This window comes from Frankia sp. CcI49 (genome assembly GCF_001983215.1).
Lineage (GTDB): Bacteria > Actinomycetota > Actinomycetes > Frankiales > Frankiaceae > Parafrankia > Parafrankia irregularis.
Map to the genome: position 1 here is coordinate 57672 of NZ_MOWP01000037.1, position 57671 is coordinate 115342.

The 57671-nt window shown below is 72.3% G+C and carries 48 protein-coding genes (2 of these 48 cut by a window edge); 26 read left to right on the forward strand and 22 right to left on the reverse strand.

Going from position 1 to position 57671, the window contains the following annotated elements; all coding sequences use genetic code 11:
- Positions 1-852, reverse strand: the beginning of a protein-coding gene (locus CcI49_RS32180; protein WP_076832972.1) for a UvrD-helicase domain-containing protein. 2625 nt of this gene lie to the left of the window's left edge; the window shows 852 of its 3477 coding nt (coding positions 1-852); its start codon is at positions 850-852; the stop codon falls past the left edge of the window.
- Between the two features lie 379 nt (positions 853-1231).
- Here CcI49_RS32180 and CcI49_RS32185 point away from each other — a divergent pair, with 379 nt between their 5' ends.
- Positions 1232-8173 carry an AAA domain-containing protein gene (locus tag CcI49_RS32185; protein ID WP_076832977.1) on the forward strand — a complete coding sequence of 2314 codons (6942 nt, stop codon included), beginning with the start codon at positions 1232-1234 and terminating at the stop codon, positions 8171-8173.
- A 302-nt stretch (positions 8174-8475) separates the two neighbouring features.
- Here the strand turns inward: CcI49_RS32185 and CcI49_RS32190 are convergent, their stop codons facing one another.
- Positions 8476-9810 (reverse strand): acetamidase/formamidase family protein, encoded by a 1335-nt coding sequence (locus CcI49_RS32190; protein WP_076832980.1) that lies wholly within the window; start codon positions 9808-9810, stop codon positions 8476-8478.
- A 342-nt stretch (positions 9811-10152) separates the two neighbouring features.
- Between CcI49_RS32190 and CcI49_RS32195 the strand changes: the two genes are divergently transcribed.
- A complete protein-coding gene (locus CcI49_RS32195; protein WP_076832983.1) occupies positions 10153-11355 on the forward strand; it encodes a thiamine-phosphate kinase in 1203 nt (400 codons plus the stop codon).
- 28 nt (positions 11356-11383) lie between these two features.
- On the opposite strand, the gene CcI49_RS32200 is transcribed toward CcI49_RS32195, so the two are convergent.
- Entirely contained in the window at positions 11384-11998 is a 615-nt protein-coding gene (locus CcI49_RS32200; RefSeq protein WP_076832986.1) for a thymidylate kinase, read from the reverse strand.
- A gap of 600 nt (positions 11999-12598) precedes the next feature.
- A complete protein-coding gene (locus tag CcI49_RS32205; RefSeq protein ID WP_083749851.1) occupies positions 12599-14716 on the reverse strand; it encodes a hydantoinase/oxoprolinase family protein in 2118 nt (705 codons plus the stop codon).
- 448 nt (positions 14717-15164) lie between these two features.
- Here CcI49_RS32205 and CcI49_RS32210 point away from each other — a divergent pair, with 448 nt between their 5' ends.
- Together CcI49_RS32210 and CcI49_RS32215 are read left to right on the forward strand one after the other, a co-directional pair.
- Complete coding sequence (locus CcI49_RS32210) at positions 15165-18917, forward strand: multifunctional oxoglutarate decarboxylase/oxoglutarate dehydrogenase thiamine pyrophosphate-binding subunit/dihydrolipoyllysine-residue succinyltransferase subunit (RefSeq protein ID WP_076832989.1); 3753 nt, start codon at positions 15165-15167, stop codon at positions 18915-18917.
- A 295-nt stretch (positions 18918-19212) separates the two neighbouring features.
- Entirely contained in the window at positions 19213-19392 is a 180-nt protein-coding gene (locus tag CcI49_RS32215) for a DUF6104 family protein (protein WP_054565114.1), read from the forward strand.
- Between the two features lie 49 nt (positions 19393-19441).
- On the opposite strand, the gene CcI49_RS32220 is transcribed toward CcI49_RS32215, so the two are convergent.
- Positions 19442-20416, reverse strand: a complete 975-nt coding sequence (locus CcI49_RS32220) for a zinc-binding dehydrogenase (protein ID WP_076832992.1) — start codon at positions 20414-20416, stop codon at positions 19442-19444.
- A gap of 297 nt (positions 20417-20713) precedes the next feature.
- On the opposite strand from CcI49_RS32220, the gene CcI49_RS42825 reads away from it, so the two are divergent.
- Positions 20714-20857, forward strand: a complete 144-nt coding sequence (locus CcI49_RS42825) for a hypothetical protein (RefSeq protein WP_193209816.1) — start codon at positions 20714-20716, stop codon at positions 20855-20857.
- Positions 20858-21056: 199 nt separating this feature from the next.
- Here CcI49_RS42825 and CcI49_RS32230 read toward each other — a convergent pair whose 3' ends face one another.
- On the reverse strand, positions 21057-22331 hold the full coding sequence (locus CcI49_RS32230) for an NADP-dependent malic enzyme (protein ID WP_054565117.1): 1275 nt from the start codon (positions 22329-22331) through the stop codon (positions 21057-21059).
- A 1257-nt stretch (positions 22332-23588) separates the two neighbouring features.
- On the opposite strand from CcI49_RS32230, the gene rfbC reads away from it, so the two are divergent.
- Complete coding sequence (gene rfbC, locus CcI49_RS32235) at positions 23589-24212, forward strand: dTDP-4-dehydrorhamnose 3,5-epimerase (protein ID WP_076832998.1); 624 nt, start codon at positions 23589-23591, stop codon at positions 24210-24212.
- A 204-nt stretch (positions 24213-24416) separates the two neighbouring features.
- Here rfbC and CcI49_RS32240 read toward each other — a convergent pair whose 3' ends face one another.
- On the reverse strand, positions 24417-24707 hold the full coding sequence (locus CcI49_RS32240; RefSeq protein WP_193209815.1) for a S24/S26 family peptidase: 291 nt from the start codon (positions 24705-24707) through the stop codon (positions 24417-24419).
- A 208-nt stretch (positions 24708-24915) separates the two neighbouring features.
- On the opposite strand from CcI49_RS32240, the gene sodN reads away from it, so the two are divergent.
- The 4 genes from sodN to CcI49_RS32260 all read left to right on the forward strand — a co-directional run bounded on the left by sodN (position 24916) and on the right by CcI49_RS32260 (position 28149).
- Positions 24916-25314 carry a superoxide dismutase, Ni gene (gene sodN, locus CcI49_RS32245; protein ID WP_054565120.1) on the forward strand — a complete coding sequence of 133 codons (399 nt, stop codon included), beginning with the start codon at positions 24916-24918 and terminating at the stop codon, positions 25312-25314.
- A gap of 179 nt (positions 25315-25493) precedes the next feature.
- Complete coding sequence (locus CcI49_RS32250) at positions 25494-25985, forward strand: GNAT family N-acetyltransferase (protein WP_076833004.1); 492 nt, start codon at positions 25494-25496, stop codon at positions 25983-25985.
- 455 nt (positions 25986-26440) lie between these two features.
- The gene (locus CcI49_RS32255) at positions 26441-26977 is read left to right on the forward strand and encodes an anti-sigma factor (RefSeq protein WP_054565123.1); all 537 of its coding nucleotides are present in this window, start codon (positions 26441-26443) and stop codon (positions 26975-26977) included.
- The gene (locus tag CcI49_RS32260; RefSeq protein ID WP_076833007.1) at positions 26974-28149 is read left to right on the forward strand and encodes an RNA polymerase sigma factor SigF; all 1176 of its coding nucleotides are present in this window, start codon (positions 26974-26976) and stop codon (positions 28147-28149) included. Before CcI49_RS32255 ends, CcI49_RS32260 begins: the two co-directional genes overlap by 4 nt.
- 37 nt (positions 28150-28186) lie before the next feature.
- On the opposite strand, the gene CcI49_RS32265 is transcribed toward CcI49_RS32260, so the two are convergent.
- A complete protein-coding gene (locus CcI49_RS32265; RefSeq protein WP_054565124.1) occupies positions 28187-28687 on the reverse strand; it encodes a hypothetical protein in 501 nt (166 codons plus the stop codon).
- A gap of 121 nt (positions 28688-28808) precedes the next feature.
- On the opposite strand from CcI49_RS32265, the gene CcI49_RS32270 reads away from it, so the two are divergent.
- On the forward strand, positions 28809-29804 hold the full coding sequence (locus tag CcI49_RS32270) for a diacylglycerol kinase family protein (protein ID WP_054565125.1): 996 nt from the start codon (positions 28809-28811) through the stop codon (positions 29802-29804).
- A gap of 7 nt (positions 29805-29811) precedes the next feature.
- Here the strand turns inward: CcI49_RS32270 and CcI49_RS32275 are convergent, their stop codons facing one another.
- Positions 29812-30660, reverse strand: coding sequence for a glycerophosphodiester phosphodiesterase (locus CcI49_RS32275; RefSeq protein ID WP_083749852.1), 849 nt, complete (start codon positions 30658-30660; stop codon positions 29812-29814).
- 645 nt (positions 30661-31305) lie between these two features.
- Here CcI49_RS32275 and CcI49_RS32280 point away from each other — a divergent pair.
- Entirely contained in the window at positions 31306-31554 is a 249-nt protein-coding gene (locus tag CcI49_RS32280) for a WhiB family transcriptional regulator (protein ID WP_006539780.1), read from the forward strand.
- Positions 31555-31965: 411 nt separating this feature from the next.
- Here CcI49_RS32280 and CcI49_RS32285 read toward each other — a convergent pair whose 3' ends face one another.
- Positions 31966-33435 (reverse strand): sensor histidine kinase, encoded by a 1470-nt coding sequence (locus CcI49_RS32285; protein WP_006539779.1) that lies wholly within the window; start codon positions 33433-33435, stop codon positions 31966-31968.
- Between the two features lie 52 nt (positions 33436-33487).
- On the opposite strand from CcI49_RS32285, the gene CcI49_RS32290 reads away from it, so the two are divergent.
- The 3 genes from CcI49_RS32290 to bioB all read left to right on the forward strand — a co-directional run bounded on the left by CcI49_RS32290 (position 33488) and on the right by bioB (position 36796).
- Positions 33488-34783 (forward strand): 8-amino-7-oxononanoate synthase, encoded by a 1296-nt coding sequence (locus tag CcI49_RS32290; RefSeq protein WP_083473078.1) that lies wholly within the window; start codon positions 33488-33490, stop codon positions 34781-34783.
- Complete coding sequence (gene bioD / locus CcI49_RS32295) at positions 34780-35496, forward strand: dethiobiotin synthase (RefSeq protein WP_054565126.1); 717 nt, start codon at positions 34780-34782, stop codon at positions 35494-35496. The genes CcI49_RS32290 and bioD overlap by 4 nt, the downstream gene beginning before the upstream one ends.
- Before the next feature lie 241 nt (positions 35497-35737).
- Positions 35738-36796, forward strand: a complete 1059-nt coding sequence (gene bioB / locus CcI49_RS32300; RefSeq protein WP_054565127.1) for a biotin synthase BioB — start codon at positions 35738-35740, stop codon at positions 36794-36796.
- An 88-nt stretch (positions 36797-36884) separates the two neighbouring features.
- Here bioB and CcI49_RS32305 read toward each other — a convergent pair whose 3' ends face one another.
- Together CcI49_RS32305 and CcI49_RS32310 are read right to left on the reverse strand one after the other, a co-directional pair.
- Positions 36885-37073 (reverse strand): hypothetical protein, encoded by a 189-nt coding sequence (locus CcI49_RS32305; RefSeq protein WP_054565128.1) that lies wholly within the window; start codon positions 37071-37073, stop codon positions 36885-36887.
- An 84-nt stretch (positions 37074-37157) separates the two neighbouring features.
- Positions 37158-37376 (reverse strand): biotin/lipoyl-binding carrier protein, encoded by a 219-nt coding sequence (locus CcI49_RS32310; protein WP_006539775.1) that lies wholly within the window; start codon positions 37374-37376, stop codon positions 37158-37160.
- Between the two features lie 290 nt (positions 37377-37666).
- Here CcI49_RS32310 and CcI49_RS32315 point away from each other — a divergent pair, with 290 nt between their 5' ends.
- Entirely contained in the window at positions 37667-38626 is a 960-nt protein-coding gene (locus tag CcI49_RS32315) for a DUF5317 domain-containing protein (RefSeq protein ID WP_235497697.1), read from the forward strand.
- A gap of 418 nt (positions 38627-39044) precedes the next feature.
- Here the strand turns inward: CcI49_RS32315 and CcI49_RS32320 are convergent, their stop codons facing one another.
- From CcI49_RS32320 to CcI49_RS42305, 5 genes are all read right to left on the reverse strand, one after another.
- Positions 39045-40013 carry an NAD-dependent epimerase/dehydratase family protein gene (locus tag CcI49_RS32320; RefSeq protein WP_054565130.1) on the reverse strand — a complete coding sequence of 323 codons (969 nt, stop codon included), beginning with the start codon at positions 40011-40013 and terminating at the stop codon, positions 39045-39047.
- A gap of 235 nt (positions 40014-40248) precedes the next feature.
- A complete protein-coding gene (gene rsrA, locus CcI49_RS32325) occupies positions 40249-40536 on the reverse strand; it encodes a mycothiol system anti-sigma-R factor (protein WP_006539772.1) in 288 nt (95 codons plus the stop codon).
- Positions 40533-41345, reverse strand: a complete 813-nt coding sequence (locus CcI49_RS32330; RefSeq protein WP_235497699.1) for a sigma-70 family RNA polymerase sigma factor — start codon at positions 41343-41345, stop codon at positions 40533-40535. Before CcI49_RS32330 ends, rsrA begins: the two co-directional genes overlap by 4 nt.
- 222 nt (positions 41346-41567) lie before the next feature.
- Positions 41568-42329: an alpha/beta family hydrolase gene (locus CcI49_RS32335; protein WP_235497701.1), complete on the reverse strand. Its 762-nt coding sequence runs from the start codon at positions 42327-42329 to the stop codon at positions 41568-41570.
- Positions 42326-42481: a hypothetical protein gene (locus CcI49_RS42305; RefSeq protein WP_158230848.1), complete on the reverse strand. Its 156-nt coding sequence runs from the start codon at positions 42479-42481 to the stop codon at positions 42326-42328. Before CcI49_RS42305 ends, CcI49_RS32335 begins: the two co-directional genes overlap by 4 nt.
- A 128-nt stretch (positions 42482-42609) precedes the next feature.
- Here CcI49_RS42305 and CcI49_RS32345 point away from each other — a divergent pair, with 128 nt between their 5' ends.
- From CcI49_RS32345 to CcI49_RS32370, 6 genes are all read left to right on the forward strand, one after another.
- Positions 42610-43422: a methyltransferase domain-containing protein gene (locus tag CcI49_RS32345; protein ID WP_054565132.1), complete on the forward strand. Its 813-nt coding sequence runs from the start codon at positions 42610-42612 to the stop codon at positions 43420-43422.
- A gap of 26 nt (positions 43423-43448) precedes the next feature.
- Positions 43449-44816, forward strand: coding sequence for a 3-phosphoshikimate 1-carboxyvinyltransferase (gene aroA, locus CcI49_RS32350; RefSeq protein ID WP_076833013.1), 1368 nt, complete (start codon positions 43449-43451; stop codon positions 44814-44816).
- Positions 44817-44820: 4 nt separating this feature from the next.
- Complete coding sequence (gene rsgA / locus CcI49_RS32355) at positions 44821-45888, forward strand: ribosome small subunit-dependent GTPase A (protein WP_054565134.1); 1068 nt, start codon at positions 44821-44823, stop codon at positions 45886-45888.
- A gap of 327 nt (positions 45889-46215) precedes the next feature.
- The gene (locus tag CcI49_RS32360; RefSeq protein WP_076833018.1) at positions 46216-46995 is read left to right on the forward strand and encodes a TetR family transcriptional regulator; all 780 of its coding nucleotides are present in this window, start codon (positions 46216-46218) and stop codon (positions 46993-46995) included.
- A gap of 9 nt (positions 46996-47004) precedes the next feature.
- Positions 47005-47847: a histidinol-phosphatase gene (hisN, locus tag CcI49_RS32365; protein WP_054565136.1), complete on the forward strand. Its 843-nt coding sequence runs from the start codon at positions 47005-47007 to the stop codon at positions 47845-47847.
- Positions 47848-47943: 96 nt separating this feature from the next.
- A complete protein-coding gene (locus tag CcI49_RS32370; RefSeq protein WP_076833022.1) occupies positions 47944-48702 on the forward strand; it encodes a glycerophosphodiester phosphodiesterase in 759 nt (252 codons plus the stop codon).
- A 439-nt stretch (positions 48703-49141) separates the two neighbouring features.
- On the opposite strand, the gene CcI49_RS41775 is transcribed toward CcI49_RS32370, so the two are convergent.
- From CcI49_RS41775 to CcI49_RS32385, 3 genes are all read right to left on the reverse strand, one after another.
- Complete coding sequence (locus CcI49_RS41775) at positions 49142-49339, reverse strand: hypothetical protein (RefSeq protein ID WP_006544926.1); 198 nt, start codon at positions 49337-49339, stop codon at positions 49142-49144.
- Positions 49340-49786: 447 nt separating this feature from the next.
- Complete coding sequence (locus CcI49_RS32380) at positions 49787-50965, reverse strand: alpha/beta fold hydrolase (protein ID WP_076833025.1); 1179 nt, start codon at positions 50963-50965, stop codon at positions 49787-49789.
- A 33-nt stretch (positions 50966-50998) separates the two neighbouring features.
- Positions 50999-52498 (reverse strand): gamma-aminobutyraldehyde dehydrogenase, encoded by a 1500-nt coding sequence (locus CcI49_RS32385; RefSeq protein WP_076833028.1) that lies wholly within the window; start codon positions 52496-52498, stop codon positions 50999-51001.
- 318 nt (positions 52499-52816) lie between these two features.
- Between CcI49_RS32385 and CcI49_RS32390 the strand changes: the two genes are divergently transcribed.
- The gene (locus CcI49_RS32390) at positions 52817-54289 is read left to right on the forward strand and encodes an FAD-dependent oxidoreductase (RefSeq protein ID WP_076833032.1); all 1473 of its coding nucleotides are present in this window, start codon (positions 52817-52819) and stop codon (positions 54287-54289) included.
- 129 nt (positions 54290-54418) lie between these two features.
- Here CcI49_RS32390 and CcI49_RS32395 read toward each other — a convergent pair whose 3' ends face one another.
- Complete coding sequence (locus CcI49_RS32395; protein ID WP_054565141.1) at positions 54419-55822, reverse strand: aspartate aminotransferase family protein; 1404 nt, start codon at positions 55820-55822, stop codon at positions 54419-54421.
- A gap of 190 nt (positions 55823-56012) precedes the next feature.
- Between CcI49_RS32395 and CcI49_RS32400 the strand changes: the two genes are divergently transcribed.
- Both CcI49_RS32400 and CcI49_RS32405 read left to right on the forward strand, forming a co-directional pair.
- Complete coding sequence (locus tag CcI49_RS32400) at positions 56013-56501, forward strand: Lrp/AsnC family transcriptional regulator (RefSeq protein ID WP_006544921.1); 489 nt, start codon at positions 56013-56015, stop codon at positions 56499-56501.
- Positions 56502-56614: 113 nt separating this feature from the next.
- The gene (locus CcI49_RS32405; protein ID WP_054565142.1) at positions 56615-56875 is read left to right on the forward strand and encodes a hypothetical protein; all 261 of its coding nucleotides are present in this window, start codon (positions 56615-56617) and stop codon (positions 56873-56875) included.
- A 92-nt stretch (positions 56876-56967) separates the two neighbouring features.
- Here the strand turns inward: CcI49_RS32405 and CcI49_RS44285 are convergent, their stop codons facing one another.
- Positions 56968-57102: a hypothetical protein gene (locus CcI49_RS44285; protein ID WP_277872772.1), complete on the reverse strand. Its 135-nt coding sequence runs from the start codon at positions 57100-57102 to the stop codon at positions 56968-56970.
- Between the two features lie 328 nt (positions 57103-57430).
- Between CcI49_RS44285 and CcI49_RS32410 the strand changes: the two genes are divergently transcribed.
- Positions 57431-57671, forward strand: the beginning of a protein-coding gene (locus tag CcI49_RS32410) for an ABC transporter ATP-binding protein (RefSeq protein ID WP_347280160.1). 1622 nt of this gene lie beyond the right edge of the window; the window shows 241 of its 1863 coding nt (coding positions 1-241); the start codon lies at positions 57431-57433; its stop codon lies off the right edge, out of view.

The following is a 57671-nucleotide window of genomic DNA, read 5'->3' on the forward strand; positions in this document are numbered from 1 at the left end:
GGTCAGCGCGACCCCGCACTTGCGGTGCCCGTCGTGGTGGTACTTCCCCTCCTCGGGAAAGAACTCGACGGTGCCGCCGAAACCGTCCCCGGTGCGCAGCGCGGCGAGAATCGAGAAGTAGTCCGGATCGCAGGTGAAGGCCGTCGCCTCGCGGCCGAGCATCGGCGGCGAATGCGCGTCGGAGTTGCTGACCAGCCGGTACCGGTCCAGCCCGGAGATCCGCCAGAACATCTCCGGGTCGGCCGAGAGCCCGGTCTCCAGCGCGAAGACGTGGTCGGCGAGATCGGCGTAGCAGTCCTCGACCGCGTCGAACCCCGACTTCGAGCCGAGAACGGCGAACCACGGGGTCCACACGTGGGCGGGGACGAGGTAGCAGCCATCGCCCGCGGCGAGCGTTATCTCCAGCAGGTCGCGGGAGTCCAGGCCGAGTATCGGACGTCCGTCGGCGGCCAGGTTGCCGATTCGGGCCAGTGCGGACGTGATCCGACCGGCCGACTCCCGATCGGGTGCGTAGAGGAGGTGATGGACCTTTCTGGTGCGCTCACCACGCTTGTAGATCGTGGAGATCTCGGTGGAGATCATGAATCGCGTCGCCGTCCGGCACGAGGCCGGCAGCGTCGCGAGCACGTCGCGCTCCAGATCGGGGCGCAGCCGGAACAGCCCCGGCTCCGCCGGCACCAGCTTGGTCGCCAGCTCCTGCGACCACGCCGGATGGGTGAAGTCGCCGGTGCCGACGACGCTGATGCCTTTTCTGGCCGCCCACCACGCCAGATGCTCCAGGTCGCAGTCGCGGCTGCAGGCCCGCGAGTACCTGGAGTGCACGTGGGTGTCGGCAAAGAACCGTGACCTCACGGATGCGTATGTTGTCGCATCCCACCTTCGGGCCGGGCAGCGGCACGCCGGTGGACACGCCACCGAACACGCGGAATCCCGCATCCGACCACGGACCGACCACGGCCAACCATGCCCAGCCGCAGGCGACTTCCGTCCACCACGGCCGGCCACCGCCGGGCCATCGATTTCAGCCGCTACACCCCCTGGGCCAACTCCGCATACGGACGAGTGCCGCAAACAGTGGGTCGCGGCGCCACCGTCCTGGTTCGTCCGGGAGGCTTGCACTAGTTCTGGTATCGGGTGTTCCGGTCCCGGAACGATCGGAACAGGGCGTTCGCGACGCCCCGTCACGAGTTCCGCCGCCGGCACGCGCCGGCCGGAATCGGGGAGAGACTAGATGACGACGGACTCGGGTTCGGTGGACTCCGGAGTGGCTCACGCAGGGGCCACGGACACGGCGGACGTCGGCACAGACGGGGCGGAGCGCCGTCCGGCACGGGTGACCGCCCGGACCACGGCCCGTGCCAGCTCCGACGCGCCACGGCCGGGCATCGGCGCCGATCACGCGGCGGGCCGCGGCGGAGCCGAGAGCCGCGGTCGCACCGAGAGCCACAGCAGCACCGGCACTGGCACCGGCACCGGCCGCCCTGGCCCGGACGTCGGTGACGCCGGTGACGGTGGCAGCGGCGACGCCGCCGCGGCTGACGCCGCTGACGCCGCTGACGCCGGTTACGCCGCTGACGCCAGGGCGCTGGACCTCGCCCGTCGTGAGCGCTACGCCGCACTGACCGACCGCTGCCACCGGCTCGTGCGCTTCCTGCACGAGGTGGCGGTCTCCCAGTCCGAGCAGATCGTCGACGTCGACGAGAACCCGCTGGTGATCTGGCTCGCCGGCCTGCCCTCCGGCCTGTCGCTGTTCGAGGCCGCCGGTGCCGGCGAGGTCCTGCTCGAGGCACCCGCCGCCGCGCTTCTTCCGCCCGCGCCACCGCTGCCCGAGATCCTCCGTGGCCGGGTCCGGCTGCCCGTCCGTGGCTCGGAGGCGTCCGCCGGCCGGTCGGAGCACGGGATCGTCCTGCACGGCCCCGTGCCCCCGGCCGACGTGGACCTGAGCGCGGCCCCGCTGCTCGTCTACGATCTGCCCGCCGTGAGCCCGGCGGAGCGGGCCGCGGCCCACCCCACCGACGATGCCGGCCACGGCGACGACCAGCCCGGCCGGGATGACGCGGCGGGCCCGGGTGACGCGCCATCGGGTGCCCTGAACGGTTCCTCGCCGACGTCCAACGGCGCCGCGCCGTCATCCAACGGCAGGGGACCTTCGCCCAACGGCACCGCCCCCTCCGCCGCCAACGGCACGGCGCCCTCCGCCAACGGCACCGGGCCAAGCTCGAACGGCCAGGGACCGACCTCGAACGGCTCGGGGCCGGCCTCCAAGGGCGGCTCGCCGACGTCCAACGGCCGTCGTTCCAACGGCACCCGGCCGCGCACCGGTGAGGTGACCGGCCCGCGGCAGCCGAGCACAGCCGGCGCCGCCGGCAACGGGCGCGCCGGCACCTCCGGCGAGCCGGCGACCACCTATCCGAGCGCCACGCCGGTTCCGGCGGACGTCGCGGCCGCGTTCGCGGAGTGGGCGCGGGCGTGGCAGGTGTGGAGCTCACGGGCGCGGGCCGACGCCGACCGACGCCACCTGCACACGACGCTGTACGGCGTCGCGCAGCGCCTGGCCCAGGAAGGCGACACCCTGGAGCTGGTGCTCGCCACCGGCCTGCTGACCTGGAAGCTGCCCCGCCCGGTCCGACGGCATCTGCTCGTCACCCGGCTCGTGGTCGAGACCGATCCGATGACGTCGGCCATCCGGCTGCGGGTGCCGGCGGGTACCTCCACCCGGCTGGAGGACAGCGCCTTCCTCGACCGGGTCCCGGCGTTCCGGCCGGAACGGACCAACGCGCTGCACGAGCGACTCCGCTCACGTGACGCGGCGCCGCTGGGCGCCGACGACGAGCGACTCCTGCGGGACTGGCTCACGCTCGCCGTCGACGGCCCGACCGAGGGCTACCGCCCGAACTGGCCACCGCCCGGCCCGGCCGGCCCCAGCGCCTCGCTCACCCTCGCGCCGGCGCTCATCCTGCGCTCCCGCGGGCATGCCGCGCTGCTCAACTACTACGAGCAGATGCTGGACGCGCTGCGCGGCGACGGCCTGCCGCCGCTGGGACTCGCCCAGCTGGTGGAAACCCTCGACACGTCCGAGCGCCTCGCCTGGCTCGCCACGGCGGAGGGCACCGAACCAGGCCGCCTGGCCCTCGCGCCCCGCCCCACGGGCACCCTCGCCGGCCCCACCGACTCCACCGGCTCCGGCTCCCCCGGCTCCAGCTCGTCCAGCTCCCCCGGCTCGCCGGATGCGTCCGATGCCGACGTTGCCGGGGACTGGCTCTCGCCGCTCCCGATCAGCCCGGAACAGACCCGGGTGATGCGCAGGCTGCGGCTGGACAACGGGGTCGTCGTCGAGGGCCCACCGGGCACCGGCAAGACCCACACCATCGCGAACCTGATCAGCGCGCTGCTCGCCGAAGGCCGCCGGGTCCTGGTGACCAGCCAGAAGGGCCAGGCCCTGCGGGTGCTGCAGGAGAAGCTCCCGCCCGAGCTTCGCCGGCTGTGCGTCTCGCTCACCGAGGACGCCGAGAGCGGTGCCGGCGAGCTCGCCACCAGCGTCAGCGCGCTGGCCGCCCAGAAGGCCGTCTACGACGCCGGATCCCAGGACGAGCGGATTCGGACGGCACGCCAGCGCCGGGATTCGGCGGTCTCCGAGCGGGAACGGATCGCCACCGCGGTGGCGGCACGGCGGGCGGCCGAGTGGCGCCGGCACGGCACGTACGAGGTCGGCGCCGGCTGGTCGGGCACCCGCGCCGAGATCGCCGCGCGGCTGCGCGACGAGGCCTCCGAACACGGATGGATTCCCGTTCCCGTCCCCGGGCCGGAGGGTGGTGGCTGGCCACGCCCGCCGCTCAACGACTCCGAAGCCGCCGAACTGTGGCGCCTGCTGACGACACCCGACCCCGTCTCCTCGGCGATGCGCGGCTTCGGTGGCCCCGGACAGCAGCACGGCGGGCCGGGCGACCCGTCCAGCGCGCCGACCACACCGCTGCGGATCACCATCGGGGGACGGCTCGTCCGGACCATTCCCGCCACCCTCCCAGCACCGCCCGCACCACCCGCGTTGCCCGCCGCGCCCGTGCCGGCGGACGGCCAGGCGCACCCCGCCCAGCCGGGACAGTCCGCGCGGCCAGGTCAACCCGCCCAGCCGGGCCATGGTGGCGGTGGCGCCGGGCCGGAACGTGCCTCGGACGCGGCTGGAGCAGGACGCCAGGGTGGTCCAAGTGCTTCAGCCGGGACGGGGGCACCGGCCGGTCAGGCTGGTCAGGCCGTCGGGGCGGAGTCCACGGGACCATCCGACCCGCCGACCGTTCCATCCCCGATCACCTCGGCGATCGCGCTGTCCGCACTGCGTGAGCAGCGGGCGTTCGGGCTGCCACCGGAGCTCGGCGAACTACCCACCCGCTCCGAGCTGACCGCGCTGGCCTACGCCGAGCAGGGTGCCCTGCACGCCGCCGAGACCGCCGAGCAGGCGCTGTCCCGCCAGGCGGCGGCCATGGTTCCCGTGCTGGCGCACGCGCTCGCCCTGGCCGGCGACGAGGCGGCCGACCGGCTGGCCGCCGCCGTCGACGGTGTGCTGCGCGCGGCGGAGATCATCGCCCGGCTCGCCGTCCGGCAGCCGTGGGCGGYGGACGCGCTCGCCGACGCCTTCGCCGGCCGGGCCGCGGTGCTGTGGACGAAGGTCGCCGCCGCCGCGCCCGCGATCGCGGAGGCGACCGCGGCGGTGGTCGAGCTCGGCCTGCACCAGGTGGAGCTCCCCCGCTACCCCGACGGCCGCGGGCCCGACGCGATCGCGCTGCTGTCCTCCGCCATCGCGCTGCGCGAGCACATGGACGCCGGCGGCACGCTGCGCCGGTTCTTCCGGTCGAAGGCGCAGAAGGACGCCCGGGTCCTGCTCGAGGAGACGAGCGTCGACGGGGTCCCGCCCCGCACCCCGGAGCTGCTGGACCTGGCGCTTTTCCGGCTGCGCGCGGAGGTCGCGCTCGACGCGGCGACCCGCGCCTGGTCCCTGCTCAGCGTCGCCCCGGACCCGTCCGCGGAGCTGGAGGTCCGGCTGGCCCGCCTCACCGAGGCGCAGGACGTGGCGCGGGCCATCGACGTCGCCGTGGCGGCCCGCGGCCGGCTGGCGGCGCTGCTCGACGCGCTCGGCGCGCACGGGATCCCGCTGGACTCCCCGACGGCGTGCTACGACGTGGGCGCGGCCGCGAACGCGTACCGGCTGCGGCAGGCCGCCACGGCCGCGGGCACCGGGCTGCGGGACCTCACCGCCGAGCTCGTCGCCGCCGCCGCCCAGCCGGATGCCGTCGACGAGCTGGCCCTGCTCGCCATGGCGGTCGAGGCCCGCGACCCGGCCGGCTATGTCGCGGCCCTGGAGGCCACGGCGGACGCGCTGAACGGCCGCGCCCGCGCCCGCCGCCGCGACGAGCTGCTCGGCCGGGTCCGGGAGGCACACCCCGTCCTGGCCGACCTGCTGCAGGCGGGACGTCTGTTCGCCGGCCAGGGCGCGGCCAGCCACGGGACGTCCGGCCAGGCAGGTCACACGGGTCAGGCAGGTCACACGGGTCAGGCAGGTCAGGCCGGTCAGGGCGCCACCGGCCCGGCGGCCCTCGGCGAGCTGTTCGAGTCCTTCGGCAAGGCGTGGTCGCACGCCGTCGCCGCGACCTGGCTCGCCCGCGTCCGCGCCACCGACCAGAGCGACCTGGACGCCGACCTCGACGCCGCCGACGAGCTGGTCGCCTCCGCGACCGCCGAGCTGGCCGGATCGCTGGCCTGGAAGCACTGCCTGGAACGGATGGGCACCGAGCAGTCGGCGGCCCTGCGCGCCTACGCCGACGCGATGGCCGCCGGCGGCCGTTTCACCGGCCGGCACGCCGAGCGCTACCGGCAGGCCGCCCGGGAGGCGATGCGGATCGCGCAGACCGCCGTCCCGGCCTGGGTGATGCCGATCAGCGAGGTGCTGTCGACCATCCCGGCGGTACGGGACAGCTTCGACGTGGTGATCGTCGACGAGGGAAGCCAGGCCGGCCTCGAAAGCCTCTTCCTGCTCTGGCTCGCACCGCGGGTGATCGTCGTCGGCGACGACCGGCAGTGCACGCCGCCGGACGCCTCCGCCGAGGAGCTCGAACCGGTCTTCAACCGGCTCGACACCCTGCTGCCGGACATCCCCAGCTGGCTGCGGGTCGGCTTCACCCCGCGGTCCAGCCTGTTCTCCCTGCTGCGGACCAGGTTCGGCGACGTCGTCCGGCTGCGCGAGCACTTCCGCTGCATGCCGGAGATCATCGAGTGGTCGTCGGCGATGTTCTACCGCGACGCACCGCTGATCCCGCTGCGGCAGTTCGGCGTCGACCGGCTCACCCCGCTGCGGGCCCAGTACGTCCCGCACGCCTACACCACCCCGACGGCGGACGGCCCGCGCAACCCCGTCGAGGCGGAGGCGCTGGTCACCCAGGTGCTGAAATGCGCCGAGGATCCGCGTTACCGGGGCCTGACCTTCGGCATCGTCGTACTGCAGGGCACCGCCCAGGCCGAGCTCATCCGCTCCGAGCTCGTCTCCCGGATGTCCGCCGCCGAGCAGCAGYGGCGCCGGCTGCGGGTCGGATCGCCGCCCGACTTCCAGGGCGACGAGCGGGACGTCATCTTCCTCTCCCTGGTCATCGCGCCCGGCACGTCGACCACCTCGCTGACCCGCCTGGAATACCAGCGCAGGTTCAACGTGGCCGCGTCCCGGGCCCGCGACCAGGTCTGGCTGTTCCACTCGGTCTCGGCCTCCGACCTGGAACCCGTCGACCTGCGGCACAGCTACCTCAGCTACGTGCTGGCACATTCGGGGTCGACGCCGACGGCCATCTCGGCGGCGCCGGTCGCCGCGTCCGAGGTCAGCCCGGTCCTGCCGCATCCGCGTTTCGACTCGCTGTTCGAGCAGCGGGTCTTCCTCGCCCTGGCCACCCGCGGCTACCACGTGACACCGCAGGTCGAGATCAACGGCCGCCGGTTCGACCTGGTCGTGTCCGGGGGGCGGGCCCGGCTCGCCGTCGAGTGCGACGGGGACACCACCCGTTCCACCGACGACGTCGAGCGCGACCTGACCCGTGAGCGGGAGCTGCGCCGGGTCGGCTGGCGGATCTGGCGGATTCGCCGGTCCGAGTTCGAGATCGACCCGGAGGCGGCGCTCGCCCCGCTGTGGCCCCGGCTCGCCGCCGCGGGAATCCTGCCGATCGCCACCCCGGCGCACCTGCCGGTGACGCCGAACCATCCCGACCCGGCGATGCACGTGACCCAGCTGCTGACCGCGCCCGAGTACGCGAGCCCGGTGCCCGCCGGCACCACCCTGCCCTCGGCCCCGGCACCGAGAGCCCTCCCACCGGGGGCTTCGGCGACGTCCATCGCGGCACCGTCCACTCCCACGACATCCACTCCCACGACGCCCGCCCCCGCGGCGTTCACTCCGGCGGCGCCCGCTCCCGCGGCGTTCACTCCGGCGGGGTCGACGGCCGCGGCGGCGGAGGCCCCGTCGGCGGCCACGGCCGGCTCGGTGCGGCCGGAGAGCGAGTCGAGGCCGGCGCCACGGCCCACCGGTGACACCACCGCACCCGGGCGGGATTCAGCTCCCGTGCGCCCCTCGGCCCTGCCGGTGCCGGAACCACGGGACGCGGGGAGGTCCACGGCGCGGGACCTGTTCCCGAGCACACCGGGCCTGCCGCGGCCGTCCGCGGGCGGCACGACCAGCTCCGGCACGACCGGCTCGGGCACGACCGGCTCCGGCGCTGCCGGCGCCTGGACGACATCCGGCGGCTCGCCCACCGGCTGGGCGTCCGTGGGGACGTCACCCAGCGGCTTCCCCGCCATGCACGACCTCCCCTCCGGGCCGGATCAGTGGTCGGAGGACGCTGTCTCGCCCGGCGCACCGGTCGTCCCGGACGCGAGCATCGCGGCGGTGCCGACCGGCGGGCAGACCGACGCCGGACCGGCGGCCTCCGCCACCGCGGCCGGTGGGGCGACCGGTGGCACGGCTGACACGGACGACCTCGCGTCCAGCCGTCCGTCGGCCGGCCACTCTCCCGCCGCATCCGACACCGCTGGTCCCGGTGTGGCCTCGGTGCACGCCGACCCGGACGAACGCCGCCAGCGTTGGCGTCCCATCCAGCTTTCCGAGCTGGAGGGCCTCGACGACGTTCCTCCGACGGCGCTCTGACCCCGGCGGTCCGGCAGACCCCCGACCGGGTGGTCTGCCGGACCGCCGGGCGCACGGCCACCCCCATCGGGGATTCCGCGCCGCCGGGCAGCACCAGCAATTCACCTTAAGAGGAACAAAAGGGGCGCAGGGCCACCTGGCGACCCGCAAGAAGTGAGGATTTTGGTCGTTGGCACGACCAAAATCGTTCACTCCTGCGACGCGCCAAACCGGGCAACCGGCTTCTCGGACCGGTGGCGGCCCTCAGCCGCGTAGCGCGTAGCCGCGTAGCCGCGTCCGTCCGATTGCCGACCTACGCCGAACTAGGTGGCCGGTTCGTCGGTCCCGGCCTGGCCGGCGGCGGTCACCGCCTCCTGGGTCGGCTCCGGCACGATGATCTGACGGTCAGCGCCGGGACGTCCCACCTCGGCTTCGGGCATCGACCCGGCTTCGGGTGTCGAGTCGGAGTCGGGCGTCGAGTCGGAGTCGGAGGCACCGACGATCCGGGCGAAGCCGCCGCGCGGCAGCCGTGACTTGACCGGTGCCGGCTCGTTGAAGTCCGAACGGCGGATCCGGCAGAAGCCGGTCCCGTGGCCGTCGGTCAGCCGGCCGATACCGAAGTCCGCCGCCGCCGCGAGGTAGGCGGCCGCGTCCGCGCGCTGCAGGCCGCCCCTGGTCTGCAGGAACCTCACCGCGGCCCGCGCCGCCCGGCGCACCGCCTCCCGCGGATCAGGGTCGAAGCCCGTGGTGATCCACAGCTCCTCGGTCTCGACGAACGGCTCACGCAGCGCGCCGAGCGCGGCGGTCGCCGCCGCGTCCCGCAGGGTGACCAGGCGCAGGGTGGCCCGCAGCGGACCCTCCAGCGCGGTCGCCCCGATCATCCCGTCGCCCACGGAATAGTGGGGGTCGCCAACCGCGAAAAGCGCCCCCGCCACCTGGACGGGCAGGTACAGATGCGCGCCGGGCCCGAGTTCCCGGCAGTCCAGCGCACCGCCGAAGGCACCGGTCGAGCGCGACGTGATCGCATCGTCCGTCACGTCGGCCGCGACAGCCATGATCCCCAGGCACGGGTTCAACGGAAAGCGGATGCGCCCTTGGCTCCCGCTCGGCATGGCCCCGAACAGCCGCCCCCGGCGGCGCTCCACCGCGCAGAAGGACGTCACCGTGCGATAGCCCTGCCAGCGCCGCGCGTCGGCGTCGAGGGCCGGTGCCGGCGTCTCCGGGAACTCCCCGGCGAGCAGGCCCGCGCCGTGCCGGGTGGAGATCACGCCATAACGGGCCCGCGGGTGCAGCGTGAGGATGTCGATCCGCAGCATGTCGCCGGGGATGGCGCCACGTACGTGGATCGGGCCCGTCACCACATCCGAGCCGTCTGTGCCGAACCGGTGTGGAACGCCGGACGCGGCGATGGCCCGCGCGTCCTCCAACACCTCCGAGGGGACGACCCCGAAACCCCCGAGAAAGGCATCGGGATCGCGGCCCTGGTCCTCGAGAATGCCTTCCTGGCTGACCGTGTCTATGGTGACGGTCGTGCCAGAGTCCACGCTGAGCACCGGTCGCGTCCGCGCGTTCGGGAGGGCACCCCAGCTGATCGTCTCCGGGGTGGACGGCAGATAGTGCCGGCCCTCGATCTTTCCTCGTCCCGGCTGCAGGGCCACTCGCGCCCTACCCGTGCCGACGCCCGGCGAGGCCGGGTCGGCGCCCTGTGCACACCCGCGGGAGCCCGGTCATCGCTCGCCGCCCGCATTGGGACGGACGCCGACGCGAGGCCCCACGGGCTCACGGACGACGCGCACGGCTATCGGACGAGCCGGCCGCCGACAACGGCGCTGAGGGTGATGCACGCGCGTCAGAGTCGCAGCGGAAGATGACGTCACGATGTCGTGGATGTTGCAGTCGGCGTCAATTACCTCGTTAACAGCGCCGAATCCCGACTGAATCCCGGCAGAACACCGACCCGCGCGGCAACCCCAGCCCGGACCGATAGCGTGGGCCGGGCCATGAGCACCAGCAGACCCGACACCGATGACACCGCGGATGTCCCCACAGCGGATGCGCCCGCACCCGACACGGCGGCACCGGGTACAACCGCCACGGCCACCGGCGACGGGTCCGGACCGACTGTCGCGGATCTCGGCGAGTTCGGGCTGATCCGGGCGATCACCCGACGCCTGCCGGCCGGCCCGGACGTCCTGCTCGGGCCCGGCGACGACGCCGCCGTGGTGGCCAGCGCCGACGGCCGGGTCGTCATCACGACCGACCTGCTCCTCGAAGGCCGGCATTTCCGGCGGGACTGGTCCTCCGCCTATGACGTGGGCCGCAAGGCCGCGGCACAGAACCTCTCCGACGTGGTCGCGATGGGTGCCCGGCCGACCGCCCTGGTCGTCGGCCTGGGTGCTCCGCGGAGCCTGCCGATCGCCTGGGCCGAGCAGTTCGCCGACGGCCTGCGCGACGAGTGCGAGCTGGTCGGCGCCTCGGTCGCCGGCGGCGACATCAGCTCGTCCGACACCATCGTGCTCGGGATCACCGCGCTCGGCGATCTGGCCGGCCGCGCACCGGTACGCCGGGACACCGCACGCGGCGGGGATCTCGTCGTCCTGGCCGGCCGGCTCGGCTGGGCCCAGGCCGGCCTCGCGCTGCTCCGCGCCACCACTGCCACCACTGCCACCACTGGTGCCGCCAGTGCCACCGCGACCGGCACCGCTGCTACCGCCACCGGCTCCACCGCTGCTACCGGCGGCACCGCGGCGGCACCCGCCGTGCGCCTGGACGATCCCGAATACGCCGAGCTGGTCGCCGCCCACCGGCGGCCGCAGCCGCCCTATCCACTCGGCCCGCAGCTGGCCGCGGCCGGCGCGCACGCCATGTGCGACGTGTCCGACGGCCTGCTCGCCGATCTCGGTCACATCGCGGCGGCCTCATCGGTGTGGGTCGACCTCGACACCGCCCTCATCCCGGTACCCGCTCGGATCAGCACCGCCGCCGCGGCACTGGGCGCGGATCCACTCGGCTGGGTGCTGACCGGCGGGGACGATCACGCACTGGTCGCCTGCGTCGCCCCCGGCACGGAGCTTCCGGCGGGCTGCACCGTGATCGGACGTGTCCTGAACGAGCGGCCGGCCGACGCCGGCACGCGCGACCACGGCGTCCTCGTCAACGGCCGGGACCAGCACGACCAGCCCGGCTGGGACCACTTCGCCTGATCCGAAGACCGCGGCGTCCTCCGGGGACTCAGTCCGCCCGGAACCGGGCGACCACCGGTTGGACGGTCACCCGCAAGGCCGTCTGGACCTCCTCGCATGCCCCCTCGGCCGAGACGACGGCGAACGACGAGGCCTCCGGCAGGGAGCGGTACGCCTCGTCGAAGGCGACGAGGTAGTCGAGCTCCTCATGGTCGCGCCCGCGCTGCTCCACCCGCCGCTGCGCAAGCCCAGCCGGGACGGACAGGTAGCACACCAGGTCAGGCGCAGGGAACCGGCGAAACGCGGCACGCACCCGGCGTTCGCCACGATCGCCGCGGGCACGCATGATCGCATACTGGCAGTAGGCGTAGCGGTCCATCACCGCTACCCGGCCGGTCAGCCAGGACAGCGCGAGCGCCCGGCTGACCGCCACCCAGCGCATGGAGGCCTCGATCACGACGTACGCGCGGCGGCCGAACAGCGCCGGCCCGTCGGTGCGGCCGAGCAGCCTCGCCAACGCATCCCAGATCGGGCGACCGCCGGCGTTCTCGAAGTAGCGGGCCGGCACACCCTGCCCGTTCAACCAGGCCGCGAGCCGTCTGGCCTGGGTCGTCTTACCCGACCCGTCCACCCCGAGCAGAGCGATGATCGGCCGGCGTCGCACCCGACAAGCGTAGATGTCCGGCCGTCACAGGATCCGTGGTGCCGGCGCGCACGACGCCAAAATCATCAGAACCCCGAAGCCCCGCCGACCGAGCCTCGGGCTTCCGCTGCCGCCGACTGCCACAAAGCAAGAACTGAGGATCCTGGCCGCCACACCAACCGAAACCCTCACTCCTTGCCGATCAGCAAGCGACTCTGTGCCACATTTCGCGTCAGTCGGCGGAATTACACCGACACTGTGGCGACGCCGGATCCCTGCTGGGTCACCACGCAGCGGGAAAGCGCAGACCGCCAGATCAATATCGGCGCCCCAGGGAGAGCCCCCTCAAAACGCAGGGACACACTCACACCCCCAACCTCGCCAGCCGTGGGGGGCTCGGGGGGGCTCGGGGGGGCTCGGCCCCACCGGCCAACATCCCACAACCCACCAGGGAGCCCGCAAAAACGGGCGAACACGCAAAACCAGGATTGTGGGTGCCGGCCCGCCAGGTCGCCTCACGGCGTGATGTCGCACGTAGCGACTCAATATGGGTCCGGGGGCCATGATACGGACCGGCACTGCTCATCCTAACGCGGCACTGCGCCCGCCTGTTCCCGTCCGTTACAACTGACGGGTGAGGACGAGGGTCCCGATGTCGTCGACGGTGCCCGTCCAGCCGGGGCGGAGCAGGCAGGTGGCCTCGGCGAACTCGACCACCGCCGGGCCCGCGACGACGTCGCCGGCGCCCAGCGCGGCCCGCGGGGCCACCTCGACGTCCCGCCACGCACCGTCCAGCCAGGCCTGCCGGCGTCCGCGTCGAGCGGTCGGGTCGGCGGGTGGGGCGACGGGGACGGGCCTCGGACCGCGCACGGTCACCACCAGGCGCACCGCGACCGTCTCGATCTCGCGCTCCGGGGCGATGTGCCCGTATCTGCGCAGATGCTCGGTTTCGAAGGCGGCACGCACGGCCTGGGCCATCGAGGCGGCGTCGACCGAGGCGTCCCCGGGCTCGTCCCCGGCAGCGTCCCCGGGCTCGGCGACGTCGATGGTCAGTTCGTGGGACTGGCCCGCGTACCGGCAGTCGACGCGCCGTTGGAGGACGGCCGGCGATCCCGCGGAGGCCTGCCCCGGCTCGGCGTCCGCGGCCGGTCCAGCATCTGCAGCAGCGGCCAGGTCGGCCTCCGCAGCCGCGGTCGCGGCCAGGTCGGCGAAGGCGCGGGCGAGATCGACCTCGCCGAGCCGGCCGATAAGCGGGCGGGCGTGGTCACGCCGGACGTCCCCGATCGCCAGCCCGAGCGCCGACAGCACCCCGGCGGCCAGCGGGACCAGCACCCGGGACATGCCGAGTTCATCGGCCAGCGCGCAGGCGTGCGTCCCACCGGCCCCGCCGAAGGCCACGAGGACCAGCTCACGCGGGTCGATGCCACGTTCGACGGAGACGACCCACAGCGCCCGGGTCATCTCCGCGTCGGCGACGGCCACCACCCCGGCGGCGGCCTGTGCCGGGGTGAGGCCCAGCTCGGCACCGAGCCCGCTCAGCGCCGCCTCGGCCGCCGCCCGGGAGAGCGTGACCTCGCCGCCGAGCCCGGCACCGTCGGCCAGGTAGCCCAGGTAGAGGTCGGCGTCGGTGACCGTCGGCAGGGTGCCGCCGCGCCCGTAGCAGGCCGGGCCGGGGTCGGCTCCGGCCGAACGTGGGCCGACCCGCAGGGCGCCACCGGCGTCCGCCCAGGCGATCGAGCCGCCGCCCGCGCTGACCGAGTGGACGTCCACCGTTGGCAGCATGATCGGCACCCCGGCGAGCACCGACTCGGACGTGGTGAGCGCCCGCCCGCCGAGCACGGGCGCGACATCGGTGGACGTCCCGCCCATGTCAAAGGTGAGCAGGTCACGGACCCCGGACAGGCCGGCGACGTAGGCGGCGCCGACGACGCCCCCGGCCGGGCCGGACAGCACACAGCGGGCGGCGTGCCCGGCCGCCTCGGCGAGCTCGGTGACACCGCCCGACGACTGCATGATCATCGGGACGGTGAGCGACCGCCGCGCGCACCGGTGCTCCAGGCGCCGCAGATAGGTGGAGAGTCCGGGGGTCAGATAGGCGTCGGCGACAGCGGTGGTGAAGCGCTCGTATTCGCGGAACACCGGCAGCACCTCGCTGGAGGCGACCACCGTGACGCCCGGCAGCCGCCGCCGCAGCGCCGTGGCGACGGCCTGCTCATGGGCCGGGAAGGCGAAGGAGAACAGCAGGCAGACGGCGACGGCCGCGAGGTCGGGGACGGCCGCCACCTCCTCGACGACCCGGGCGACGTCGTCGTCGCGCAGCGGCTCGATCACCCCGGTCGGCCCGCACCGCTCGGCGACGGTGAAGCGCAGCTCGCGCGGGACGAGGCTGGGCGGGCGGTCCCTGGTCAGGTCGTAGAGGGACGGCCTGTTCTGCCGGCCGATCTCGATCACGTCCCGGAAGCCCCGGGTGGTCACCAGCGCGGTGCGGGCCCCGGCGCGTTCCAGCAGCGTGTTGGTGGCCACCGTGGTCCCGTGGGCGAAGGTGCCGACCTGTGCCGGGGCGAGGCCGGCCGCGGCCACCGCGGCCAGCACCGCGTCGGACGGGTCGGTGGGAACGGAGGGAACCTTGGCGAACCGCACCCCACCGTCCGGATCCACCGCCACCAGGTCGGTGAAGGTGCCGCCGACATCCACTCCGAGCCGGACCCGCTCGCCGGACGGCTCCTGCTGATCGGGCACTCGGCCTCCTGCTTCCCTGACTTCCGACGGCGTCCCTGACATGCTGGCGCCCTGGCCGGCCGGTGGCAGCACCGGCCACCCAGAGCACTGATTACCCAGAGCAACAACGCGAAGCGGTACCGGGCGGCCGGTAAGGCTGAGCCGGCACCAGGTACGAAACCACCTGTTGGGTCTTAATGTGACCTCACGCGCAGCGCCGTAGGCCGGCGGGGAATCGCGTGGACAACCCGTCTTTGCCAGCGGCACAGGCGAGATCACCATCGGGCCGAGCGAGTGGATCGTGGCGCCGGCAGGAGGCGATCAGCCCTGACACAACGGGACGAATGTGACGCGACGCCGGGGAGGGCAGCTTCGGGGTGTCCGTCCACAACGGGTAACCTGAGCAGACGGTAGCGAAGGGCCTGCGAACAGGCTGAGATGTACACCGTGGATAGAGGCGATTGGCTCCGTGACAGCACCGACGGTACCCGCGTCAGAACCTGACTTCGGCCCTAACGAGTGGCTGGTCTTCGAGATCTACCAGCAGTATCTCGAGGACCCGGAGAGCGTCTCCCCCGAATGGCGCGAGTTCCTCTCCGACTACCGCCCCGCGAACCCGGCTGCCGGGAACGCGCAGGCGAGCGGTGCCACCGCCCCCAGTCCCGCGTCAACGCCGACGCCTTCGACCCCCTCCGCTCCGGCTGCCACCGCGAGCGTGGCACCGGTCCCGGCCCTGGCGCCAGCGGTCCCGGCGGCTCCCGCGCCGGCGGCACCGGCCGCGGCGCCTGCCGCCGCGAGCACGGATGCGGTCGCGAAGCCGGCTTCCGCGCCGGCCAAGCCCGCGACCCCGGTCGCGGCCGGGGAGCGCACCCCGTTGCGCGGCGCGTCCGCCCGGGTGGTCTCCAACATGGAGACCTCGCTGCACGTCCCGACCGCGACGTCCGTGCGTGCGGTGCCGGCGAAGCTGCTGGCCGACAACCGCATCGTCATCAACCGGCACCTCGCGCGGTCCAGCGGCGGGAAGATCTCCTTCACCCATGTGATCGGCTACGCCATGGTGAAGGCCCTGATCGACCACCCGGCGATGAACGCGTCCTACGCCGAGATCGACGGCAAGCCGACGCTCGTCCAGCCGGAGCACATCAACCTCGGCCTCGCGATCGACCTGGTCACGCCCAAGGGGCGCCAGCTCGTCGTCGCCGCGGTGAAGAAGGCCGAGACCCTCGACTTCAGCCAGTTCTGGCTGGCGTATGAGGACCTCGTCCGCCGGGCCCGCACGAACAAGCTGACCATGGACGACTTCACCGGCGTCACGATCAGCCTGACCAACCCCGGCGGCATCGGGACGGTGCACTCCGTCCCGCGCCTCATGGAGGGCCAGGGCACGATCATCGGCGTCGGTGCCATGGAGTACCCGGCCGAGTTCCAGGGCGCCTCCGAGCAGACCCTGACGAAGCTCGCGATCTCCAAGATCATGACGCTGACCAGCACCTACGACCACCGGATCATCCAGGGCGCGCAGTCCGGCGAGTACCTGCGGCGCATCCACGAGCTGCTGCTGGGCGCCGACGGGTTCTACGACGAGATCTTCGCGTCGCTGCGGGYCCCCTACGTGCCGATCCGCTGGCTGCCCGACATCTCCGCCCACCACGAGGGCGACCTCGACCACGGCGCCCGGGTGATGGAGCTCATCCACGCCTACCGGGTGYGTGGTCACCTGATGGCCGACACGAACCCGCTCGAGTTCGCCATCCGCAGCCACCCCGACCTGGACATCATCGGCCACGGCCTGACCCTGTGGGACCTCGACCGCGAGTTCGCGGTGGGTGGCTTCGCCGGGCAGCGCACGATGCGGCTGCGGGACATCCTCGGCGTCCTGCGTGACTCCTACTGCCGTCGGGTCGGCATCGAGTACATGCACATCCAGGAGCCGGAGGAGCGCACCTGGATCCAGGCCCGCGTCGAGCGCTCCGCGGAGCGGCCCGACCCGGCCGAGCAGCTGTACGTCCTGGAGCGCCTCGGCGCCGCCGAGGCCTTCGAGTCGTTCCTGCAGACCAAGTACGTCGGCCAGCGCCGGTTCTCGCTCGAGGGCGCCGAGTCGACGATCCCGCTGCTGGACGAGATCCTCGGCCGGGCGGCGGAGGCCACGCTCGACGAGGTCGTCATCGGCATGGCGCACCGCGGGCGGCTCAACGTGCTCGCGAACATCGTCGGCAAGTCGTACCGGCAGATCTTCGACGAGTTCGAGGGCTACGTCGACCCGCAGACCGCGCACGGCTCGGGTGACGTCAAGTACCACCTGGGTGCCGACGGCGTCTACACCGACCAGGAGGGGCGCACCGTCCCCGTCTCGGTGGTCGCCAACCCGTCGCACCTCGAGGCCGTCGACGGCGTCCTCGAAGGTGTCGCCCGGGCGAAGCAGGACGTCCTGGACAAGGGCTTCGAAGGCTTCACGGTGCTGCCGGTGCTGATCCACGGTGACGCCGCGTTCGCCGGCCAGGGTGTGGTCGCCGAGACGCTGAACCTCTCCCAGCTGCGCGGCTACCGCACCGGTGGCACCGTGCACGTGGTCATCAACAACCAGGTCGGCTTCACCACCTCACCGACGTCCAGCCGCTCCTCGGTCTACGCGACCGACGTGGCGCGCATGGTGCAGGCGCCGATCTTCCACGTCAACGGGGACGACCCGGAGGCGTGCGTCCGGGTGGCGGCGCTGGCGTTCGCCTACCGGCAGGAGTTCAACAAGGACGTCGTCATCGACCTGGTCTGCTACCGCCGGCGGGGTCACAACGAGATGGACGAGCCGTCCTTCACCCAGCCGCTGATGTACGACACGATCGCTTCCAAGCGGTCGGTGCGCAAGGTCTACACCGAGGCCCTGATCGGCCGTGGGGACATCACCCGCGACGAGGCCGAGCTGGCGATGAAGAGCTACCGGGCCGAGCTGGAGAAGGCGTTCGCCGAGACCAGGGAGACCACGACCCGGCCCACGCCGCAGCCGCGGATCGTCACCACCCCGGCCGAGGCCGCCGCAGCCGCCGCGGTCACCACCGCGGTGCCGCTGGAGATCGTCAAGAAGATCGTCGACACCCAGGTCAACCTGCCGGACGGCTTCGTGATGCACCCGCGCCTGCGGCCGCAGATCGAACRCCGCCCGCAGATGGTCGAGACCGGGGCCATCGACTGGGCGCTCGCCGAGATGATCGCGTTCGGCAGCCTGCTGCTGGGCGGCACCTCGGTGCGGCTCACCGGCCAGGACAGCCGCCGCGGCACCTTCGGCCAGCGGCACTCCGTGCTGGTCGACCGCTACACCGCGGAGGACCACACGCCGCTGCGCACCCTGCGCAACGACGACGGCTCCCGGGTCGGCACCTTCTACACCTACGACTCGCTGCTCTCCGAGTTCGCCGCGATGGGCTTCGAGTACGGCTACTCGGTGGCCCGGGACGACACCCTGGTGCTGTGGGAGGCGCAGTTCGGCGACTTCGCCAACGGCGCACAGTCGATCATCGACGAGTTCATCTCGGCCGGTGAGGCGAAGTGGGGCCAGCGTTCCTCGCTGACCCTGCTGCTGCCGCACGGGTACGAGGGCCAGGGGCCGGACCACTCCTCGGCCCGTATCGAGCGGTTCCTCTCGCTGTGCGCCGACGGCAACATGACCGTCTCCGCCCCGTCCAGCCCGGCCAGCTACTTCCACCTGCTGCGCCGGCAGGCGCTGTCACCGGTGCGCCGGCCGCTGATCGTCTTCACGCCGAAGTCGATGCTGCGGCTGAAGGCCGCCGCCTGCACCGTCGAGGAGCTCACCGGCGGCGCCTGGCAGCCGATCATCGACGACGCCTCGGTCAGCGACCCGGCCAGCGTGCGGCGGGTGCTGCTGTCGGCCGGCAAGGTCTACTACGACCTCGCCGCCGCCAAGGAGAAGCGCAACGACGCCCAGCGCTTCGCCCTGCTGCGCGTCGAGCAGCTCTACCCGACCCCCGGGCCGGAGCTCGCCGCGCTGCTGAGCCGGTACCCGAACCTGACCGACCTCGTCTGGGTCCAGGAGGAGCCGGCGAACCAGGGCGCCTACCCGCACATGGCGCTGAACCTGCCCGAGTCGCTGCCCGAGGGCCTGCGGCTGCGGCGGGTCTCGCGGCGGGCCTCGGCCGCCCCGGCCTCCGGCTCGTCCCGGGTGCACGAGCGGGAGCAGGCAGCTCTCGTCGAGGCGGCCTTCAGCGACTGACGCCTGACCGTGCCACTGCGGCCGCCTGGCGCCAGGCGGCCGCAGTGCACGATCGGCGCGGCTCCGACCCGCCAGCCTGCTGCGGGCCGCAGCACCTGAGCTGGTCCGCAGTAGGCGACCGGGCGGCTACATAGCAGCAAGCGTACGCACAGCGACGCATAGCAGGACACGCGACGACAGCGGCCCAAGCCGGCGGTGGGCCGGGCCCTGACTGCCACGGGCCCGGCCCACCGCCGGATCTCGTTTCGCGACCTTGCACGCCTGCGCGACTCGTACGACCCGATACCGTCCAGGCATGTACTTCACCGACCGTGGCATCGAGGAGCTCGCCAACCGGCGCGGCGAGGAGTCGGTGTCCTTCGAATGGCTCGCCGACGCGCTGCGCACCTTCGTCGACCTGCACCCACAGTTCGAGGACGCCGTCGAACAGCTCGCGACCTGGCTCGCCCGGCCCGACGACGACCCCGACCTCTAGCGCCGCACCCGCGCAACGCCCGCCGCACCGCTCCCCGGAGAACCCGGCCTTAGACGGTGAGGACGAGCTTGCCGAACACCTCACCCTGGGCGAGACGTTCGAACGAGGCTCGCGCGTCCGCGAGCGGGCGGACGTCGTCGACCAGCGGGCGGGTGCCGGTTCGGTCCAGGAGGCTCACCAGGTCGGCCAGCTCACCGCGGGTGCCCATCGTCGAGCCGACGACCGAGAGCTGGAGAAAGAAGATCCGGTTCAGCTCCGCCGGCGGGTTCGGCCCGCTGGTCGCCCCGGAGCAGACGATCCGGCCGCCCGGGCGCAGCGAACGCACCGAATGCGACCAGGTGGCGGCACCGACCGTCTCGATCACCGCGTCGACGCGGGCCGGCAGGCGCTCCCCCGTCGCGACCGCGAGGTCGGCGCCCAGATCGAGCGCACGACGACGCTTCGCCTCGTCCCGCGAGGTGACGAAGACGGTGTGCCCGACCGCCTTACCGATCATCAGGGCCGCCGTCGCCACCCCGCCGCCGGCCCCCTGGACCAGCATCGTGCCACCGCCGCTCGCGGGCAGGCCCGAGCGGCTGACCACCATGCGGTAGGCGGTCAGCCAGGCGGTCGGCAGGCAGGCCGCCTCCTCCCACGACAGCGACGCCGGTTTCGGCACGAGATTCGCCCGTGGGACGGCCACCTGCTCGGCCAGTGTTCCCGGATGCAGCTCGGAAAGCAGCGTCCGGGACGGGTCCAGGGTCTCGTCGCCACCGCCCCGGGCCGGGTCGCCGATGACCGCGTGGACGATGACGTCCGCACCGTCGGCGCTGACCCCGGCGGCATCGCAGCCCAGGATCATCGGCAGCCGCTCGGCGGGCAGGCCCACACCGCGCAGGCTGAAAAGATCGTGATGGTTGAGCGCGGCGGCCCGCACCGAGACCGTGGTCCAGCCCTCCGGGACCACCGGCGCGGGCTGATCACCGACGCGCAGGCCTGAGAGCGGGTCGTCCGGGTTGATCGCGACTGCGGCAGCGGCAAGCACGAGCCCGACCCTATTGCGCCGGTGACGCCTGGCGCTCGGACGCTCCGTGCCCTCTCGGTGCCTCGGAGTTCGTCCGGGTTCGGGTGGCTTCAACCCGCACCCGACGAGCCTCTGCGCAGCCCGGCGGCCTGTGACCGCACGATCCAAAGGCCCCGGCCGTCGCGCCGACCCCGCGGATGTGTTGAACTCAGTCCCGTGGCAACACAGGGAGGAACGCCGGCTGCGGTCGGCCGTGACGGGGGCGGTCGCCGATTCGGCTGGCGTCGGCATCGGCCGGTGCCGGCCCCCGAGCCGCCGATGACGCTCGCGACCGACGGCGACCCGATCATCATCGTCCCGTCGGCGGATTTTGTGTGCTGCTCCTACAAGGGCTGCGGCGCGCTGCGTCCGCTGGCCGAGGTGAACGAGAACCGGCCCTGTCTGGGCTGCGGCCGGGTCTGACCGTTCCAGGCAGGGTCGCGGGCCCGTCTCGGCTGGGCCTGTGGGCCGGCCAGCGGCCCCGCCAGGAGCCCGCCGAACAGGCGCCGCCCCGGCAGGAGCCTGCGAGCAGGCGCCCTGACAGGGGCCTGGGAGCTGGCCGGAGACGACGATGGCCGCCGAGGGTGGGAAACCCTCGGCGGCCATCCTCAGGCGCGCCTGATCAGCGGCGCGCGACTCCGTCGGCACGGGCCGCTTCGGCCACCGCCGCCGAGACGGCGGGGGCGACCCGCGCGTCGAAGACGCTCGGGATGATGTTGTCCTCGCTGAGCTCGTCCGCGATCACGTCGGCGAGCGCCCGGGCGGCCGCCAGCTTCATGCCCTCGGTGACCCGGCTCGCGCGGACATCCAGCGCACCGCGGAACACACCGGGGAACGCCAGGACGTTGTTGATCTGGTTGGGGTAGTCGCTGCGACCGGTCGCGACGATGCGGGCGTACTTGTGCGCGACCTCGGGGTCGATCTCGGGGTCGGGGTTCGCCATCGCGAAGATGATCGCCTCCGGCGCCATCGTCGCCACGACCTCCTCGGGCACCTTGCCGGCGGAGAGGCCGAGGTAGACGTCCGCGCCGGCGAGGGCCTCGTTGATCGAGCCCTGCTTGCCGGCCTTGTTCGTGTCCGCGGCGAGCGCGGCCTTGATCGGCGTCAGGCCATCGCGGCCGGCGTAGATCATGCCGCGGCTGTCGCCGACGGCGATGTCACCGATCCCTGCCGCGAGCAGGATGCGGGTCACGGCGATCCCGGCGGCGCCCGCCCCCGACACCACGGCCCGCAGGTCCGAGAGGTTCCGGCCGGTGAGCCGCGCGGCGTTCTCCAGCGCGGCGAGCGCCACGATCGCGGTGCCGTGCTGGTCGTCATGGAAGACGGGGATGTCGACACGCTCCTGGAGCAGCGCCTCGATCTCGAAGCAGCGCGGCGCCGAGATGTCCTCCAGGTTGACACCGCCGAAGCCCGGGGCGAGCCTCGCGACGGTGGCGACGATCTCCTCGACGTCGGTGCAGTCGAGGCAGATCGGCACCGCGTCCACGCCGCCGAAGTGCTTGAACAGCGCGGCCTTGCCCTCCATGACCGGCAGCGCCGCGGCAGGCCCGATGTCGCCGAGGCCGAGCACCGCGGTTCCGTCGGTCACAACGGCGACCGTGTTGGCGCGCCAGGTGTAATCGTCAGCCAGTGCCGGCGCCTCGGCGATCGCCATGCACACCCTGGCCACGCCCGGCGTGTAGGCGAGGGAGAGGTCTTCACGGTTGTTCAGCGGCGCGGTCAGGCCGATCCCGATCTTTCCGCCACGGTGCAGCGCGAAGGCGGGATCGTCGTCGGAGGGGCGCGGGCTCGGCCCGTCGAAGCCCGGCGACACTGCCGGCGACTGCGGCGAGGCCGCGCCCTGGACCGGGGCGGCGATGGACTGGTCGAGGGTCGTGTGGTCGGTCGTTGCGGTCACGAAAGGGGCTCCTCGGACAAGCCACGGCGGTACCGTCCGGCGAACGGTGTCACTGCCCGGACGTGGCTAGGACGTTCCCGGGACCCCGGCGAAGATCACGCGTTCGCGGGGCGGCGGGCCTTGCGCTGTCGCCTCGGCGTGTGAGGCGGCTGGTTGTGCCACATGTCTGCGGCGGGGGTGGCCCGGCGCAGCTTCCAATATGGCACGTGCAGCGCCCCGAGCCCGGCTGTCTGGTTCGCCACTGACCGGCCGCGGATGTCTCCTGCGCGAAACCGACAGACGGGAACCGAGGCCACCGACGTAGCGTGCTCGTGACATGACTGTGCTTGTAGGCGTCTCGGGCGGCCCGCGACACCGTCGCGCGCCGCGGCGACAGGCCGCCCGGCGGCGGTACCTGTCGCCCATCCGACTCGATTCGGGCCGGTCACGAGCGTCACAACCGCCACCGGTCCGGCACACCCGGCGCGGTGGCGGCGCCGCCGCCGGCCTTCGCGGCGCCGCCGCGAGCATCGTCCGGCGGGCCGGGGAACACGTCGTCTGATCACGATGGAACCGTGAGACGGACATCACGGCGCAGGTCACGAATCACCTCATGCCCTGAACCAATCGCGATGTCCGGAACCATGTCCGGAACCAGCCTCGATGCCCAGATGCAGCGGCGATGCCCGGAACCGGTCGTGGCTGCGCCCGCGCCGGGTTCCGGAGGCCGCTCCGCCGGGTTCCGGAGGCCGCTCCGCCGGGTCCCGGAGGCCACCGCACCAGATTCCGGAGGCCACCACACCGGGCCCGGCAACCGACCGGGTCGCCGGGAGAGACCGCGCCGCGGCCGCGCGCCTTCCCCGCCGCCAGGCCTCCCGGCACCCATGTCATCCGGGTTTCCCAATCGGGCCGAAAGCCCGGGCGCATCGGCGGGGCTGATTCCGGTGCGTTTCCTGCTTGTTTCCCGTCGAGATCAGCCCAATGATCACGGGTTCGCGACACACGCAGCACAGATGAATCGTGAGACGATTCACGCCCGCACAAATGTTGTTCGTCCGTGGATTGGTGGAGTGCGGGAGGCGACACAAAGAGGATCTAGGAACAGGTCCAGCGTCAACACCGTAACCCCCCGTACGGCACGGCGACATATTTCGGGAGATCCCCGACAACCCGCCGTCGAGATGATAACCAAAGGTGTCATCTCGTTCACCCAGAGCACGCCTTCCCGGACGAGCCTGACGAGGAATCGGCGAGCTAAACCTAGTAGCGTATGTTCTCGTGGAGGTCACCGAGCTGCCGATAGCCGATACCTGGTTGTTCACCCCGCGCAAGCACTCCGACCCTCGCGGGACATTCCTCGAATGGTTCCGCACCGACACGCTGGAATCAGTGGCCGGGCACCGTCTCGAACTCGCCCAGGCGAACGCGAGCGTCAGCCGCGCGKGAACTCTGCGCGGAGTGCACTATGCCCAGGTGCCGCCCAGCCAGGCAAAGTACGTGACCTGCGTGAGTGGTCGCGTTCTGGACTGTGTGGTCGACATACGGCTCGGCTCGCCGACCTTCGGCGCGCACGCGGCCGTCATCCTCGACGACGTCGACCGTCGCGGGCTGTACATCGCGGAAGGCCTGGGGCATGCCTTCATGGCCCTCACCGACAACGCGGTGATCACCTATCTGTGCTCGGCCCCCTACACGCCGGCCCGTGAGTACGGGATCAACCCGCTCGACCCCGACCTCGACCTGCCCTGGCCACCCGACATCACGCCGCTGCTGTCCGAGAAGGACGTCGCGGCGCCGAGCCTGTCGCAGGCCGCCGCCGCCGGAATCCTTCCCGACTACGCCGACTGCAGGGCCTTCTACGAATCGCTGCGACCGCTCGGCAGCGGCGTCGGCCGCGGCTGAACCAGCCGCGCGCCCGGCCGGCAGGCCATCTCCGCGGCCCCAGAACGGCTCCGGCGGCCCCGGCGGCTCCGACCTGCCCCACCACCGGCAGCCCCGCACCACTGCCGTGGCCGCGCTCCGACGTGGCCGCGCTATGTACGACCGTGGCCGTACGAAGACAGGGGCCGTACGAAGACAGGGGCCGCACGAAGGACAGGGGCCGTATCAGGGCGCGGGCCGCACGCGGCGACGACGCAGCGGACGCGGCCGCGGCCAGTACCGGGCGACCACCCGGCCCAGGATGTCGGTCGCCGCGACCATGCCGAACGTCGCGCTGTCGGTTCCGACCCCCACGTTGTCCGAACGCAGCCACCAGGAACCGTCCGGGTCCGCGAACTCGGCCCGTTTGATTCCGAGTCCTCGTTCCGGCAACCGGGCGACCACCACGTCTCCCGGCCTGGGTGGCGCTCCCCACAACACGAGGCACGCATCGCCATCGCGCAGTGTCGGACGCATGGACTCGCCGCGAACGGACACCGCCCGCAGAGAAATGCTCGGCCTCACAGGGGTAGGTTGCCAGAAGGCGGAAATCCGGGCCCGCGAGCTGCACATCCGCGGCCCGGATCCCGCGATCGCACCCACCCGGGCCGGCCTGTCCCGCCGTACGGAGGACACGGCCGCCCTGGGGCGACCTGAGACCCGAGGCGTAAAGAGAGGAAGCGGAATGAGCCTGCTCAAGCCCGCCATCAGCGTCAACGCCCACTGCGACCTGCCCTGCGGCGTCTACGACCCCGCGCAGGCGAAGGTCGAGGCCCAGTCGGTCAAGGCCATCCAGGAGAAGTACCAGGGCAACACCGACCCCGAGTTCCGGGCCCGCGCGCTGGCCATCAAGGAGGAGCGCGCGGAGCTCGTCAAGCACCACCTCTGGGTGCTCTGGACCGACTACTTCAAGCCGAACCACATCGAGAAGTACCCGCAGCTGCACGAACTGTTCTGGAAGGCCACGAAGGCCGCCGGCGCCGCCGGAGCGAAGGGCTCGGTCGACCCGGCCCAGGGCCAGCAGCTCCTGGACCTGATCGACGAGATCTCGACGATCTTCTGGGAGACGAAGGCCGCCGCCTGACGGTCACCCGACCAGCACGACGGACGTCCCCGCCGGAGGCGCACAGCGCCACCTGGTGGGGACGTCCCACGTCAGGGCCCTTTCGGCGGACCTCGCCCACCCGCCCAGCGCCGTGCCTGCCACCGGCCGCCGCCACCTGGCACCGCCTGACGCCACCTGACGCCACCTTCGGAGCCGACATGATCAGAGCAGCGCAGCACACGGACGTCGCTGCCGTTCTGGCCCTGGTCCATGGCCTCGCCGCCTACGAGCGGGAACCGGACGCCGTGTCGATGACCGACGAGGATCTCGTCACCGCGCTGTTCGGTGACCCGCCCGCGGCGTACTGCCTGGTCGCCCTCGACGCCGGCACGGTCGTCGGGTGCGCGCTGTGGCACCCGACCTTCTCGACCTGGACCGGCAAGGCCGGCATGTACCTGATCGACCTGTTCGTACGGCCCGAGCACCGCCGCCATGGGCACGGCCGGGCCCTGCTCGCGGAACTGGCCCAGCTCTGCGTCCAGCACGGGTACCAGCGCCTCGAATGGGCTGTGCTGGACTGGAACACCCCCGCGCACGTCTTCTACCGGTCGGTGGGGGCGGCACCCACCTCCGAGTGGACCACCTGGCGCCTGGATGCCACCGCGATCACCGCGCTGGCCGGCCCGCGCCAGTCCCCCGATATCGGCTGACGTGCCCTTTCGCCGGCCGCGCCGGACTCGTCCTGGGCTCGCACCCGTATCACCCCGGCTGGCCGCCCATCCACGCTGACCTGTCAGCCGGCCGGCATCCGGCCGAGCCGCGCGATGAATTCCCAGTTGACCGAGTATGAATCGGCCATCCGCGACCAGTCGGACCCCAGGCGGCGCGTTCTGATCACCCGACCTGCGACACCCCAGGGAGGCTGGGTACGGTGGTGAACCACGGGAGGCCGCGCCAGGTGTTCCTCCCGGGCAGAACCATCAGCAGGACCATCATCGGAGTACCGCCCCGCGGAACGGGGCATGGGTCAGCACCGGAGTGTCGTCCGGAAACGGACACGGCGCCCCGGATGACATGACTGGTCGCGGCGACGGCGCCCGGCACGACGACATACATCATCGACGAGGACCTTCCTCGCACGACCCGGGCTCTTGGGGGTAGGAACGTGAATCCGACGCCTTCTACCGGCGGCGCGGAGAACTCCGACGGCATCTCGGGCGAAGCCACCCACGAGGGCGGCCCGCACGACGTCGTCCAGCTCACCCTGCCCGCCGCGAGCGCCTATCTGACCGTCCTGCGGACGGCCACGGCGTCCCTCGCGGCCCGCTTGGACTTCACTCTCGACGACATCGAGGATCTTCGTATCGCGGTGGACGAGGCCTGCGCACTGCTGCTCGTCTCCGCCGTTCCCGGTTCGTCGCTGGAATGCAGATTCGCCCTGGAACCTGGCGTTATGAAGGTCCTGGTCACAGTCGAAAGCCTGGACGGCGAGCCGCCGTCCAGGGAGACGTTCGCCTGGACGGTCCTGACCGCGCTGGCCGGTGACGTCTCCAGCTCGACGGGCCCGGGTTCCCGGGTCAGCATTGCCCTTCAGAAGCGTCGCGGCGTCCGGGCCGACCTGGGTGAGCCCCCGGCCGGGCACGTACGCGGCTCAGGCGCGGCCTCCGCAGCGGCCCTCGGCGACACGGTAGGCACGTTGTGACTTCAGCCGGCAGAACACCCACCACACCTCGATCAGCGCCCGCGGGCCACGCGGGCGGCCTCGACTCCGCGGGAGCGGGCGACCCCGTCACCGCGATCAGCCAGCGCAGCGCCGACGACGTCGCCGGCGTGACCGCGCTGTCCGGGGCTGGAACCGACCGCGGCGGCCTCGGCCACGCCGAGCCAACCGTCGGCCCACGCTCCGAGTGCGGGTCCGCGGCGGGCGGGCCACCCGCCTCGTCCGCATCGACGGCCTCGGCCCTGGGCGAGCAGGCCAATCCGGACGATGCCGTCGACGCGGCCGGGCCAGCCGGCCCGGGCGAACCCGGTTCAACCCGGTCGGATGCCGAACCGGGTTCGGACCCGGACTCGGACCCGGAGGGAGCCGACAGCTCCGAGCGGTCCGGCAGCACCTCGCCGGACCGGGTCCGGGCCCGCCTCCTGTTCGCCCGCCTGGTCTCCCTGCCCGAGGGCGACCCCGAGCGGGCGGCGCTGCGCGACCAGCTCGTCCGCATGCACCTTCCGCTGGTCGAATACCTCGCTCGTCGGTTCCGAAACCGCGGCGAGCCGCTCGACGACCTGGTGCAGGTCGCGACGATCGGCCTCATCAAGTCGGTGGACCGGTTCGATCCGGAGCGTGGCGTCGAGTTCTCGACCTACGCGACACCGACGATCGTCGGTGAGATCAAGCGGCACTTCCGGGACAAGGGCTGGGCCATCCGGGTTCCGCGCCGGCTCCAGGAGCTGAAGCTCTCGCTGACGAAGGCGACCTCCGAGCTGTCCCAGTCGCTCGGACGGTCGCCGACCGTCAGCGAGATCGCCCGCCATCTGGAGATGACCGAGGAGGAGGTGCTCGAGGGCCTGGAGTCCGCGAACGCCTACTCCGCGGTCTCGCTCGACGCCCCGGACTCCGGCGACGACGAGGCCCCGGCGGTCGCCGACACGCTCGGGGTGCAGGACGAGTCCCTGGAGGGCGTGGAGTACCGCGAGTCCCTCAAGCCGCTCCTGGAGAAGCTGCCGCCGCGCGAGAAGCGCATCCTGCTGCTCCGCTTCTTCGGCAACATGACGCAGTCGCAGATCGCGAACGAGCTCGGGATCTCGCAGATGCACGTTTCCCGGCTGCTTGCCCGCACCCTGGCCCAGCTGCGCCGCGGGCTGCTGGAGGACGGCTGATCCTCGGGCGCCGGCCGACCCCCGGGCCCGGGTCGGCTCAGGTCGACGTCCGTCTGGGCGCCCGCTGGCCACCATCGGGCTGATGGGCGGCCGGCTGATCGGCGTCATCGCCCGACCGGAAGTACCCGCCGCCAAGCCCCAGGGCGATGACGATGGTGATCGGCACCGCCACCAGCGGCACGCCGTAGCCGTACAGGCCGCCCTGGAGCAGCCCCCAGGCAACAGGAAGACACAGGATCTGGGTCACGAGAGCCGGGGTCCGGAACCCCTCCCGGCCTCGGAACACTCCCCACGTGACGAGACCGAGGCAGGCCGCGCCCACCAGCGCCAGCAGCCCGCCGGTCTCCGCCCGCCCGACATCGTCGATGTCGGACCCGAAGCCACGAACCACCAGCAGCACGCCCAGGCCGGCCAGAACCGCCGTCTCGATGCCCAGCAACGCCCCTGCCACAAGCACTGGCCGCGGCCTCGCGCGCACCTGCGCCGCCGGCTCCGGCCCACGGCCGGACTCCCCCACGGCGCCACGGTTGGTACCCATCCGCCAAGATTACGTGCCGGACAGCGCCACACCCGGGCGCTGCGTCACGGCCGTCGGACGCACGGTGTGAGAGTTTTCCCTCCCCACTGCCCCGAATGTTTGCGCAGGCTACCGTATTCGTATGCACGGGCTGCTGGTCGTCAATCCGGTCGCGACCACGACCACCGAGCGGGTCCGAGACGTGCTCGCCACCGCTCTGACCGCGGACGTCGCCCTGGAGACGGTCGTCACCAAGGGGCGCGGCCACGGCGTCGAGCTCGGTGTCCACGCCCGCGAGCTGGGCGTCGACGTGGTGATCGTGCTCGGTGGCGACGGAACCGTCAACGAGGTCGTCAACGGCCTGGTCAGCAGCGGCCCGGCGAGCGACGGCCCCGCACTCGCCGTGGTGCCCGGCGGCAGCACCAACGTGTTCGCGCGCGCCCTCGGGTACTCCCCGTCCCCCGTCGAGGCGACCGGCGAGCTGCTCGCCGCGCTGCGCGAAGGCCGTTCCCGCGACGTCAGCGTCGGGCTGGCCCACTACGGCGACCAGCAGCGCTACTTCGCCTTCTGCCTGGGCATGGGCCTGGACGCCGATGTGGTGGCCGCGGTCGAACGCCGTCGCCAGAAGGGGCGCCGCAGCACGCCCGGGCTGTTCCTGCGCTGCGCAATCGCCGAGATGGTGAAGCGGACCGGGCGCTCCGGCCCGACCATCAAGGTCACGACGGCAGCCACCCCGGCCGAGGGCGCCACACCGGCCGAGGGGGCCGCGGCGGCCGAGGGCACGGCGGACGACGCCGCTCCCGCCGAGGTGTCGCTGGCGATCGTGTGCAACACCCGGCCCTGGACCTACCTGAACGACCAGCCGGTAGCCGCGTGCCCCCAGGCGTCCTTCGACACCGGCCTGGACCTGGTGGGCCTGCGGCGGGCCCGGCTGACCAGCGTGGTACGCACCGGCCTGCAGATGCTCGGCGACAATCCCGATCCGCGCGGGCGCAACGTCGTCAGGCTCCATGACGCGTCATCCATCACGCTGGACGCTGACCGCCCGGTCACGGTGCAGATGGACGGCGAGGTACTCGGGCTCTTCGAGTCCGTGGAGCTCGCCAACGAGGCGAGCGCGCTGCGGGTGATCGCCTGACGCGCGCTCAGCGCGCGTCCTTCCCCCCGTCGGCCCCGCTGCCGTCGGCCCCGCTGCCGTGGGGCCCGCTGCCGTGGGGCCCGCTGCCTTCGGCTCCGTTGCCATCAGGCCGACCGCCGGTCGGTTCTCCTCGCCCGAGCGCACGGCGGATGGCGGTCGGGTCGTCGCAGATGATGGCGTCGACTCCGGCGTCCTGAAGCTCCAGCGCGGCCGCAGGGTCGGTGACGGTCCAGGTGACCAGCCGAATGCCGGCCCGACGCGCCCGCGTCACGGCGTCCGGCGCACGGCGCACGGCGGACAGGTGCGCGTGCAGCTCCGCGTGGCCGGCCGCGCGGACGTAGGCGATCCCGCCGCTGACCGACATGCGCGGCATTGTCAGAAACGCGGTCCCGACACCGATCCCGGCGTCCCGGACCGCCTCGATCGCGAACCAGTCGAAGGACGACACCGTGATCCCCGCCGCCGTGGCATCAGCGTGGCCGTCGCCCCTGGCGCGCAGGAGCTCGATCAGCGCCTGGGCCGTCCGCTCCCGCGGCGCGTCGAAGTCCGGCTGGCCCGGCTGGTTCTTGATCTCCAGAATGAGCCGCCCGCGGCCGCCCCAGGCGTCGAGCATCTCGGTGAGCGCGGGGATGCCCTGACTGGCCAGCTCCCGCGTCGACCGGCGAATGACCGCACGCCCACCGAGGCCGCCCACACGCGGCAGCCGAGCGTCGTGCACGCACACCAGGTCGCCGTCGGCGCTGCGGCGGACGTCCAGCTCGACTCCGTCCGCACCGGCTCGTAACGCGGCATCCACGGCCTCGACCGTGTTCTCCGGGCCGGGCGACCGGCTGCCACGATGCCCCAGAACCTCCATCGCTCCATCCTGCACGGAGGCACCCGCGATCGGTAGCCGGCGGCACGCCGGGCTGCCACGGCCCGCCTCAGGGCGCCGGTGACCTCGATCTCAGTGGGCGCCGGCAGCGTGCCCAGGCGTGGACGTGGTTCGGGGCGCAGACGTCTTGCACGGGCGGCGTATGCACAGCGAGAATCAACACCAAAGCGACAGCCTAGCACAGAATGACCAAGCGTCATGGTCCGCATTCACAAGATCAGCTAGCCTGGCAGCGACGCGCGGGGCCGAGTCACCCCACAACGGTCAGACATGATCCGGTAGGCCAAAAAGAGCTACGAGACAAGGGATTCTCTCCCCACGGCCAATCCTGGGTGAAGGGTCGGCTCAGCCGTGGTCCGCCCGTGTCCCTGGTGGACAGGTACCGGCCAGACCCGGTGTGAAGACGCATGCAGGTTCTTGCGCACCTGCCCGTTCCGGTGGGAGGGTGGCGAATGTCCGAGGTAGATGCACGTGCACCTGGGACCACGCGCATGCACTCGCACAAGCCCCGATCGTCACGCCCCAACCAGACATCCGAAATTTTCTTCTGGGACGCGACGCAACCAAGGCGGCTCACCGAGCGTCTGATGTGCAGTGTGGTCCGAGACGAGAGAGGGAGTAGTACGCATGGACTGGCGCCACCGCGCGCTCTGCCGTGACGAGGATCCCGAGCTCTTCTTCCCGATCGGTACGACCGGTCCGGCAGAACGCCAGGTCGAAGAAGCGAAGGCAGTCTGCAGGCGATGCGCAGTCACAAGTGACTGTCTCAACTGGGCTCTTGACACCGGGCAGGACTCCGGAGTCTGGGGCGGTCTCAGCGAGGATGAACGTCGGGCGCTCAAGCGCCAGGAACGCCTGCGAGTTCGCACCGCCTGAGTTCGGTAGCGCCCTGGCCTGGGCGACACCGCGCCAGTCGGCGCCAGCACGGAACGTGCCTGCTTCAGGCAGGCCGACCACAACCAAACAATGATCTCTGACAGCCTCGACGTACACGGATGAGCTGGATCTCGCCCCCGGTGGGAGAGGTCGCCCGCGTCCGCTACCGGGGCGTGGTCCCCGCGCGCGCTCGGCGCGGGAGCCGCGAAGAGTAACACCATCGGCCGCTCTGTCCGCTGGTCCGCCGCAGTCGCCTGCACGGACACGGACGGAGCGGCCGAAAAATCTTTCTGGGCCACATTCCCACCCGGCGACCCCGCCGACGGAGACGACTCGACCAGCACACGTCGGCCGTGGACGGAGGTCACGCAGTGGGGTCTACCCTGCCACGCAAGCCCCAAACACACGACTTCAGGAAAGTGGAATCGAAAGCAGCGCCTCGGTCCCCCGCTCCGGACCGGCCTGCAGCCGGATGGTCCCCCGCATCTCGCCGAGCACCAGCTGCCGCACGATCTGCAGCCCGAGCCGGGGCGAGTGCTCGAGCTGGAAGTCATCCGGCAGGCCCGCGCCGTCGTCGGCGATGACGATGTCGAGGCGGTCACCCTCACGCCGCACCCGGAGCTCGATCGCCCCCGAGGATCCGTCGAACGCATGTTCGACAGCATTCTGCAGAAGCTCCGAAAGCACAAGTGCCAACGGCGTGGCGAGTTCACCGGGCAGCCGTCCGAACGACCCGGTCCGCCGCGTCGTCGCACGTGTCCCGGTCGAGGCGAGATCCACCGTCACCGAGGTGATCTGGTCCGCGATCTCGTCGAAGGGCACCGACTCGCCGAGGGTCTGGGAGAGCGTCTCGTGCACGACGGCGATCGAGGTGACCCGGCGCACGGACTCCCGCAGCGCGTCCCTGGCCTCGTCCGCCTTGGTGCGCCGCATCTGCAGGCGCAGCAGCGCGGCCACCGTCTGCAGGTTGTTCTTGACCCGATGATGGATCTCGCGGATCGTCGCGTCCTTGCTCAGCAGCTGGGCCTCGCGGCGCCGCAGCTCCGAGACGTCCCGGACGAGGACCAGAACCTCCCGGATCGCGCCCGGGTACAGCGGGATCGCCCGGAGCAGCACCACCGTGCTGCCCACCTCCAGCTCGACCTCGACCGGCCGGCGCCGGCTGATCGCGTGCCACACCGCGGGTGTGGTCGCCGGCAGGTTCAGCGCCCGGTGCACGGTGCGCAGGTCCTCCCCGGTGACGTTCCCGGTGTAGCCGAGGCGCCGGTAGGCCGACAACGCGTTCGGGCTGGCGAAGATGACCTTGCCGGCGCCGTCCAGGCGCATCATCCCGTCGCCGACCCGCGGCGGCTCGGGCAGCTCCGCGGAGCCGCCCAGGAACGGGAACGCCCCCTCGGCGATCATCAGTGCCAGGTTGTTCGCCGCCTGCAGGTACGCGGACTCCAGCGCGCTCGGCGTACGCGTCGTCGCGAGGTTGGTGTCACGCGCCAGGACCGCGATCACCCGGTTGCCGTGCCGGACCGGAATCGCCTCGGTGCGAACCGGGACGCCACCGTCCCACTCGGGCTCGCCCTCCCGGGCGATGCGGTGCTCACGCCAGGCGTTCTGCACCACCCAGCGGTTGATGACGACGCTGCCCACCTCGTCGTTGTGGTACGCCGTCGGCCCGGTCGTCGGACGCACCTGGGCCACGACCTGGAACTCCATGCCACCGGCGTGACCCGCGCGTACCGAACCGGACCGGGCGGGCACGAGCAGTAGCAGGTCCGCGAAGGACAGGTCGGCCAGCAGCGCCCAGTCCGCGACGAGCGCGTGGAGGTGGTCGATGTCGTCGTCGCTGAGATCGGTGCCCGCTCGCAGGGCGTCGGCCAGGGTTCCCACGGGACGCAGACTGCCAGACGCCCGCGGTGGCGTGCCGGGCGGCCGGGTCGGAATGCGTACGCTCGCCGACGTGATGCCCGAACGCACCAGCACCACGTCACCAGGCAACCAGCCCGACGGACCCCCCGACGCCGATCCACTCGGCTGGTTGGCGGCGGCGGCACGGCAGCGATCCGAGGCCGGGCTGCACCGGGTCCTGCGCCCCCGGGCACCGCGCCCGCGGCCGGGCGACACGCCAGGCGACACGCCGGGGAACGCGGGGCTGCCGGCCCAGGGCTCCCTGCAGCCCTGGACGGACGGCGACCTCCTGCTCGACCTGGCCGGCAACGACTACCTCGGGCTCGCCCGCCATCCCGCCGTGATCGAGGGTGGGATCGCGGCGTTGCGCGCGTTCGGCGCCGGGTCCACCGGCAGCCGCCTGGTGAGCGGCACCACGACGCTGCACGGCGATCTCGAGGCCGCGCTGGCCGAGCATCTCGGCTTCGCCTCGGCGCTGGTCTTCTCCTCCGGGTACGCCGCCAACCTCGCGATGATCACCGCGCTGACCGGCCCCGGCGACCTGGTGGTCTCGGACGAGCACAACCATGCCTCGCTGGTGGACGCCTGCCGGCTGTCCCGCGCCGACGTCGTGGTCACCCCGCACGCGGACGTGGAGGCGGTCGACAAGGCGCTCGCGACCGGCACCTGGCGGCGCGCGTTCGTCCTCAGCGACTCGGTCTTCTCCGCCGACGGCGACCTGGCACCGCTGGCCGCCCTGCACGGAGTTGTCAGACGGCACGGCGCCGTGCTGCTCGTCGACGAGGCGCACGGGCTCGGCGTGGTGGGCGACGGCGGCCGGGGCGCCCTGGCCGCCGCCGGGCTCGCCGGCCAGCCCGACGTGATCGCCACCGTCACCCTCTCCAAGTCGTTGGGCAGCCAGGGTGGCGCCGTCCTCGGCCCGGCCGCGCTGCGCGACCACCTCATCGACACCGCCCGGACCTTCATCTTCGACACCGGCCTGGCACCGGCCTGCGCGGGCTCGGCACTCGCCGCGCTGCGGCTGCTCACCGAGCGGCCGCAGCTTCCGGAGCAGGTCCGGCGGCGCGCCCACGAGATCGCGGCGGCGACGGGGGCTCCGGAACCGGCCGGAGCTGTGGTCTCCGTGGTGCTCGGCGACCCCGAACGGGCGGTCGGCGTCGCCGCGGCCTGCCGCGAGGCCGGCGTCGCCGTCGGGTGCTTCCGCCCGCCGACGGTCCCCGCCGGCACGAGCCGGCTGCGGGTCGCCGCCCGGGCCGATCTCACCGACGCCGACGTGGCCCGGGCGGTCGGGGTGATCACCGGATCGATCGCACGCTTCCCCGCACGATGAGCGTGATAATCGTCACAGGAACCGGGACCGAGGTGGGCAAGACCGTGGTGACGGCCGCGCTGGCGGCACTCGCCGCGGACCGCGGAACCACGGTGGCCGTCGTCAAACCGGCGCAGACCGGCGTCCGCGCCGACGAGCTCGGCGATGTGGATCTGGTCCGGGACCTCTCCGGGGTCGGGGACGTCCACGAGCTCGTGCGCTACGGCGACCCGCTGGCGCCGGTCAGCGCCGCGCGCCGGGCCGGCCGGCCCACCCTCGACCTCGCCACGGTGGCCGACACCGTCCACACGTTGCGGGCCGACCGCCGCCTCGTTCTCGTCGAGGGCGCCGGCGGCCTGCTGGTCCGCTACGACGAGGCCGGCGCCACCGTCGCCGACCTCGCCCGCATGCTGAAGGCGCCCGTGCTCGTGGTGACCACCGCCGGGCTGGGCAGCCTCAACGCGACCGCGCTCACCCTGGAGGCCATGGCGCACCGCGGCCTCGACCTGGCCGGTGTCGTGATCGGCTCCTGGCCGGCGAGGCCCGACCTGGCCGCCTGCAGCAACATCACCGACCTGGAGCTGCTGGCGGCGCGCCCGCTCGCCGGCGCCGTCCCGGCCGGCGCGGGCCTGCTCGACCCGCAGCGGTTCCTGGGCGTGGCGCGGGCCTCGCTCGAACCAGCACTCGGCGGCGCTTTCGACGCCGCCGCGTTCCGGGCCCGGCACGCCGCATGACGGCACCACATGACGGCCGCACGCCAGCACCATCTGACGGCCACGCCGGCGCCACATGACGGCCGCGCGCCGGCGCCGCATGACGGCCGCGCGCCGACACCGCATGACGGCACCGACAGACACTCGTCACAACACCGGCACGATCAGCACGGATGACTGAACAATGGTGGCGGCACGGACACCACGGCCCATGCCGAAGCCTCCGCCTCCACGCCCACCGGCAGCCACACCCGACTTTGCGATGGGGATCCCTGTGACCGCACCTGTGACCACGCCAGTGGAAACGTCCCCGGCCGTCGATGCTCCCGACGACGACCTGCTCGCCCGCGCACGCGAACAGGTCCTCGAGGCCGGCCGAGGGCTCGACGAGCAGGACGTGCTGGCGGTCCTCCGGCTGCCGGACGAATCCCTCAACGACCTGCTCGCGCTGGCCCACGAGGTCCGGCTGCGCTGGTGCGGCCCCGAGGTCGAGGTCGAGGGCATCATCAGCCTCAAGACCGGCGGCTGCCCCGAGGACTGCCATTTCTGCTCGCAGTCCGGGCGCTTCGACTCGCCGGTGCGGTCGGCCTGGCTGGACATCCCCTCGCTCGTCGACGCCGCCAAGGCCACAGCCGCGACCGGTGCCACCGAGTTCTGCATCGTCGCCGCCGTCCGCGGGCCCGACGAGCGGCTGATGGCGCAGATCCGCGAAGGTGTGGCCGCGATCCGCGAAGCCGTCGACATCCAGGTGGCCTGCTCGCTCGGCATGCTCACCCAGGAGCAGGTGGACGAGCTCGCCGAGCTCGGCGTGCACCGCTACAACCACAACCTGGAAACGGCGCGCTCGTACTTCCCCCAGGTCGTGACGACCCACAGCTGGGAGGAGCGGTGGGAGACGTGTGAGCTCGTCCGCGCCGCCGGCATGGAGCTGTGCTGCGGGGCGATCATCGGGGTGGGCGAGTCACTGGAGCAGCGCGCCGAGCTCGCCGCCCAGCTGGCGATGCTGGAGCCCGACGAGGTGCCGCTGAACTTCCTGAACCCGCGGCCGGGCACTCCCTTCGGGGACCTGCCGCCGGTCGACGCCCGTGACGCGCTGCGCACCATCGCCGCCTTCCGGCTCGCGCTGCCGCGCACGATCCTGCGCTACGCGGGGGGACGGGAGATCACCCTGGGCGATCTCGACGTGCGCGGCATGCTCGGCGGCATCAACGCGGTGATCGTCGGGAACTACCTGACCACACTGGGCAAGGACCCCGGCAGCGACCTGGAGATGCTCGCCGACCTGCGCATGCCGATCAAGTCGTTGCAGGCCACCCTGTAGCACCCCGAAGACACGGGCCCGGGCCGGGCCGCCCGCCGCGCGGCGTGACGCCGCCGGCGTTGCGCCGCCGGCCCGGGCAGCCCGCCCGTCAGTTCGACACGGACGTCCCGTGCTCAGCGCACCGGGCGCTCCACCCCAGCGGGGTCACCTGGACGACCAGGCGGCGCCGGCAGGACTGGCAGTACCGCGGCGGTTCGAGCACCCGGGCCCGCGCGCAGGCCTCGTGGCTCCCGATGCTCGCAAGCTGGCCACAGCGGTCACAGAACGAGGCGTCCATAGGGCACCAGCGTAGGGCAGAGCCACCCGCCCGTGCCCTCCCCGGACGCCGCGCCACACCTGGTGGCGAGTCAGGACTCGCGGGTCAGGACTCCACGACGGCGATCAGGTCCCCGTCCTGCACGACATCACCCTCGTTGACGGCGATGCTCGCGACCGTGCCACCCTCCTCGCTGATCACCGGGATCTCCATCTTCATGGAGTCGAGAATGACCAGCGCGTCACCGGCCGCGACGGAGTCACCGACACCGACGACGACCTTCCAGACGTTGGCAACCATCTCGGCACGGACTTCCTCAGCCATCAGGCTTCCCTTCCCTCGCCTCGACCACGCTGCGGCGCTGCTGGTATCAGCGTAGTGGTGACCCGGTGCGCTTCCGTCAGCGCGCCACGAGTGGGCCATGGCGCGCCCCGGGGGCACCCGCGGGCCCGATCGGGTGTCCCGACGCGAGCGCCGCTCAGCGGCGTGTGGGACGCGCCGTGTCCCCGCGGACAGGTCACACCGGCGGCCGGTGGTGTGCGCCCGGGCCACCACCGGCCACACTTACGGATGTGCTCGTACTCCTCCTACTGACCCTTCTGTGCGGGTTGGCCGTGGGTCTCGCGAGGGGCGGAACCCTGGACGCCCTCAGCCGCGTGTACGTCGCCCGGCCCCCGCTGTTCGTCGCAGCGGTGGCCGTCCTGGCGGTTGGCCGGCTCATCGGCCCACTGCACGGCCCCGCATGGATCCTCGCGTCGGCCTGTCTGGTGGTCTTCACCCTGACGAACCGCCGGCTACCCGGGCTGGGGCTGCTCTGTGCCGGCGTCATCCTCAACGCTGCCGTGATCAACGCCAACGGCGGGGACATGCCGGTCTCGGCCTGGGCCGCGGACCGGGCGGGGGTGCCCATCGAGGAGATCACGGCCTCGCATTTCCACACCGTGGCGGACTCGCAGACCTCGCTGCGCCTCCTCAGCGACATCCTGCCGCTGCCCATGCCCGGGTCCGCGGCGGTGGTGAGCTTCGGGGACGTCCTGATGGCCGCGGGGCTGGGCCTGTTCGGCGGCGTCGGCCCGGCGCGGGCACGCCGGACCCTGCAGGCGCGGATGGTCGCCGGCCTCGACCGGCCACGCAGAACGGCGAACGCGGACTCCGCGGAGCGCGGTACGCGGGCCGGCGGGGCCGCCACGGCGGCAGAGCCCGGCCGGGGCACTGTGGCGGACGAACCCGTGCAGGACGGCGGCCGCCTCGCGGCGGCGGTCGCCGTCCACACCGAGCCGGTCGGCGACCTCGCCGGGGATGACGACTTCCCCGAGGGCGACGATTTCGCCTTCCCCGAGGGCGACGACTTCACCGAGAGCGACGACCTCACCGAGGACGGCTGGGCCGACGACGTGACCGTGGCGGACGCGCCCGCGGCCCAGGCCGCCGGCGCCGGCGCCGGCGCGACCGGAGCCGCGGGGGACGGCGCGGCCATCGAGGCCGCAGAGGCCGAGGCCCAGGCCGCCGGGACCGACACGGCCGCGGACCGCGTCACCGGGAGCGGCCCCCGTCACCCGGTCGACACCCCCTGATCGTCGACCGAACCGTCACGACGACGTGCGCCGACGGGCTGGCAGTATGTGGCCGAAGGAATGAGAGGAGGGCGTCATGGCGAAGAAGAAGCGCAAGCGGCGCGCCAGGGCCAAGCACAAGGCCAACCACGGCAAGCGCCCGAACACCTGACAGGTGGTCCGGGTGGGCCGGCGGCGGGCGCTGATGCGTCTCCCACCGGGCCACCCGGACCCTGGGGGCCTGCTCCCGGGCGGCTGGGTCCCTGATCCCGCCCGCACCGCCACGCCGCACAAGCGATTCACCGCAAAAGGGGCAGAAGAGGCGCGGAGGCGCCTGGCGACCCGCAAGAAGTAAGGATTCTGGTCGTTGCAACGACCAGAATCGTTCACTCCTGCGACTCGCCAACCGGGCTAGGCGCGCCAGGCGCGGCGGCCGGGGCTAGGCGCTGGCGGTCGCGGCCGTGCTGCTGAGCCGGCCCCGGATCCAGTCGATGGTGTGCCCGAGCCCGGCATCCAGGCTGACCTGCGGGCGCCAGCCGATCGCCTGCTGGGCGAGGGCGACGTCCAGCGCGATGTGCTGGAGCTCCCCGGGCCGCGGCGCGGCGAACTGCGGATCGTCCGGCACACCCACCAGGCGCGCGACACGGCTGTGCAGGTCCCGCACCGTGGTCTCGACCGCCGTCCCGATGTTGAGCCGCAGGCCGTTGGCGGCCTCGGCCGGCACGCATCGGGCGAAGGCGTCCGCGACGTCCGCGACGTAGACGTAGTCCCGGCTGGTCGTGCCGTCACCGAAGATCTTGGTCGGGCGGCCCTCCAGCAGCGCGGTGCCGAAGATCGCGACCACACCGGCCTCGCCGTGCGGATCCTGCCGCGGGCCGAAGACGTTGCCCAGCGCCAGCGCGGTGCTGGCCAGGCCGTAGGTCGCGCGGTAGACGTTGAGGTAGAGCTCGCCCGCGGCCTTGCCGGCCGCGTACGGCGACTCCGGGGACGGCGCGACGGCCTCGCTGACCGGCAGCACGGCCGGGGTGCCGTAGATCGACCCGCCCGACGACGTGTGGATCACCTTCGACGCACCCGCCAGTCGCGCCGCCTCCAGCACGTTGATCGTGCCCAGCACATTGAGGCGTGCGTCGCGCAGCGGATCGGCCACACTCACCCGGACGTCGATCTGCGCGGCGAGATGAGCCACGACATCCGGCCGCACCCGCGCGACGAAGTCGGTGAGGCCGGTGGCCGTGATATCGCCCTTCTCGAAGGAGAAACGGGCATCCGACCCCGCCTGCGCGAGATTCTCCATTCGCCCGGACGACAGGTCGTCAAGCCCGACGACCGAATGACCATCAGCAAGCATCCGGTCAACGACCGTGGAACCGATGAAACCGGCTGCGCCGGTCACGAGGATACGCACACACAGAAGCCTAACCGCAGCAGCTGTGAGCCCGATAAGCGCCGCACCTGAAAAGCACCGCTTCCGCGCTCACGCCCACCGGCGGCCTGCCGGCCGGCTGGCCCGGCCAGGCACCTGCTTGCCCCGCTCCACGCCGGGCCGCCCGGGAGTGTCGGAGAGTCCCGGGCGCACCGGGACGGCGCCGCACACGCAGCCGCCGCAGGCACCCCGCTCCAGACCCGCCGGCGGCTGCCCCCTACTCCGGCTGGAACTCGGCGGCCGCGTCGGTATCGGAGCGGGCCGCCCGCAGGCGCGCGAGCACGCTCAACCGCAGCGAATCCGGCGCCCGCTCACCGCCGCACTTGCGGGCGACAAGCATTTTCACCTCGTGTTCCACGCCGAACTCCCGCAGGCACGGTGAACACTCGTCGAGATGCGACCGGATGAGATTCTGCTGTGAACCGTTGCACTCGCCGTCCAGGTAGAGAAAAACGGCGTCGAGCACCTTCCGGCAGTCAATGTTGTGGCTTGCTCCACAGCTCACGACCCACCGCCCTCGTTCTCGGCGGACCCGGCCGGAACAAGCCCGCGCTCCTGCGCGTACTGCTCCAGCGACTTCCGCAGACCACGCCGCCCACGGTGCAACCGGGACATGACCGTTCCGATCGGCGTGCCCATGATCTCAGCGATCTCCTTGTAGGAGAACCCTTCGACATCGGCCAGGTAGACCGCCATCCGGAAATCCTCGGGCAGGGCCTGCAGCGCCTCGGTGATGTCGCTGTCAGGCAGATGCTCCAGCGCCTCCGCCTCGGCGCTTTTGAGGCCGGTCGACGTGTGTGACTCGGCCTCGGCGAGCTGCCAGTCCTCGACCTGCTCGGTCGGACTCTGCAACGGCTGGCGCTGGCGCTTCCGGTAGGTGTTGATGAAGGTGTTCGTCAGGATGCGGTACAGCCAGGCCTTGAGGTTGGTGCCCTCCTGGAACTGGTGAAACGCCGCGAACGCCTTGACGAAGGTCTCCTGGACGAGATCCTCCGCGTCCGCGGGGTTGCGCGTCATCCGCAACGCGGCCGCGTAAAGCTGGTCGAGGAACGGCAGCGCATCCCGCTCAAAGCGTGCGCCGCGTGCCTCGGCTGTCTCGTCGCCGGTCTCGTCGACCAGGATCACTCCTTCACCGTGCCCGGGACCAGTCACCGGCCCACCGACGACTGCCCGGACCGCCCAACTCTCCGCGCCGGACGATACCCCTGCCACGGACCATGCGCGTGGCGGCGCCGCGGCGTTACCTCCGTGCCCCGGGCGCGTCGCACGACATTCCGTCGGCGGCGCAGCCGAAACAATGTGGTGGGACCTCATCGAACCTCCACGACGCGGCCACCGTGGGAGACGCACCACCTCGGTGCCCCTCGCCCGGTGCCTGCCTCTTGCCCTTCCACTCCGGCAAACCAGCGAACRCCGGTCCCAATTCCCGGTTCCAGCGACGCGAACCTGGGTACCAGAGGTGGACGTGAGCACACATCCGGGGCGCGCCACGCTCTCCTGCGGGCCGCCACGGCCTTCGGCCCTTCCGGGGCCGTCTCAGACCTCGGCATCGGTGCCACCGCCGGCACCGCCAACGCCACCAGAGCCACCGCCGGCAGCAGTGGCCTCGACGCCGGCAGCGCCGGCCAGCTGCCCGAGCAGCCAGGACGAACCGAGATCCGCGGCCTCGTCGGCCACCTCGCCCACCGTCCTCGCGTCACGGACCCGAACCCGGAACGAGTGGTCGGCGCCAGCCACGATCCGCACCTCGACCTGTCGGGACGGGTCGGCCGCCGGGGTTCCGAAGGCGTCACGTTCACCCTGGATCACCAGCACCGGCACACCGGCGTCGGCCAGCTCCGGCTCGCGCGAGGGCCGCCCACCCGGCGGCTGCAGCGGGAAGCCCAGCGCCAGCACCGCGCGGGCCCCGACCGTGCGGGCACAGCGGACCGCCACCCGGGACCCCATCGACGCGCCGGCGAGCCCGAGGAACGCCGGGGAGCCCAGGGCTGCCACCGCGGCCGTGAGGACCCCGTCCAGCCGGCTCGGGCGGTCCGGCGCGCGGCGACCGGCCACCCGGTAGGGCATCTCCAGCGTGGCTACCCGTGTTCCGGCCGCCGCGAGGCGGCCGGCGAGCGCGGTCAGCACCGGCGTGTCGGTGCCGCTGCCAGCGCCGTGCAGCAGCACCACGGTCGCTCCGGGGGGTGCGGCGACACCCGCGAACGTGGCGCCGGCCTGGGCAGACACCGGATCCCCGTCCAGCGGAGCGGGAACTACCCGCAGGCGTCCACCGTCGACAGAGATGAGTTCCCCGATCACCGCGAGCGCTCCGCCGGGCTGGCGTCAGTCACCGGCCTGCCGGCCACCGGCCCGCCGGTCACTGGCCTGCCGGTCGTGGCCCGCGCCGGGCGGGCCTTCGCGGCGAGCGGGGAAACGGCGAACAGGGGAACCGGAACGTGCACGAACGGCACGCGGGTCTCCCTGTTGCCCGAGCCGGTATGGAAGGACACTGCGTGGTCGGCCCGAACATCTGTCAGAATTTCACCTTGCGTGTGTGACATGCCTCGCATCATTGCCCCTCGAAGGGTAGGAACGGTCCATGCTGTCTGGCGCCGACGCCGACGCTCACTCGTCCCGGGCGAACACGAACACGCTGGTCTGTGAGGCCCCGGCCAACAGTGACGACCCCTACTGGGCCTTCTACGAGGAAGTCGCCTCGGCCCAGCTGCGGGAATGGYTGCCCACCGGGCCGGTCCGCGTCCTCGACGTCTCCGGACCGCGTGCCAGGTTCGCACGCCAGATGGCCGCCGCGGGTCACGAGGTGGTGCGGGTGGTCAGCAGCCTGACCATTGACGACGCACCGGGTGCGAGCGACCCGGCGCCCGGCTCCGGCCCCGGCCGGCTGCAGCGGGTCGTCGGTGACGCGCGCTCGCTCGACTGGTTCCGGCCCGGGTCCTTCGACGCCGTCCTCGCCGAGGCACGCGCCCTGTCGTTCTGCCTGGCGACGGAGACGACCCTCGAGGAGATCTACCAGATGCTGCGGCCAGGTGGCCGTCTGCTGCTCTGTGTCGACTCGCTGCTGCTGGGCCTTGCCCGGCTCGCCGAGCAGCACCGGTGGGCGGAGCTTTCGGACGTGCCCCGCGCGGATGTCGTCCTGGTTCCGGCCGAGGACGGCAGCATCACCCGCTGCTTCTGGCCCGAGGAGCTGCGTGCCCTGCTGACCAGCGCCGGGCTGGAGGTCGACTGGATCCGCCCGCGCACCGTGCTCTCGGCCGAGGCGGTCCGCCGGGCCGTCGCCGAGGACGTCTCCTGCTTCCCCACCCTGGTCCGTACCGAGGTCGAGCTGGCCGCCGAGCGCGAGGGCGAGTCGATCGGCATTCATCTGATCGCCTCGGCCCGCCGGCCTGACTGACGGCCGGAATCCGGCATGCTGGCACCGTGACCACCACCACCCGCGAGCAGCGCGAGCAACACGACCCGTGGCCGGCGCCGGTAGCGACCGGGCCGGTCAGCGCAACCGTCGCGGTACCCGGCTCCAAATCCGGCACCAACCGCGCGCTGGTCCTGGCCGCCCTCGCGGACGGGGTCTCCCGGCTGCGTGGTCCGCTCCGCTCGCGGGACACGCTGCTGATGGCGGCCGCACTGCGCAACCTGGGCGCGCAGGTGACGGACGCGCCCGCCACCGACCCCGGTCCGGGCGGCGCCGACCTCGTCGTCACCGGCCCCGTCGGGGCGATCCACGGTGGGCTGGCCTCGATCGACTGCGGCAACGCCGGCACCGTCGCGCGCTTCACGCCGGCACTGGCCACCCTGGCCAAGGGCGACGTCCACTTCGACGGCGACCCGCGCATGCGGGAGCGCCCGCTGACCCCGCTGCTGGCCGCGCTGCGAGAGCTCGGCGCGCGGATCGACGGTGATCGGATGCCGTTCACGGTGCGGGGCGGCGGCGGCATCGCCGGTGGCGCGGTGACGGTGGACGCGTCGACGTCAAGCCAGCTGGTGTCCGGGCTGCTGCTCGCGGCGTCCCGGTTCGAGCGCGGCGCGACCGTGACGCACGCGGGGCACCGGCTGCCGTCGGGCCCCTACCTGGACATGACGGTCGCCGACCTGCGCGCGGCCGGGGTGACGGTGCACGTCGACGTCCCCGGGCCGGACGACCGGCCGGCGGGTACCGCCGACGCGGCGTCCATCAGGCGTTGGCGGGTGGAGCCCGGCGGCCCCGCGCCGCTGGACCGGGTCATCGAGCCCGATCTGAACAGCGCGACTGCCTTCCTCGCCGCCGCGGTCGCCACCGGCGGCCAGGTCACGATCCCAGGCTGGCCCGCCCACACCGAGCAGCCCGGGCGTCTGTTGCCCGAGCTGCTGGTGGCCATGGGCGCCGAGGCGGAGCTGCGCCCGGAAGGGCTGCGGGTCACCGGCGGCGGGCGGATCACCGGCATCGACGCCGACCTCTCCGACTTCGGGGAGGCCGCGCCGGTGCTGACAGGCCTCGCGGTGCTTGCGGATTCCCCGTCCCGGCTACGTGGCATCGCCCACCTGCGCCTGCAGGAGACGGACCGGCTCGCCGCGCTGGCCAGCGAGCTGGGCAAGCTCGGCGCACGGATCGCCGTCACCGACGACGGCCTGCGGATCGATCCGGTGCCGCTGCACGGTGCGCGCCTCGACCCGCACGCCGACCACCGGCTGGCGATGACCTTCGCCGTCGTCGGCCTCGCGGTGCCCGGGGTCACCATCGACGACATCGCCACGACCGGCAAGACAGTCCCCGATTTCGCCCGGATGTGGACCTCGATGCTGGCCGGCTGACACCGTGGCACGCGAACTGGACGAGGACGACGTCCGCACCCGACCCGGCCGGGGCTCCCGGCCGCGGACCCGGATCCGGCCCGAGCACGCCGACGCGACCCGGGCCGTCGTGGTCGCGGTCGACCGTGGGCGCTACACCTGCCGCCCGGGCGGCACGGGCGCGTCAGGAGCGACCGGGGCGTCACGTGGCAAGGCCGGCCGGCCGGGCGGGCGGGCTGGTGCAGGCGAGGCCGACGGGGCGGGCGCCGAGCTGGTCGCCGCCGTGCGCGGCGGGTCGATGCGCCGGACCTCCGTCGTCGTCGGCGACCAGGTCGAGCTCGTCGGTGACCTGTCGGGGCGGCCCGGTTCCCTGGCCCGCATCGTGCGCCGCGAGGAACGAAGCAGCCTGCTGCGCCGGACCGCGGACGACGCCGACCCCGTCGAGCGGCCCATCGTCGCGAACGCGGATCTGCTCGTCATCGTCTGTGCCCTGACCGACCCGCCGCCCCGCACCGGTCTGATCGACCGGTGCCTGGTGGCCGCGTACGACGGCGGGTTGACACCGGTGCTGTGCCTGACCAAGACGGACCTCGCGGATCCCGGCCCGGTGCGGGAGTCCTATGAGCCGCTCGGGCTACCGGTGGTCACCACCCGTCCGGGCGGTGACCTGGACCCGCTGCTCGCCCTCCTGCACGAGGCCACCAGCGTCTTCTTCGGCCACAGCGGGGTCGGGAAGTCGACACTGGTGAACCGACTCGTCCCGAACGCCGACCGGGCCATCGGCGTGGTCAACGCGGTCACCGGCCGCGGCCGCCACACCTCCTCGGCCGCGGTGGCGCTCGCCCTGCCCACCGGGGGGACGGTGGTCGACACTCCCGGGATCCGCTCGTTCGGGCTGGGTGCCGTCCAGCCCGAACGGGTCCTGCTGGCCTTCGACGATCTGGCCGCCGCGACGGTCGACTGTGAGCCCGGGTGCGACCACCTGACCGCTCCGGACTGCGGGCTCGACGCGGCCGTCCAGGCCGGTCGGGTCGACCCCGTACGGGTGGCCAGCCTGCGGCGGCTGCTCGCCACCCGCGTCACGCCCGGCTGACCCGGGGGCACGTGCCCGGCACCGAGTGCCGATGTCCGGTGCCCAATGTCCGATGCCCAATGTCCGATGCCCAATGTCCGATGCCCAGTGCCCGGTGCCGACCCCGGGCATCGGCACTGGTGCTGGTGCCGACGCCCGCGCCGGCACCGGTCCCAGGGCGGCCGGCCCGGACAACCGAGGCAACGGTGCCGCACAACCACTGGCGTCCCAGAACTGCGCGCGGTCGCGCAGGGCTAGCTTCAACCATGTGATCAACAAACCCTGATCCCGATCGGGTGATCATGCTAACGGGGCACCTAGTCTCGGGCTGTGATTGATCAAGGGACGGTGCCGCGCGCGAGCGAGTTCGCCCGCGTAGCCCGCCGCCGGCGCCGGCAGCCGGTGGAGGCCGAACGCGAGATCCTGCGGGCGGCGACGGAGATGATCGGATCCGCCGAGACCAACGTGCCGATCACCGTGGCCGCGCTGATGGCACGGACGGGGCTGGGGCGGTCGGCGTTCTATGCCTACTTCCGCGACCTTCCCGATCTGCTGCGCCGGCTGCTCCACGAGATAGAGGGCGAGCTCTCGGCGACGTCGTCCGCCTGGTTCGACGGCAACGGCGACCCGGCCGAGGACTGCCGGCGTTCCGCGCAGACGCTGGTCGACGTCTACCAGCGGCACGGGCTCATCCTCAGCGCCATCGCGGACGCCGCCGCGGCGGACCCCGACCTCGCGGCCCGCTACCAGCAGGCGACGGTGGACGGATTCGCCGCCGCCGTGGCCGAGCGGGTCGACCGGGAACGCACCCGCGGCGCGGTTCCCGGCGACCAGCACCCGCAGAGCCCACGGGCACTGATGGCGATGACCGATACATATCTGCGCGAAACGCTCGGCCGCCATCCGCGGGCGGATCCCGCCGTCGTAGTGAGAACGCTCACGCTGGTGTGGTCCCAGGCCCTCTACGGGCGGACACCTGCCGACCCGGCGGAGCCGCCGACCCGCACGGCGACACCAGATAACAGCGGGCCAGCGGCCCCTGACGAAGTGCCCGCGGCCCGAGACGGCCGGATCGAGGCCGCACGCCCGGTGGGCGCAGGGCTGATCCCGCGACGTCGAAACTCGTAGTCTTCCCTCGTGACTCCGTCAAACCCGAGCCCCGTCAGCGCCAACCCGGCCGGGGCGGTCGACCCCACCGGCTGGCTGGCCGACGACCTCGCGCTCGCACTGAGCCTCGCCGACGCCGCCGACCGGATCACCCTCTCCCGTTTCCAGGCGGTGGACCTCCACGTCGAGTCGAAGCCCGACAACACCCCGGTCTCCGACGCGGACACCGCCGTCGAGTCCATGATCCGTGAGCGCCTCGCCGTCGCGCGGCCCGGCGACGGCGTGCTCGGCGAGGAGGAGGGCCTCGTCGGTGAGAACACGCGCCGGCGCTGGATTCTCGACCCCGTCGACGGCACCAAGAACTTCGTCCGCGGGGTGCCCGTGTGGGGAACCCTGCTCGGTCTCGAGGTCGACGGCGAGATGGTCGTCGGTGTCGCGAGCGCACCGGCGATGAGCCGGCGCTGGTGGGCCGCCCAGGGCATGGGCGCCTTCACCCGGAACGCCACCGGTGACACCCGCGCCCTGCGGGTCTCGTCCGTCGCCCGGTTGTCCGACGCGTTCCTCTCGTTCGCCTCGATCGAGGGCTGGCGGACGGCCGACCGGCTGCCGGAGTTCCTCAGCCTCGCCGAGCAGGTCTGGCGCAGCCGGGCCTACGGCGACTTCTGGTCGCACATGATGGTCGCCGAGGGCGCCGTCGACCTCGCCTGCGAGCCCGAGGTCTCGCTGTGGGACCTCGCCGCCCTCCAGATCATCGTCGAGGAGGCCGGCGGGCGCTTCACCGACCTGCGCGGGCAGCGCGGGCCGTCCCACGGCACGATCCTCACCACGAACGGCCACCTGCACGACCTCGCCCTGAAGCACTTCACCAGCTGAGCCGCCGGTGACGCGCCCGACGCACCTGACGCGACCTGCCCGGACCTCGGCCCGCCCGGTGCGGCTCCGGGTGGTCGGCGCGCGGCCGGCACCATCATGGTGATCGGCTTCGCGCACCGCGGCGCGCCGGCTCTCTGCCAGCGGGAGAACGCCCTGCCGGCTTTCCGGCGCGCGCTGGCGGCGGGTGCGAACGGCCTGGAGTCGGACGTCTGGCTGACCGCCGACGGYGTCCCGGTGCTGCGGCACGATGCGACCCTGGGCCCGGCCTGGCTCCCGTGGCGGCGGCGGGTGGCGGAGCTGCGCCGGGCCGACCTGCCGAGGTGGATGCCCACCCTCGCCGAGCTCTACCAGGACGCCGGCCGGCCCTTCGAGCTCAGCCTGGACCTGAAGGGCCGCCCCGCGGGGATGTCCACGACGGCAGCCGCCGAAGCGGTTCTCGCCGTCGTCCGGGCCGAGGGCGGCCAGGCCGCCCTGCGGCGGCTGTGGCTGTGTGGCCCGCTGTCCGACCTACGGGCGTGGCGGCGGCTCGACGGCGATGTCAGGTTGGTGAACTCCACCTCGGCCGCGGAGGTGGCCGCGAACGGCGGTGCCGCCGCGTATGCCCGCGTCCTGCGGGACGCCGGCGTGGACACCCTGAATCTGCGCACGCGGGAGTGGACGCCGGCCCGGGCCGGCATCGTGGCCGACCTGCACGCGGCCGGAATCCTTGCATTCGGGTGGGACGCACAGTCCACGGCGACGCTGCGGCGGTTGCTCGGCTACGGTCTCGACGGCCTCTACTCGGACCATCTGCACCGGCTGGTCGCGGTGACCGCCACGCCGAGGCCACGGCGACCACTTACCTCGGACGGCTGACCACTTACCTCTGATGGCTGACGGCCGGTCCTTGAGGGCTGCCCGGTTCCGGACAGCCACCGGGCACGGATACCTAACGGGAATCCGATCATCCGGAACCGCTCGCCCGCAATAAGTGACACACACGAGAACAAAGAGTCACCCGATTGGGGGTGACTCACAGGCCGAATGTGACTGTACCACTACTAGGACGATTGACCTGACCGCCCCAATTCAGTGAAGTTCTCAGAGTCAGCCAGAGCGGAAGACCACACATCGTGGCCAAGACGTACGCGATGAGGCGCCGACAGCAGACACGCTCGGACGCTTTGTTGACACRGTCGGCAACCGGAACCACAGGCCCCTGCCCGACTCGAAGGATCTCGACGACTCCGAACACCCGGAAGCATGCCCACAGCACCGGGCCCGCGACTCCACGAACGCCGGGATGAAGGACTAGTCAGTCTTTGACGGCGACGTCGAGCATCTTCGCGGGAAAACCTGTCCGTTCCGCGACGTTCTCGATGGAGTACCCCTGCTCGACGAGGTCACGAGCCTGTTCGAGGGTCCAGCCCCGACCGGGGTCGACCCGACGGACGACCACCTCACTCGCCTGATGATGTTCCTGCGGCCAGCTCAGTCGCGCACGGCGTGCCAACGGTCGACCTCCGAGGTTTTGACGGGCATTAGCGTTACCAGCCAAGGATAAGCCAGAAACGCGCCTTCCCGCTCCATGAACTTCGCGATAGCGGCCACGCCAGAGTAATGCGCAACCGTCACGGGGACACCCCCGTGTCCCCCACCACCTCCACACCATCATCTGGTCGCCGGACGGAGCCACCCGTCGGCACCGAAGCAGCCGCGTTACTTCGACCGAGGTCGGCGTGGCGGGATGTCGGTTGGACATGTCCACTTAACTTGCCCGGCCGGTACTTGTCGGGCGAGTTGTTGTCCGGTAATGTCCACGGCTCGCCTGAGACAGATGAGGACAAGTACACCCGGCACGTTGCTTCGCCGAGGCATCTCGCGCCCAGATCCCGCCGCCGCGGCATGAGCGCCCATCGCACCGTACCCCGCTGCGAACGGCGCCCGGCGGTTACGAAGGTCATCCGCCGCCGACAGCGGTACCTCCGCCAGCGGGAGCCGGTCGCACCCCTGGCGGGGGTGCCAACGGCTGCGGCCGGCCCGCACCGCGGTGACCGCCCGCACCGCGGCGGCCGACGCCCTCACCACGGCCCCCGCCCTCACCACGCCTGTCTTCAGCGCGCTCGCCCTCACCGCGCTCGCCCTCACCGCGCCTACCTTCACCGCGCTCGCCCTCACCGCGCTCGCCCTCACCGCCCTCACCGCGCTCGCCACCCGAGCCGTGGGAGCGCAGCAACGCGCGCCACTGGCGATCCGAGTGACTGGCCGGCCGGGTGGTGGCCAGAAAATCCTCCAGAACAGCTTGAAATCGGACCGGATCCGAGTGGTGCGGATAATGTCCGGCGTCTGGAAAGATCTCCAGGTGGCTTCCCGGCATGGCCGCGTGCGCGATCCTGGCGTGTTCCACCGGGATGACACCGTCGTGCTCACCCCACACGATCAGCGAGGGCATACCCGCAGCGAGATAGCACCGGTCGAGCATGGTGATCGCCTGTCCCCTGCCGTCCACGGCGGAACGCAGGGTGCGCAGGAACGCCTGCCGGGCCGTCGACACCTGCAGCGAGGCGAAGACCCGCATCAGATCGTCCGCGTCCCGGCCCACATCGGTGTGCAGCAGCCGCAGCGCGCCCACGACCATCGGGCTGACCCCACGGACCGGCGCACTGGCCAACAGCGACAGCACATGACCCGAGCCCGGGACCGTCGCGGCCCGCAGGAGCGGGTGCAGGTCCGGCCCGACACCTCCGGCCGAGACCAGGACGAGCCGTTCGCAGCGGGCCGGGAACTGGTAGGCGAACTGCATCGCCACTCCCCCGCCCAGCGAATGGCCGACGACGGTCACGCGCTCGATGCCCAGGACGGTGAGCAGGTCCCGCATCCCGCACGCATAGCCCGCGACCGAGTAGTCACCCCGAGGCTTGTCCGAAAGGCCGTGCCCGAGCAGGTCCGGGGCTATCACCGTGTGGCTCCGTGCCAGCTCCGGGATCAGGTCACGCCAGGTTCCCGAGTTGTCCCCGATACCGTGGATCAGCAGGAGTGCCGGGCCCCGGCCCGCCCGCAGATAGGCGCGCCGATATCCGTGCACGGTCACGAAGCGGCTGCGTAGATCCTTCCCGGCTCCTGGGCTCCGCGTGACCACCCGCCGCTCTTCCCGACTTCCGGCCACCGACCGTCACCGCCGCCCGCCCTGGAATGCGAAGTTGTGCATGACGTGCTTGATACGGGTGTAGTCCTCGAGCCCGTAGACGGACAGATCCTTTCCATATCCACTCTTCTTGAACCCTCCATGCGGCATCTCCGCGACGATCGGAATGTGCGTGTTCACCCACACGCAGCCGAAGTCGAGCCGCCGGGTGACACGCATCGCGCGCGAGTGGTCAGCTGTCCAGACGCTGGACGCAAGTCCGTACTCCACGCCGTTCGCCCAGGTCACAGCCTCGTCCTCGGACGAGAACGTCTGGACTGTCACCACGGGGCCGAACACCTCCTGCTGGACCAGCTCGTCCTCCTGGCGCAGCCCCGCGATGACGGTGGCCGGGTAGAAGTACCCGGGCCGGTCATCGGTCGTCCCGCCGGCGAGCAGGCGGGCGTGCTCCGGCCTGCGCTCGACGAACCCGCTGACCCGCTCGAGCTGGCCGGCACTGTTGAGGGGCCCGAAGTCGGCGTCGGCGTCRGCGCCTGAGCCAGCGCGAGCGCCAGCGCTGGTGCCGGGGGGCGCTCCCGGCTGGCGGGGCGGGCCGGTGACGGTCACGCGCGCGGCCTCGGCGAGCGCGTTCGCCAGTTCGTCGGCTATGCCTGGCCCGGCCAGCACCCGGGTGGCCGCCGTGCAGTCCTGCCCCGCGTTGAAGTACGCGGCACCGGCGATGGCGGGCGCCACCTCCGCCGGGTCGACGTCGTCGAAGACGATCACCGGCGCCTTGCCGCCGAGCTCCAGATGCACCCGCTTGAGGGAGTCCGCCGCCGCCCGGGCGATCTCCATCCCGGCCCGGACGCTGCCGGTCACCGAAGCCATCGCGGGACCGGGATGGGCGACCATCGCACGCCCGGTATCACGATCACCACAGACCACATTGAGCACACCCGGTGGCAGGAACTCCGCGGCGATCTCGGCCAGCAGCAGCGAGCTGGCCGGCGTGGTCTCCGCCGGTTTGAGCACGACCGTGTTCCCGGCGGCCAGTGCGGGCGCGATCTTCCAGACCGCCATCATCAACGGGTAGTTCCACGGCGTGACCTGAGCACAGACCCCCACCGGCTCACGCCGGACGTAACTGGTGTGGTCCGCCAGGTACTCCCCGGCGGCACGTCCCTCCAGCAGCCGGGCGGCGCCGGCGAAGAACCGGATCTGGTCGGCCGACGGCGCGATCTCCTCGTCCAGGGTGAGCTGAAGCGGTTTCCCGGTGTTCGCGCACTCCACCGCGGCGATCTGGTCCGCCCGGCTCTCGACGGCGTCCGCCAGCCGCAGCAACGCACGGGACCGCTCGCCCGGGGTGGTGTACCGCCATTCCTCGAAGGCCTCCGCCGCGGCGCGTACGGCCCTGTCGACGTCCACCTCCGCGGAGATCGGCGCGTGGGCGAGGATCTCACCGGTGGAGGGATCCAGTACCGGCATTGTCCGGCCATCCCGCGACGGCACCGACTTCCCGCCGACGAAGTTGTTCAGCGTCCGGTCCATCCGCCTTCTCCCTCTGCTGGCGTTCAGTGCGCGCTTCCTCGGGTCCAAGGCCCCTACCCATCGGACCCGATGGTTCCACGAACCTTTCGACGCGGATAGCGTGCCGGGCCGACTCCTCGACAATCGAAACCTTCGTTTATGGGCGTTTTGGAAGTCGCTCAGAAACCCGCTGTCGGCCCCGGCATCGGGTGGATGCGACCCTGATGCGGGTCCCGGGACGGATGCGGGGCCCGGGGACCGGGGACCGCAGTGGTTGCGGTCGCGCGCCTGGACCGGCAGCCACGACGACCGGCACGTCCCAGCGGAGGCACGGACACCGTGAGCGACAGCGACACCCGCCCGATCGACACCCGCCCGTTCGAGACCGGACCGATCGAGACCGGATCAGGCGAGAACGGGCCAGGCGAGACCGGATCGGACGAGACCGGATCGGACGACGCCCGACCAGGCGACAGCGGCGCGGACCGCGCGTTGGTGAGCCCGACCGGCTGGTCGCTATGGGCCGGCGCCCCGGACGAGCCGGGCCGCCCGCTCGGTCCCCGCGCCCGCGGCGCGCTCACCGCCGACGTCTGCGTGGTGGGTGCTGGTTACACCGGCCTTTGGACCGCCTACCACCTCGCCCGCACCCATCCGGCGCTGCGGGTGGTCGTCGTCGAGAAGGAGACCGTCGGCTTCGGCGCGTCCGGGCGCAACGGGGGCTGGTGCTCGGCGCTGTTCCCGACCGCCGCGCTCGCCGCGCAGATGCGTCCCGCGCTGGCGGCGACCATCGACGAGATCGGGGCGATCGCCCGCGAGGAGGGCATCGACTGCGACTTCGTCAAGGCCGGGACGCTGCGCGTGGCCACCACGCCGGCCCAGGCGACCCGCCTGCGCCGCACCGCCGGCACCGAGTGGCTGGACGCGAACGAGGTCGCCGGGATCGTCCGGGTCGCCGGGGCCGAGGGCGGCGTGCTCGACCCCGACTGCGCGGTGCTGCATCCGGGCCGCCTCGTGCGCGGGCTCGCGGCCGCCGCCGAGCGCCGCGGGGTCACGGTGTTCGAACGCAGCCCGGCCCGCCGCATCGTTCCGGGGCGGGTGGTCCTCGACGGCGGGGTCGTGCGCGCCGACGTCATCGTGCGCGCCACCGAGGGCTACACCGCCACGTTGCCGGGGCTGCGCCGCGAGGTCGTGCCGATCTACTCCCTGGTCGTGGCGACCGAGCCGCTGGGCCCCGCGACGTGGGACGAGATCGGCTGGGAGCGCAGGGTGGCGGTGACCGACGACCGACACATGATCATCTATGCGCAGCGCACCGCCGACGGACGGATCGTGCTCGGCGGGGAGGGCACGCCGTACCACTTCGGCTCCCGGATCAACCCGTCCTTCGACGTCGAGCCGGCCATCTTCGACCAGCTGCGGCAGACCCTCGCCACGTTGTTCCCAGCCGCGGCGACGGCTCGGATCACGCACCGCTGGGGCGGACCGCTGGGCGTGCCCCGCGACTGGACGCCATCGGTCCACCTGGACCGCGCGACGGGGCTGGCACACGCCGGCGGCTACGTCGGGGACGGGGTGGCGGCGAGCGCGCTGGCCGGCCAGACCCTGGCCGAGCTGATCACCGGGCGCAGCTCGGAGCGGACCGGCCTGCCCTGGGTGCGCGGCGAACGGCGGCGCTGGGAGCCGGAGCCGCTGCGATGGCTCGGCATCACCGGCGGCACCCGGCTGGCCCGCGCGGTCGACGCCAGGGAGAACCGCACCGGTCGGCCGTCCCGGCTCGGTTCCGTCCTGGCGGCGCTCACCGGGGGCCACTGACCGCGGGAGGCCGTACGGGCCGCTGCATGTGACGCGGCGCGCTGCCGGCAGCGGCTGCCAGCGGCAGCGGCTGCCAGCGGCACTGTCAGCGGCCCGCAGCCAGCGGCACTGTCAGCGGCGGCGGCACTGTCAGCGGCGGGCGAGGTCTCCCGCCATCGCGTCCAGGCTGTCCAGGTAGCGGTCGACGTCCGCGTCGGTGTGCTGCACGGACAACGTCCACTCCTCCTCGCGGCCGGGAGCCATCAGCACCGCCCGATTCGCGTTGTAGAGCCAGGCGAGCTCCGGGAGGGCCGCGTTCTGGTGCGCCATGAACGAGGTGTAGTCGCGGATCGGGGCGTCGGTGAAGTGGACGCAGCCCTTGGAGCTGATCCCGACCGGGTAACCAGCCAGGCCGTGCCGGGCCAGGATGTCGCGGCAGCCCGCCATCAGCCGGTCGTTGAGCCGGTCCAGGTGGGCGTATGCCTCGGGGGTCAGCACCTCCAGCAGGTTCGCGCGCGCCGCCGCCATCGCCAGGGGGTTCCCGTTGTAGGTACCGACCTGCTTCACCTTGTCCGAGGCGACCACCGCCATCAGCTCCTCGGTGGCGCCGATGGCACCGGTCGGCAGCCCGCCGCCGAGCGCCTTGGCGAGGGTCACCATGTCCGGGAGCACGCCGAACCGCTCGACCGCGCCGCCGGCGGCGACGCACAGGCCGGTCTTGACCTCGTCGAAGATCAGCACGATGCCGTGCCTGCGGGTGATCTCACGGACGGCCTGCAGATACCCGGGCTCGGGCAGCACGACTCCCAGGTTCATCATGGCCGCCTCCATGATCACACAGGCGGGCTTGCGGCCCTCGGCCTCGAGCGCCTCGATCCGTCGCTGCATCGCGGCGGCGTCGTTGAACGGCACCGCCACGGTGAGGTCGACGACGGCCTGGGGGATCCCGGCTCCGTAGCTGAGGGAGTTCATCCGGTCGGGCGGGCCGATGTCGTCGTACGGCGCGCCGATGGAGACCATCACGTAGTCGTGGTGCCCATGGTAGGAGCCGAAGATCTTCATGATGGGGTCGCGGCCGGTCACCCCGCGGGCGATCCGGATCGCGTCCATGGTCGCCTCGGAGCCGGAGTTGACGAAACGCCACTGCGGCAGGCCGAAGCGGCGGGCCAGTTCCTCGCTGACCACCACGGAGTCCTCGGTCGGCATGGCGAAGTGTGATCCGAGCGGGATCCGTTCGCTCACGGCCCGCACGATCGCCGGGTGCGCGTGGCCCTGCACCATCGAGCCGTACCCGTTGTGGAAGTCGGAGTACTCGTTGCCGTCGACGTCCCACACCCGCGAGCCACTGCCGCGGGTGAGATAGATCGGCCAGGGCTCGCGGGCCTGGTAGGACGACGGGACCCCGCCGGTCATCGTCCGCGCCGCCCGGATGTGCAGGGCCCGCGACCCCTGCGTACGGCTCTCCAGCGCGCGTTCCTCGCGCGCCATCAGGCCGGCGATCGTCTCGGCGGAAACGTCGGGACCAGAAGACAGGGTCGTCGCGTCCGGAACCATCACCGCGCCCTCCTCTGCTGTCGCCTACTGAAATCGTAGACCCAGGATGGCGTTTACAATGGAATCGGTGGAAAGCAAGGGTTGTGAAGACCGCATCCCTATTGGTGCCACGACCGCAATACGATGACGCACAGCGAGTAACCACCCCACGATCGACGTCCGTCGGACGAACCATCCAGGAGGATGTCGCGTGCAGCCACGCCGGTCGCCCGGTCAGCGCCAGGCAGCCGAACCGCTGCTGGATGACATCAACAAGGCGATCATCGAGCAGCTCCAGCAGGACGGGCGGCGCTCCTACGCCTCGATGGCCGCCAGCGTCGGCCTCTCGGAGGCGGCGGTACGCCAGCGCGTCCAGCGCCTCCTCGACGCCGGCGTCATGCAGATCGTCGCGGTGACCGATCCGCTGCGCGTCGGCTTCCGCCGTGAGGCCATGGTCGGCGTCCGGGTCTCCGGCGACACCCGCGAGGTCGCCGACGCGCTCGCCCAGCTGCCCGAGGTCGACTACGTCGTGCTCACCGCGGGCACCTTCGACATCCTGGTCGAGCTGGTGGCCGAGGACGACGAGCACCTGCTGTCCCTGATCAACGATCAGATCCGGGCACTGCCGCAGGTCAGGGAGACGGAGACGTTCGTCTACCTGCGCCTGGTCAAGCAGACCTACTCCTGGGGCGCCCGCTGACGGCGGGGCGTCGACAAAACGACAAGAACCACCCGCGAGCAACCATGAAGAGCCAACGGGAGTCCAACCCTTCACGAGAACTGGTTGCTTCCGGCTCGATCGAAGAGGAGACCATGGCGCTCGTCCACCATGACCCGCGGGACGGCATCCTGATCACGAAGATCGGGCAGGCGGAGATCACTGTCCGGCCTGAGCCTCCCGCCAGCACAGGCGCGGCACCCGTCGTCCTGCTGCGGGTCGACGCCCCGATGCTCGACAGCCTGGCCGCGGCCTATCTCGACCCCGACGAGGCCCGCGCCCTGGCCCGATCACTGCTGTGGGCAGCCGACCAGCTGCGCCCGGCAAGCCCCTGGCGGACACCCCCACGACCGTGACAGGCGCGCGTCCGACCGGCGCGCCGGTCGGACGCGGTCAGCGATCCAGCCGAGCGGCCAGCGGTCCGCCGTCCGCCGTCAGCCGTCAGCCGTCAGCCGAACTCGTAGCGGATCGGCAGATGGCTGAGCCCGCCGGCCACGATCAGAGAGTCGTTCATCGCCGGCCCGCGCCCGCTCGGGCCGGCAAGCCGAGCCGAGCGGGGCGAGCGGCCACCGCCAGACGGCAACCGGGTTCGTTCCTGGAGCGCGAACCTCGCCCGCACGACCCGACTACCGATCTTGACCGGGCATCAGCGCCGGCACGCGGACCTCGCGGAATGTCGTCCCGGTAATTATTCAGATGCGGAGAACCGGTACCCGCGCCACTGTTTCGCAATGGCCGTCACGTCCACACCCCCGCCCGCCGGCGCGGTCGATTCGACGGGCGCGGCTGGCACCGTCCGTCCGCCGACGCCGGCGGACGGACCACCACCCACCCGTCGTCGCCATCCCGGGCTGCATTCGTTTTTCGCCCATATCCATGGTTATCGCTGGCGCGCGGCGGCGGTTCTGCTCGTGTTCGTTCTGTCGAACGCGCTGCTCGCCGTGGTACCGGCCGTTGTCGGCAGGTTTGTCACGGCCCTCACCGGGACGTCGGTCGACCACTCGACGGCGTTCGGCTGGGCCGCCGTGCTGATCGGCGCCAGCGTGGGCCACGACCTGCTCTACCGCGGCGGCGAGCTGCTGTGGGTGCGGCTGATCCTCCCCCGTGGCTACGAGTACGAGGACCTCGTCTTCACCAAGGTGATCAACCAGC

Bases quoted from the DNA above. Each gene is read 5' to 3' on its own strand.
- CcI49_RS32195 (WP_076832983.1), top strand. From the start codon at position 10,153: ATGAGCACCAGCAGACCCGACACCGATGACACCGCGGATGTCCCCACA.
- CcI49_RS32215 (WP_054565114.1), top strand. From the start codon at position 19,213: ATGTACTTCACCGACCGTGGCATCGAGGAGCTCGCCAACCGGCGCGGC.
- CcI49_RS42825 (WP_193209816.1), top strand. From the start codon at position 20,714: ATGACGCTCGCGACCGACGGCGACCCGATCATCATCGTCCCGTCGGCG.
- CcI49_RS32240 (WP_193209815.1), bottom strand. From the start codon at position 24,707: ATGCGTCCGACACTGCGCGATGGCGATGCGTGCCTCGTGTTGTGGGGA.
- sodN (WP_054565120.1), top strand. From the start codon at position 24,916: ATGAGCCTGCTCAAGCCCGCCATCAGCGTCAACGCCCACTGCGACCTG.
- CcI49_RS32250 (WP_076833004.1), top strand. From the start codon at position 25,494: ATGATCAGAGCAGCGCAGCACACGGACGTCGCTGCCGTTCTGGCCCTG.
- CcI49_RS32265 (WP_054565124.1), bottom strand. From the start codon at position 28,687: ATGGGTACCAACCGTGGCGCCGTGGGGGAGTCCGGCCGTGGGCCGGAG.
- CcI49_RS32270 (WP_054565125.1), top strand. From the start codon at position 28,809: ATGCACGGGCTGCTGGTCGTCAATCCGGTCGCGACCACGACCACCGAG.
- CcI49_RS32275 (WP_083749852.1), bottom strand. From the start codon at position 30,660: ATGGAGGTTCTGGGGCATCGTGGCAGCCGGTCGCCCGGCCCGGAGAAC.
- CcI49_RS32280 (WP_006539780.1), top strand. From the start codon at position 31,306: ATGGACTGGCGCCACCGCGCGCTCTGCCGTGACGAGGATCCCGAGCTC.
- CcI49_RS32290 (WP_083473078.1), top strand. From the start codon at position 33,488: ATGCGTACGCTCGCCGACGTGATGCCCGAACGCACCAGCACCACGTCA.
- bioD (WP_054565126.1), top strand. From the start codon at position 34,780: ATGAGCGTGATAATCGTCACAGGAACCGGGACCGAGGTGGGCAAGACC.
- bioB (WP_054565127.1), top strand. From the start codon at position 35,738: ATGGGGATCCCTGTGACCGCACCTGTGACCACGCCAGTGGAAACGTCC.
- CcI49_RS32305 (WP_054565128.1), bottom strand. From the start codon at position 37,073: ATGGACGCCTCGTTCTGTGACCGCTGTGGCCAGCTTGCGAGCATCGGG.
- CcI49_RS32310 (WP_006539775.1), bottom strand. From the start codon at position 37,376: ATGGCTGAGGAAGTCCGTGCCGAGATGGTTGCCAACGTCTGGAAGGTC.
- CcI49_RS32330 (WP_235497699.1), bottom strand. From the start codon at position 41,345: ATGAGGTCCCACCACATTGTTTCGGCTGCGCCGCCGACGGAATGTCGT.
- CcI49_RS32395 (WP_054565141.1), bottom strand. From the start codon at position 55,822: ATGGTTCCGGACGCGACGACCCTGTCTTCTGGTCCCGACGTTTCCGCC.
- CcI49_RS32405 (WP_054565142.1), top strand. From the start codon at position 56,615: ATGGCGCTCGTCCACCATGACCCGCGGGACGGCATCCTGATCACGAAG.